Raw genomic sequence first — 57,671 nt, forward strand, 5'->3', positions numbered from 1 at the left:
CGACCCGCCGCCGCTCGATCCCGGCTCCGCGCAGAATATGCAGGACCGCAAGCTCGCCTTCGTCAATGCCGAGACCGACCGCCGCACGGTCAGCGCCGATCGAGTGCAGGACAAGGCGTCGCCCTATGTCGTGCAGGCCGGCGCCGTCATCCCCGCCGCCCTCATCACCGGCATCCGCTCCGATCTACCGGGCCAGGTCACGGCACAGGTGACGGAACACGTCTACGACAGCCCGACGGGATCGCATCTGCTGATCCCGCAGGGCGCGCGGCTGATCGGCCAGTACGACAGCCAGGTCGCCTTCGGACAGCGGCGCGTGCTGCTGGTCTGGTCCCGCATCGTCATGCCGGACGGCACGTCGATAGTGCTGGAGCGGCTGCCAGGCACCGACCCGCAGGGCTTCTCCGGCCTTGAGGATCAGGTCGACTATCATTGGGGCCAGCTCTTCCGCGCTGCCGCGCTCTCGACGCTGCTCGGCGTCGGCACGCAGCTCGCCATCGGCGACGAGAGCGAGATCGCCCGCGCCATCCGCGAGAGCGCACAGGACAGCGCCTCCGACATCGGCCAGCAGATCGTCCGCCGCCAGCTCAACATCCAGCCGACGCTCACCGTGCGGCCCGGATTCCCGGTCCGTGTGATCGTCCAGCGCGATCTTGTGATGCAGCCCTACGGCGCGGCGAGGGAGCCGTCATGACCAAGCTGAAGCTCTCCGCCATCCCCGACGACCGGCCGGTCAAGATCACCGTCGAGCTGCCGGCCGCCGTCCACCGCGATCTCGTCGCCTATGCGGAGATCCTTGCTAGGGCTGCCGGCGATAGAACGCCGCCCGACCCGGCCAAGCTGGTCGCGCCGATGCTCCAGCGCTTCATGGCAACCGACAAGGGTTTTCGGAAAGAGAGGCAAGCAGACATCTCAGCTTCATCGAGAGCGAATGTGTGATCCGCCTATCGGCGGCCAGGAGCACACGAAAAGCAGTGAAGCAATGGCGCGAAACATCCCCAAATCCCGCCAGCTCCTTTACCCGACAGGTAGGGTATGATACCCGTTTTCGGTGTAAGATCGGGTGCCATACCCGTTCTTGAAGGAGGAACTGATCTGCGCTTCGTTACGACCCCTGTGGCCTCACAACTGACCGGGCTTTCGACGGAAAAACTCCGAGAATGGACCAGCAGACGGGCGCTGGTGCCTGCTGACGTCCGTCCAAAGGGAAAGGGTTCCCCGGCCAAGTTCAGTTGGCAGACGGTGCTGATCCTGAGAATTGCGGCGCTTCTGCGCGACCACTTTAAGCTTGAATTGCAAGCCCACAAGGCATCGTTCGCGCGCCTCCGTCGCGAGCTTCACAGGAAGTCGTTCATCAGCCTTTGGGGGCAGCGTCTCTCCCTCGGCGCCGAAGGGTGGACCCTCGCCGAAGATGGCTCACCGCTCCCGCAAGATGATATTTTCCTCGTTCGGCTCGACCCACACCTGGAGGTTTTGCGCGACGGCTTCGCTCTTGCGGACCCCATCTCAGGCCGCAGCCAGCTTGAGCTTTTTTCCCTCCCGAACCTTCACCGCCCAAAACATGGCTCAGGTACGGACGAGGTGGCCAAGGCCCGGCAAAGGCGCTCGGCATGAAAGTTGCCCCCGCCAACCCTGCCACCCGGTGCCATTAAGGGAATGGTTCTCGCCATATGTTCATGATATGTTCTCATCGGATGGCGAAGCGTCAGGATCGCGCCGGTGACGACAATGGCGACACAGGACTGGCTGGAAAAGCTCGGCTATGCGGCCGAGCCGGCCGTCCTGCACCGCCGTGACGAGGCGGTGCCTGAGTCGCATCCATATGCGCTTGAGATCAGGACACTGCTGAAACCCGATGGCGCGATACGCGCCCAGGCGGTGTTCGATGTGGAAGGCGTTCCGACCGTCGTCTTCGTCGGCGATGATGACGGGCCGCTGACGTCGCAGGCCCTCGACGAGGCCCGGAAGCGCATCTGGAACCAGAATCTCGCCACTGTGGTCATCGAGGTGAAGGGCGACCGCGCCGTGGCTTTGCCGGCTCGCAGACTCCGCGATGCGGGAGAACATCTGTCGCTGCAAGAAGCTCGTGCAGACGGGCCGTTCTCGGCCTTGGATGTGGTCTCGGCCAATCTCTCCCGTCGCACGCCAAGCTGGTTCGATGTGAAGGCGCGGGTCGACCGCAAGCTTCTCGCCAATCTTTCCACCGTCGTAGCGGCCCTGTCTGAAGAGGGCTTCGCCGGCCTAACCGACAAGAAGAAATCAAGGCGCTTGGCCGAACTCCTCATGGGCCAGGTGCTCTTCCTTTCCTACCTCGAACACCGGGAAATTGTCGGTTCCACCTATCGTCAGCGCCGAGAGGTCCAAGATTTGCACGGCCTGATCGCACGCACCGATCGGGCCGGAATGCGGACGCTGATCGACCGGCTTCGGTCCGACTTCAACGGCGACTTCCTGGGCGATGATCGGCATGACCCCTGGACCGCCCTTAGCGCCAATGGCTTCGACCTGCTCAATCGGTTCCTGCGCCGCACCGACATGCGAACGGGACAGGGAGACTTCTGGAACTATGATTTCAGCTTTATTCCTGTCGAACTTCTTTCCGGCTTGTACGAGTCATTCCTGTCGCCCGAGCAGCAGGCGAAGGAAGGCGCCTATTACACACCTCGTCACCTCGCGATGCTCGCTGTCGATCAGGCATTCGCAAGCTCTTCCGATCCGCTCGCGGAGACGATTTTCGATGGTGCGTGCGGGTCGGGCATTCTGCTGACGACCGCCTATCGTCGCCTCATTGCGTTGTCGGAAGCGGGCGCCCAGCGCAAGCTCGGTTTCCGCGAACGCGGAGAGCTTCTCAAGGAGCGAATATTCGGCGGTGACATCAACTTCATGGCCTGCCGCGTCACCGCTTTCAGCCTATACCTATCTTTGCTGGAAGGTCTCGATCCGGCCGACATCATGGAAGCCCAGGAGAAAGAGAACGCCAAGCTGCCTCCCCTCAACGACACCAACCTCGTTCACGGAGAGGACAGGGCAGATTTCTTCCGAGACGAGCATGCCTTCAATGGCAGGCGTTTTTCGCTGATTATTTCCAATCCGCCGTGGGCCGAACCGGAAGGGGAAACGCGCACGTCGGCCGACGACTGGGCGGAGCGTGCGGGAGTTCCGTTTGTGCGGCGACAGATCGCCGGCGCATACGTGCTTCGCGCCAGCGATTTCCTCACAGACGGTGGGCGCGTCTGCCTCATCCTGCCTATCGGCCAATTCCTTGGCCCATCGAGCTCCGATTTCGTTTCGCGTCTCCTTGAGGACTACCGGCCATCGCGTCTTATCAATTTCGGCGACCTGCAGGGCCTTCTATTCCCCAGCGCTGAAAACACTTGCCATGTCTTTCTCGGAGAGCGTCGGCCTGAACGCCTGCCTGGCAAAATTCCTTTTGACGAGACATTCGAATACTGCGTGCCGAAAGCCGACATGAGCCTGGCGCTAGGACGTCTCACCATGCAGTCGGCCGACAAGCATCGACTCCAGACCCGTTCCGTCTCCGAAGACCCGCAGCTTCTCGTCACGATGATGTGGGGCGATGCAAACGACCTCGCGCTATGGACGCGGCTTTCGGCTCGTGGAACCTTCGCGGACTTCTGGAAAGGTCCCCGCGAGTTTCGCCGATGGGTCTACCGCAAGGGCATCCATCTGCACGACAAAAGCCGCGAGGCGGTCAGCGCCGCCCGCTGCGCGACACGCCCTTCGTACCGATCGCCGCATTGAGCGCCGGCTCTCCAATCCTTCACGGGGACCTTCTCAAGAAATGGCCTGAAGACGAGGACACGGTCGTTGGCTTGAACGACGCTGTGCTTGCGGTGTTCGACGGGCCACGCGTCCTTTTCCCGGACGGTTTCTCGAAAGAGGAGCAGAATATAAGAGCTGTCTACTACGACAAGCCTGCCACGTTCACCCATAGCGTCGGCGTCATTGCCGGCAGGGGGATGCGGACGCCGCGCTCCTCCAGTTTGTCGCCGTCTATCTCCGCTCGCCCTTGGCTCGCTATTTCCTGATGATGCGGGGCTGGAAGATGCTGTGCGAACGCAACGGCGTCCACCTGAAGGATGTTGAGGCGTTCCCCTTCTTCGACCCGGTGGACGCGCCTGACCCAGATGCCGCTACGGAGGCGTTGGCGACCGTTTCTCGTCATATGGCGACAATTGCGAGCCTGCCTGAGCTCAGCCAGGCGAAACGATACAACGAACTTCGATCTGATCTCGACCAGGCGGTATTCCGTTATTTTGGGCTGACCCCGGAAGAGAAAGTCCTCGTCGACGAGACGGTCGCGATCCTCATGCCGTCCATCCGGCCACGAAGCTTCAAGAGCCTGGACACGCCGGCCCAAAGGGCCGCGGACGCTGATGACTTCAGCACATATGCTCACGCCCTCGGCGAAGCCCTGACCTCATGGCGAACGCGAACCGGCGGCAAGGGCCGCTTCAGCGTCAATGTAGTTGCGAGCGATCCGAACCGCGCGGGGCCGGCAGGCATCGTGCGCATCACTTATGCAGAAAAGCCGACTACCACACCTGTCGTCGACACCAAGGTCAACGACGATTTGGTCCTTCAAACCCTAGGGCAACTTCGCACCTCAGGGCTTCGGGCAATCCCCAGCGGAGATTCGCTGACTCTCGTCCCTGATGCGCATCTGTGGATCGATGGCTCCCTCTATTTGGTTCGACCGCTAACGCAACGAAGCTGGACTGTCCGCCAAGCGTTGCGGGATGCAGAACACATCGTGAGGACAGTCCAGTCCCGAGCGGCGCCCAGGACACAAAAGGTGCCTGCGTGACGACGAGTTCCGATTGGCTAGCCGCCTTCCCGATCCAACCAGCCACCGAAGCTGTTGAGGCGCTCCGGCAAGCCTGGTCCGAGCTTGCTGCCCGGCCTCGTCCAAACTTCAATCCAAAGACGAAGGAGTCGGCGCTTACCAAACGGCTCAAGGTCTACATCGAAAATTACACGGCCCGGCAACGCGGGCTGCTGGGCATGTGGGTGGCCGAAGACATTATCGGGGACATCGATCCCGAGACTGGTGCGATGATCGAAGAACGCCGAACAGACATCGCCTACGGCTGGAATGATCAGGCCCGGGATATGAAGCTGGTGTTCGAGTTCAAGCGCCTCGGAAAACAGAAGAGCCATCGAGACCATTATTTGCGCGATCGCGGCCTCGCGCGCTTCGTAACAGGTATTTACAGCCGCCGCCAAGCAGTCGCCGCGATGGTCGGCGTCCTGCTCGACCCCGAACCCGAAGTTGTTCCACCGATCCGGAAGGCGCTCAGTGACAAGGCGCTGGCAACGGTGCTCCGTTTGCGGCCCAATGCCACTGGCTCGCTCTTCGATCGGCCATCGATCCTGTTTGCGGGCGCCGACTTCGATACCGAGCACGAGCGTGATTCAGCCCTCGCGCCCACACATGGTCATATCCGGGTGTCGCACTTCTTTCTGCCGTTCGGCTATCCGGCCGACACAAAGAAGAAGGCCGGCTGCTGACGCCGAGCAGTCATAAATCCCCATGCGCTCAAACGTCGTGATCTTCGCGAGCATGACCTGATACGTCCGTGTAATTGACCTGTCGGAGAGACTTGATCGGACTTGTCCCGACGCTTTCCATGCGATGCCAAGCCAAGTAACGTTCGCACATGGACAATATCGAGATACAGAACGCGATCAATGAATTCGAGAATCGGCTGCTGAACGGTTCCGATGCCGCGACCGCTCGTGCCGCCCTGCGGGTTCTTCTCTTCGGGCTCGCCGGATCGTCCGCGCAAGGGTCAGTCGGGGACGCGGTTGGGATACTCGCGGACCAGCCTCACCCGCCGAGCATCGCGGCGTCTATAGTTCTCCGCGCTCTTGCGACCGATGGACTGGTTCAGGACAACGCCGCAAACCACCTCGCTCGCAATGTCGTCTACGTCGTGGAGAAGGGTCTTCCCGGTCTCTCAGATTTTCTCGGGCTGCGGCAGAAGAACCAGACATACGAGAAGCTGGATTTGCTACGCGGAGCGATGGCCTGGGTTGAGGGTCAACTTGCGCCGCTTCGCGTTTCATACACAACGCTCGGCTCCATGCTAGAGGCGAGGAAGTCGATATTAAGCGCCCTCGCGCACGGGCGTCTCACTGAATTCGGCGGCGCCTACCATCTCCCGGAGGTCAGAGATGCGGTGGTGTCTGTGTGTTCGAGCCTGGACGACGTGTCGAAGATTGCCGCGACACTGGCCGCGGATGTGGAGACGTGCGAGCGCGTGATCACTGACGCTCGGCGCCTGGCGACGCAATACCCCTCCTTCATTACCGTGTCCTATCTAGAACCCTGGCTGGAATGCGCATTGCAGCGCCTCCACGAATTCATCGATCTCTGCGAGGCCGCTTCACCGCTGTTATCGCGCAGGGCTGGGCAGGCACGGACCTGCCGAAGCGCTATCCTCTGATGGAGGCGGGTCGCGATCTGCGCATTCTCGTCCCATTCAGCAGCGACGGCCGTGGTGCCGCGATGGACGTCCGCATCAGCGTGGCAAGTGATAGTCAGCAGGTCCTGTTCCTGAATGAGGCCGTAGCGCTCGGCAGCGTCTCGCCCGGCAAATTCTCGGTGGCCCTCGACATACACGTCGTCGATTCGTGCCAGGCGGTTTCCGCGATGCTTGAGATCGAGTGGGGAGAGGTTGGAACATCTCGCCGGCAGACCGCGCTCTTCGAGGTCCGCGTGCTCGCGCAGGCGTCAGGGATCAACTGGGAAGCCTACACCTACGCAGATCCCTACAGCACCGGTCCCGCCGAAGGTGAAGCCTTCGTTGGGCGTCAGGAGCAGGTGCAGACGCTCGTGGCCCGCATGCTGCGAAGACCGATGGAGCCCTCCTACATCACTGGCCAGAAGCGCGTCGGCAAGACTTCGCTTGCGACTGCCGCAGCGGAGCAGGCTCGCTTGCGCGATCCGAAATCCAAGCTTTCCTGGCACTACATACTTTGGGGTCAGATAGCGCATGAAGATCCCCGCGTATCCCTTCGTCAGCTCGGGGAACAGATCGAAGAATTTATCACCGGCGAGCTGCCGGGTAATGCCGCGCTGCCGCGTGGATCATATGACGGCTCTCTGTCGTCCCTGATGAAGCTCTCTGCCGCGGCAAAGGATTTGGACCCCGACCGACGCTTCGTGATCATCATCGACGAATTCGACGAGATGCCGCAGGACCTCTATCTCCAGGGCAACCTGGCCGATACCGTGTTTGGCAACATCAGGGCGCTGACCACCACGAGCAATGTGTGCCTGCTACTCGTCGGCGGCGAAAACATGCCTTTCGTCATGGATCGCCAGGGACAGAAGCTCAATAAATTCTCGCGCGTGAACCTGACCTATTTCAATCGCGCTACTGAATGGGACGACTATGTCCGGCTGGTTCGCGAACCTTCGGCCGGATTCCTGGAATGGCATGAAGATGCGATCGCTGAAGTTTACGACCTGACAAACGGCAATCCGTACTTCAGCAAAATCATTTGCTCAAAGGTCTTCGCGCGCGCTCTCAGGGAACACGATGTCGACATCACAAGGGAAGAGGTCCGGGAGGCCGTCAACGCGGAGGTATCACGCTTCGACGACAATCTTTTCGCGCATCTCTGGCAAGACGGCATCTTCGCCCCGGTGGAGGAACGCGAACCGATCGTCCTCAAGCGCAAGCGAGTCCTGGCCGCACTTGCACGATGCGTCAGGGCAGGAAAGCCGGCAACCATCGCCAACCTGTACATGCACCGCAGTACGACCGATCTAACTGAGGGCGAGCTGAGCAGCGTCCTGGCTGACTTCCTAAGCCGGGAGGTGCTCGTCGAGGAGAATGGCAGCTACCGCACTGTCCTGCCCATCTTTCAGTTGTGGCTCGTCGACGTGGGGTTGACACGGCTGGCGGCGGACGCGCTTTCACAGGACCTGGCGGCAGAAGCGCAACGGGCCGAGGATGCCGCTCGCGTCCTGTCTGAGGAACTGGTCGCACTGACCGGTAAGTGGCCGACCTATCGGGGCAGACATGTCGGACCGGAGGAAGTGCGCGCCTGGCTGAATCAACGGCCCGGGAACCGCGATCAGCGAGCGCTGTTCACGATCCTGAAGGCAACCCGCTTTCTCTCCGAGGCCGATGTGCTCGAACGGATAAAAACTGCTCGTTTGGTGGTGCTTGGGCTCGCTGAGGCCGCAGTTCGACACAAGACGACCGACCGGCGCAACGACATTGTCATTACCTACGTGGATGGTGAAGGAAAGAGCGGGCAAAGGTATGCCTCACTCTACGCGGAGGAGAATCTTGTCGCCACGACGGCCATCCTGCCGCCATCCAGCTTCCAGGAGGCGTATGGTCGACACATCGAACGGCACGGCACGCCGAAGGTCATAGTGATAGTCGATGACATGGTCGGGACGGGGCAGTCGCTTTCTGCGAACCTGAAGAGATTCCATGATGAAAATCTCGCCTTGCTATCCGCCGGCCAGCCAATGGTCTTCACCTTTGCACTGTTGGCCACCGCTGAAGGCCAGCAGGCAATTCTCCAGGCTCTGTCAGAATTGGAGTACCCGCGATTCGATTTCAGAGCCGGCGAGATCCTCGGTGAAGGGGACTACATCTTCGGCGGCGATAAAGGTGTCTTTGCGACGCCGGAGGAGCGCGACAGGGCGAAGGCGGTTGCCACTGACATCGGTGCAACCGTCTATAAAAATGCGCCGTTGGGCTACGGTAGCCAAGGGCTGAGCATAGTGTTTCCAACAACAGTGCCCAATAACAGTTTGCCGCTGATCCACTCCCGAGGCAAAGGACCTGCCCCACAGTGGCGACCACTATTTGAACGACTGGTCAACTAGGCGCCCGTTAGTCGCCCTGCGGCGTCGCATGAACGACGGTCTGGACGGCTTTCTGCCACCCTTTGGCCGATCCGCGATGTTTCCAATCGCATGACTATAAACACCAATTTTGATTTTCATGCCGGATTTGGCCGATCCTTTGGCCGATCTTGCCTGCAATCCTCGACGCAATCGTCGACTGCTCAGGCGGCGGCCTTCAGCTCTTGCTCGGGCAGCACCGGCAGGGCGGCCACCTTCGCCTTGTGGAGCCAGCCCAGGTCCGATCCGTCGTCCTTGCCCTTGGCGCTGTCGACGATCACCGTGGAGATGCGCTCCTGCTGCTTGCGCAGATGGTCGCGCAGCAGGCTGTCGCGCGTGATGTAGCCCGCGTTCACGCCGGGCAGCGAGTGGTTCATCAGCAGATGGATGTCCAGTTCCGACACCCCGGCCGCCTGCGCCAGCGTGCGATAGCTCTGGCGAAGATCGTTGCCCCACTTTGACAGAACGTCCCGCTCTTCCTTGTGCTCGATCAGGTGGCCGCTGTCGCTGTCGGCCGGGAACAACCAGAACTCGGCCTGGTCGGGATAGAGGATGCGGCCGGCGCGCATCGCCCGCAGGACGCAGCGGATCATCGGCCGCGACAGTGGAATGTCGAACGCCTTCTTCACGCCGCCCTTCGGCTTGGGGATGTGCAGCAGCCGGCTGCGGAAGTCGATATGCTCGATCCTCACGTTCTTCAGCGCGGTCGGCCGCGACCCGCTCAGCAGCGTCATCAGGTGGAACTCGCGGCGGATCGGATTCGTCAGCGCCGTCAGCTCTGCGAACCACGACGCCATATCGCCGGTGCCCATGCCGGTATCGCGCCGCTGCTCGGTGTTCCAGTCGATCGCCGTCACCGGGTTGACCGGCGGCAGGTCGGGATTGGTCTTCCGTGCATGATTGTAGACGGCCCGCAAGCTCCGCATCGCGCCGTTGGCGATGTAGGGGCCGTTCTCCTCGCTGATTTTGTCATGCCGCTCAGCCACGAGCTTCGGCTGGCGGCCGAGCCTGGCGAGCGGCTTGTCCAGCCAGTCCGCGAACAGCCGCTCCATGTGGTCGCGGTAATTCTCGATCGTCCGCGCATCACGACCCTTGCGGATCATGTGGCCGTCCCGGTAGCGCTCCCACGCCTGGCGCAGCGTGATAGCGCCGGGTTTGATCTTCTGCTCCTCTCCCGGCCGCTCACCCCGCGCGATCAAGCCGATCTCCACTTTCGCCTTGCTGCGCGCCTCCCGCGTCGTCACATCCCCGCACTCGCCGAGCTTTACCTGCGCGGCGAACTCCCGGACCCCATCGCGCCAGAACTCCCCTTGCGCCATGAAGGTCTTCTTCTTCTTTCCGACGAGCACGAAGAAGCCGGGAAGCTCGCTGTCGCGCACCTTGTATTGCTTGTCGGTTGCATAGGGCAGGCGTGCGATCGCCTTGTCGGTGAGGAGCTGCCGGTTGTCGGCCATTTCGGGCCTCCCAATTTTTAGTCTGGGTTTAGTCTGGGGAAGTGTCCGGCGAGGATTAACGCGGTCAAACTACGCCAAAGCACGACAATCTACTAAAAATAGTAGCAAAATCAGTATCTTGCGTCAAGCCGAAAGGTATGGTGACGTAGGCGATAGAGCGTGCCAATATGGCTGAATACATACTACGAATCTGGGGGTCAGAGGTTCGAATCCTTTCGGGCGCGCCATTTAGATCAAGCACTTAGCGCCCACTGCCATTGAATTTCCCGTGTCTTAGGTAACGCCTAAGGTAACACCGGCGTTCGTTGTCACCTTAGGTTTCTCAAACCGAAGGAGACTGACAATGACCACAGAAGCAGAGACTCGCCAGCGCTTGGATGCGCTCGCAGCGCAGTTCATCAAAGACGCCAAGGCAATTGATCCGAGCATCACCGGCGGATGGGCTGGATACGATGCCGTACAGCTCCCACAGCAGCGCCTACATTACCTTTATCTGGAGCGCCCCGAAGCACCCTTTGTGCAGCAGCGGAAAGGCGGTGCAGCATGACCGTTTCCCGCCGTGCGCTCATGATTGGAGCAACCGCCCTTCTCGGCTCGTCCGTCTTGCCGATGCAGACCGCATCAGCAACGACCGCCGAGGAACTTATCGCACTCATCCACGAACTGCCTCCGATGCGGCGGCTATTCGTGGTGCAGCGCCTGTATGACAAGTTCACCGGCGAGGAAGATATATTCGACGGCTCATACACTCAGGATGAGTTCGAAGAAATCTACGACGAATGGCTGGCTGGCTTCTCGCCGTGCGTTATCGAGGCGTTCGAAACCGGTCGCATGAAGGTGCTGCTATGACAACGACACATCAGCCAATCGAACCCGACCTTTCATATTTCGGGCTGGAACCCCTGATCTGCGATACGCACTCGATTGTTGATGTCCTCTTTGGACTTATCGATCAGCATTTTTCCGTCGAACCTGACGAGCACCACAGGTACGTCTTAAGCGAACAGGAAGGCGCTCGCCTTTTCTACCTCGCCGGGCTCGCCTTCTCGATATCGAAAGCGGCTCAGGAGGGTTTCTATGTCGCTCACGACAACGAACGGAAAGCCCAGGGGAAAGAGGCAGCGTGACAACGCTCATCCTCACTGCCGCTGCATCGTTCGCCTTCGGCCTGCTACTAGGCGACCGGCGGGCCGTGAAGCAGTGCAACGACATTCTGGATGCCAACATGCGCGATCTGTTTGCGGCAATCGGAGAGGAACGTAACGCCCTCGCCCCGGATGCTGACACACAGGACGATGCAAGGCCGACCGTCCACTAAAGGCGCACAGGCTTCGTAGGCCAGCGCCCTGCCGCTCGCGCTTTCCTTCGGGCGCGGGCGGCTCACCAATCACCGGAGGTTCCCATGCCTGAGAACACGCCACGCAAGCGCATGTCATCGAAGCGCAGGCACCACATCTTTTCGGAACACTGCACCGGCCACAACGTCGCGCCGTGCTGCATCTGCGGCGAGCCGATCCACCGCACCAATGACCGCTGGATCATCGAGCATGTTCGCCCCCTCGCCTTGCTGGGCAAGGACACCAACACGAACTGCGCCCCGGCGCATTATCTGTGCGGCATCGCCAAGACCGCCACAGAAGCCCGCACAGTGGCGAAAGCAAAACGGCAGGCCAGGACAGCGAAAATCGGCCAGCGCGCACCACGGAGCCGCCCTGAGTCAAAGCGCGGCTTCTGGAAGCCAAAAGACGCGTTCTTTGATTGGCAGCTCGGGAGATATGTGCGGTGATATACGAGAACGGCAGGGGAGAGCTTAAATGCCGCTGGTTGATCAGGATGAGGTGCTTACCGAAACTCAATCGGAAGATAGCGCGGCAATGATGCGGCAGGCGCAGGTGGATTACGCCAACGCCCGCATCGCGAAGCAAAAGCAAGAGGAAATGATCCTGATTGTCCTGGTGATAGTGCTGGTCGCAGCACTCATCACCCTTGCCGTGTTTGCTCGTGTGATCTGGCGCAAGACAACCGACGCTACCCTTACAGCCGCGGCTCAGTCTGTGCGCGTGAAGCGAAAGGCCGGCTCCAAACTAGCGACTCTGAAGGACGAGATTCTCAGGCGCGCGGACGACCCCAATTAGTAGACGGTGCTGAGGGAAAATGATGGAAGATGTGTTCCCGTATTTGTCGATCGGAACGAGCATTGCGGCGGCGATCCTCGGTTTACGCGCCGCGACTATCACGATCCGTGACAGCATGGATCAGTTCATTGCAGATCTGCAGCGACAAGGCCGGTGGGCAGCTTTCGCCGCCACACTTGCCGCCGTCTCCGTTGTGTTCCAATCCTTGGACCGGCTCTTGCAATAATTGCCGAAACGTCCGCTAGAGTTCTGCACTCCACATGACGGCGTGCGTGCCAGTACTCATGAGCGCCACATCCGCAATATCCCATATGGATATCGTGATATTCGTTGCGTCAGCGCTCACAATGCGCACGAAGCGGTCATTCTGTGCCGAAGTCTCAAGCTGCGCTGAAAACACCGTAGGCGTCCCCGCGAGCCCATGCGCAATAGTCTGTGAGAACGGCGGTGGAAAACTAGACCACGGTAGCGGCGGGATTGTCCGGCTGCGGGCGGCGTAAAAGTCGTCCACTTTTTCCCTTTTCTGCGTGGCGCAGGGAGGGAATAGGGATCTACACCGTGGAATTATATCTGAAGGTTCGCGTGGCTTGCGACGGAGGCATGAGCCAGCGCGAGGCAGCAAGGCATTTCGGCATCTCGCGCGACACGGTTCGCAAGATGATGGCGTATTCGGTTCCGCCGGGCTATCGGCGGCAGGCTCCGGTTCGGCGTCCGAAGCTGGACGCGTTCATCGCGGTCATCGATCGGTGGCTTGATGCGGACCGTGCGGTCCCGCGCAAGCAGCGCCATACGGCCAAGCGGGTGTTCGACCGGCTGCGCGACGAGCACGGGTTTGCCGGCGGCTACACGATCATCAAGGACTATATGCGCAAGCGGGATCTGCGCGGCCAGGAGATGTTCGTGCCGCTGGCGCACCCGGCGGGGCACGCACAGGCCGACTTAGGGGAGGCTGTCGTTGTCATCGGCGGCGTTGAGCAGAAGGCGCACTTCTTCGTGCTCGATCTGCCGCACAGCGATGCCTGCTATGTGCGCGCCTATCCTGCGGCGGTGGCCGAAGCGTGGGTGGACGGCCATATCCATGCGTTCGCCTTCTTCGGCGCCGTGCCGCAGTCGATTGTCTACGACAACGACCGCTGCCTGGTGGCGAAGATCCTGCCCGACGGCACGCGCAAGCGGGCAACGCTGTTCAGCGGCTTCCTGTCCCACTATCTGATCCGGGATCGTTACGGCCGCCCCGGCAAGGGCAATGACAAGGGCAGCGTCGAAGGTCTGGTCGGCTATGTGCGCCGCAACTTCATGGTGCCGATTCCGCACTTTGCATCGTGGGACGAGTTCAATCTGTGGCTCGAGGAGCAGTGCCGCAAGCGCCAGGGTGACCGGCTGCGCGGCGAGAGCGAGACGATCGGCGAACGCTTGCTGCGCGATCTGGTGGCGATGCGCCCACTGCCGGCATCACCCTTCGATGCTTGCGACCATGCCAGCGGTCGGGTCACTTCGCAGGCGCTGGTGCGCTACAGGACCAACGACTACTCCGTCCCGGTCGCCTACGGCCACCAGGACGTCTGGATCCGTGGCTATGTCGGCGAGGTGGTGATTGGCTGCGGCGGGGGATCATTGCCCGTCATCCGCGCAGCTATGAGCGCGAGGAGGTTGTCTTCGATCCACTGCATTACCTGCCGCTGATCGAGCAGAAGATCAACGCGCTCGACCAGGCGGCACCGCTACAGGGCTGGGAATTGCCGGAGGCGTTCACGACACTGCGCCGCCTCATGGAAGCACGGATGGGCAAGCAGGGCCGGCGCGCCTATGTGCAGGTGCTGCGCCTGATGGAAAGCTTCGATCTGGCCGATCTGCACGCAGCCGTGAAGCAGGCGCTGCATCTGGGCGCCATCAGCTTCGACGCCGTGAAGCACCTCGTCCTGTGCCGGGCCGAACGCAGGCCACCAAAGCTGGACCTCGACATCTATCCCTATCTGCCCAGAGCCACTGTCGAGAAGACGTCGGCCAAGGCCTATATGCGCCTGCTGGACCGTAAGGAGGAACCGGCATGAGCAGCGATGCTCCAGAACTCCTGCTCGCCCACCACCTCAAGACCTTGAAGCTGCCGACCTTCCTGCGTGAGCACCACAAACTTGCCCGGCAATGTGCGGTCGAGGGCGTGGATCATGTCCGCTACCTTGCCCGGCTGGTCGAGCTGGAACTGATCGATCGGGAACGGCGGATGGTCGAACGCCGCATCAAGGCGGCAAAGTTCCCCGCCGCAAAAAGCCTCGACAGCTTCGACTTCGCCGCCATCCCGAAGCTCAACAAGATGCTGGTGCTGGAACTGGCGCGGTGCGAATGGATCGAGCGCCGCGAGAACGTCATCGCGCTCGGCCCCAGCGGCACGGGCAAGACCCACGTCGCGATCGGCCTCGGCCTGGCGGCCTGCCAGAAGGGATTGTCCGTCGGCTTCACCACAGCGGCCGCGCTCGTCAGCGAGATGATGGAGGCGCGCGACGAACGCCGTCTTCTGCGCTTCCAGAAGCAGATGGCGGGCTACAAGCTGCTCATCATCGACGAGCTGGGCTTCGTGCCGCTCTCCAAAACCGGCGCCGAGCTGTTGTTCGAGCTGATCTCGCAGCGTTACGAGCGTGGCTCCACCCTGATCACCAGCAATCTGCCCTTCGACGAATGGACCCAAACCTTCGGTTCCGAGCGCCTCACAGGCGCACTCCTCGACCGGCTGACCCACCACGTCAGAATCCTCGAGATGAACGGCGACAGCTATCGCCTCGCGCAAAGCCGGGCACGAAAAACCGCCAACCCTCACCAATAAGATCGCCGCTGCTGCGAGCGGAAAACTCTGGTCGGGCTACGCCCTCCCGACGTTCCCCGCTCGCAGCAGCGCCAGTGGCCTGGTTTTGCGCCGCCCAATGGCCGGTTTTTGCTCCGCCGTTGACAGAGTGGGAGGCGATCGCCCATAACCTGACCAGGTGCCGGAATTACCTCTACAGCCTGTCGGTCAATCCCGATCTTGGCCAGGGGCAGCTCAGCCGGGCGCAATATCTCGACTACGCCGACCGTGTCGAGAAGGCGCTCGGGCTTGCGGGCCAGCCGCGCGCGCTCGTCTTTCATATCAAGGACGGGCGCGAGCATTGTCATATCGTCTGGTCGCGCATCGATGCGCGGGCGGGCAAGGCGATCCACCAGCCCTTCGACCATGACAAGCTGATGATGGTGACGCGGGAATTCGCCCGCGATCACGGGCTGGCGCTGCCCGAAGGTTATGCGCGCGGTGGTGATGAGCGGAAGAAGAAGACGCTCTACGAGATGCAGCAGCAGAAATCCTCCGGCATCACCAAGGAGGAGCGCATGGCGGCGGTCACCGCCGCCTGGAAGCGCAGCGACAGCCCGCGTGCTTTCGTGCGCGCGCTCGAAGAGCTGGGCTATGTCCTCGCCACCGGCAACCGGCCCTATGTGCTGGTCGATCTCTACGGCAACATGAATGCGCTGCCGAAGCTGATCGACGACCGGTCGGTCCGCACCAAAGACATCCGCGCCTTTCTGGAAGCCGAATTCCCGCCCGAATCCCTGCCAAGCGTCGATGAGGCAAAAGCGCTGGTCGCACAGCATCGTCAGGCGCGCGAGGATTTCGCCAGAAGCCAGCGCGACGGCAAGGCGCTCGACAGGCTCAAGGCTGCCCAGGCCGCACGGCGGCAGAAGGTCGAGGCGGCGCAAGCGTCCTTGCGGGCACGCCATCGCGATGAGCGGGCGGCGCTGGCGCGGGATCAGCTTGCCGCGCGGCAGGCGCTGAAGGCGCGTTATCTCGCTGAGGTCCGGCGGGTGAAAGCGGCGCGCGCGGCTGCCAGGCCGACCGGGCTTGCGGCCTTTCTCGGGCGGGTGACGGGCGTGTCCTTTGTCCTCGCGAAGATCCACAAGCATCGCGACGCGCAGCGTCATGCGGCCTTTATGACGGAGAAAGCGGCGCTTGCGGAGCGGCAGGCCGATGACAAACGCGCCCTCGCACACCGCCAGGCGTTGCAGGCCGTCACTATCGCGCGGGAAGTGCGGGCGCTGGCGCAGATCGAGGCGCGGGAGCTGAAAAGCTTCGAAGTCGCGCAGCGCCGTGAAGAGCGCGTGCGCCACCGCGCGGGCCATGACCACATGCCGGCGCTCACTCTGGCGCTGAAGCCCAAAGGCCGGTCCGCCGCACCGCACAAGGCGAAGGATCGCTTTCGCAAGCGCGATCATCAGCGTGATGATGATCATCATGATCGTCATGCTGATCGTGGGGTCCAGGATCAGGAGATCGTCATCACCGTCGATCGGCAGGAGAAGGAACAGGGCAGCGCGTTGCGTGAAGCCTTTGCCGGGTCGGTGCGGCCGGCGGTGAAAGAGGATCAGCGCGGCGGGCGTGAGGAGGGCGAGCGTGGTGATGGCGGCGGCGGTGGCGGCGGCGATGATGGTCGTCGCCGCCGACGGCGGCGGCGGGCGCGGGAAGTGGCGGCGGAGGTGCCGGCGCAGCGCGGTCCCGATCCGGGCGCGCCCGCCACCGGCCTGCCGGAGGTGCACTGGACCGAACTGCCGCTCGCCGACAAGTTCCGGGACGCGGCGCGGGATCGCGATGGCGGCAGCGATGATGGCGGGTCCGGCGGGCGGCGGATCAGGCGCTCACGTTCCGCCCGCGGGCCGGAGCACGGTGAGGACGGGAAGGATTTTGAGCGGGAGCGGTGATCTGTACGCGAAGGCGTATAAAGCCGCGATTTACGCGACCGCGTATGGCGGTGGCTGCGGTTGACGGGCTGTCTTTGAGGTAGGGCCGTTTTGTGTACTGTGGGTACACGAAAATGAGCATTCTCAAAGAGCAGCGCGGCCATGAATCGCACGTCAGGGATCGCTGCAGGGTGCGCCCGCGGGCTATTTGTCTAATATCGTCAAGCCGTTAGCAGAATATACGTGTAACTTCACGGCATCAAAGACGTGCAGACGCACGCCATATCGCCCGGATTTTTCGCTGTCCTCATTTTCGGCCGCGGACTATTGATCGCCGAGAAAGTAGTATCCTCTGGCAAAGCCGCCACGCTCCGCACGCTTCCTTCGCACCAGAGCCATCAGTTCGTCCTCGTTGGCGCCATACTGGCCGGCAAGGGCAAGAGCCACCTCGATCAGGTCAGCCAATTCCTCACACTTGGCGCCGGCATCAGTAGCGTGAAGCAGTTCGGCATGCTCTTCGCTGAGCTTGTCGTACAGCGCGTCGCGAAACGCCTTGTCCTGCAGAATTTTGATCTCCGGTTTGCGGCCGGAAGCTTCGATGATTTCGGGGATGCGATCGCGCACCAGCTTGTTCCTGCGCCGGAAGTCCGTCTCATCGCTCGCGCGTTTCGCGCGGTTACAGGTGAAACACAAGGCCTGCAGGTTTTGCGGATCATCGAGGGGTATCAGGCGGCCGTTGAGCCGCACCTTGCCGTTCTTGTCGGCCTTTGCCCGGGGCACGATGTGATCGATGTCGATCGGGCGCACCTCGGCGGCGATTCCGCAAAGCTGGCATTTGCCGTGCGCCTCCTTGAGGACGGCATAGCGGATGGAGGCATTGGCCTTCACCGTGGGATCGGCTGAGCTCTTCTTGTCGAGCCAGGCCGCGATCTTTTCTTCGCAGAGCTGCACGGCCGCCTGCCTCTGGGCAGGGTTGTCGGGGCAGACCGTCAGCCGGAAGACGCTTCCTTTGCGCTCATAGTCAACGATGCCATGCTTGGTGAGCGTGATCTTGGGCCAGCGCATGACGATCCTTTCATAGTACTCCTGCACCGACGTATCGTAGGAGGCGAGGATCGCAGCGAGTTCTGACTTGGTGCGGACGCCCTCGTGCAGCAATAGCTCCCTGATGATGACCGGCTGATACAGGTCGGTCATGGACATGCGGTTGTTGAGGAAATCCAGAAGATCTGTGCTGTTCACCGCAACATCCTTCTGCCCTGGCGATGCCCTGGCAAGTTCTGTGTACCTTTGCAGGCGGGGTAGTTCACGCAGCCGAGGAACGTGCCATTTCGTCCTTGGCGTTCGACGAGCCAACCGTCGGCGCAGGTAGGACAGCCCGGGAAGTTGGCACCGCAGCTGCAATGATAGTTGTCTTGGTCGGCTTGACTCTTCATGGGCAGACCGCTGCCGCAGACGTTGCACGGTTTGAGGGTCTGGCCGCAGAGATGGCGGTGCTCACAGGCATAATACGTACCGCCCGCCTTCGCGGTCTGCGCGAGCAGACGGCCGCCGCATGACGGGCATGGGCGCGGGGCCAGGTCGGGCGCGCCCGTCTCGTTGGTCTCGTATTCAGGATAGGCGACCAGTTCCCGCACAAAGGTTGAGGGTTTTTCCTGGTCGGCGAGGATGGTCACGGTATGGCGGGCGCGGGTCAGCGCCACATAGAACAGCCGGCGTTCTTCCGCATGCTCGAAATTCTCAGGGTCCGGCAGAACCAGATCGAGCAGCGGATCATCGACGATCTCCGACGGGAACCCCATCGTGTCGGAGGCGGCGCGCAGGATGATAACATGGTCGGCTTCAAGACCCTTGGACGCATGGACCGTCATGAAGCGGATCGCAAGGCTGGGGAACGCGCGGATCAGGGTCGGGAGCGCGGCGGGTTTGGCATGATGGTAACGGCCGAGCAGGAGGACGCTCGTGTTGGGCGCGGTGCGGGTGTCCAGGCGCTCAAGCGCCGCCCGGAACGCCGCTCCTTCTTCGTTGCGCTTGTAATAAGCGACGGTGATCGCGGGGCTTGCCGTCGTGGCGGCCGGCTTGACGGTCTTCTTGATCTGGGCCGGATTGCGCAGCACGAAGCGCCGCGCCGCGTGGGCGATTTTGTCGACACTGCGGAAGGTCCGCCCCAGATCGACGATGCTGTGTACGGCGTCGGTGCCGGCAAAGCGGCCGCCGAATTCTTTGCCGAAATCGCGCATCAGGTGGATGTCCGATCCGGCGAAGCGGTAGATCGATTGCCAGTCATCGCCGACCGCGAACAGGCGCGCATCCTCATGCTGCGCTTGCAAGGCGCGCAGCAGTTGGGCCCGCCCTGCGGAGATATCCTGGAACTCATCGACGAGAATATGCCGGTACGGGCTCTTGTAGCGGCCGCTCTGCACATGGGCCGTGGCGCGCACGATCATGTCCTCGAAATCGATCATATCGCCCAGTCGCGCCTCATAGGCGTCGATCAGCGCGTCGAAAATCTTCAGGAACGCGCGGCTGCGCGGTACATCCTGCGCGTTGGCGGCGCGGGCTTCGCAGCTTGCGATGGTCGCGCCCGCGCTTTTGAAATGCCGCAGGAAGGTGGCGAGCGTCTGCGTGAAGGCATCCACCTGTCCCATTGCGGCGAGTGCGGCGAAGAGCCGGTCTTCGGCCACGGGTCTGAGCGTGACGTGAGGCGCGAGCTTGGCCTTGAGATTGGCGAGCAGCGTGCCCTCGACCTTCTCATAGCTGAAGGTCTCGATCAGGGTCGTGCCGTTCGTCGCGTGCAGTTGGCGCTTCCATGCCATGTCGGCCAGATAGCGCGCGCGGTCGATATGGGGCGCGGTCGTGAGGCGGGTCGAGCCGTCCGGTTCGCGCGCCTTCCTGACCCCGAAATGTTCGATATAGATGCCGCTTTCCGTCAGCCGGAAATCAGGCCGGTAGGGGCCGCGCGCATCCGGCGGGAGCGGTCCCTCATAAAGCGGCTCATATTCATGCGCGATACCCTGACGATAGAGCCAGTTGGCGATCTCCCATTCCTCGAAGCTCTTGACGCGATCGCCGTTCAGGGTGCGCAGCTCATGCGCCTCCACCCAGCGGAAGTACGCGTCCTGCGTCTTGAAATCCCACTCGGTCTTGTACGGCCAGTAGAAAGTCGAAAACCAATCCATCAGCAGCGTGCCCAGGCCGGCCGTGGAGGCGACCTCATCGAGCAAGATGTCGCGCAGCAGCGTCCGGAATTTCGCGTCGTCGCTGGCATGAGCGGCCAGCGCCGGGCCTTTGCCCTCGACCGTGCGGATGATGCGATTGCCGAGCGCATGAAATGTCAGCGCGTCGACATCGACACCGGCCCGCTCCTTGATACGGGCGGCCATTTCGGCGGCGGCGTCCCGGCCGAAGGCGAGAAGCAATATCTCTTCCGGCCGGCGGATGCCGCGCTCGATCAGATAGGCGGCCTTGGCGACGATGACGCTGGTCTTGCCCGAACCCGCCCCGGCGAGGACCAGCGTGGCATCCTCGTCCGTCACGACAGCAAGGCGTTGTTCGGGCGTGAGCGGATTTTTCTCGATGTTCTCGAAAAAGCCGTTCATCGCGGCCAGCTCGGAGGCGATGAAGCGGGCGATGGCGGCGCGGCGCGCCTCTTCCGGTTGGTCCCGGAAGGTGCGGACGGTGGCGATCAGCCGTTCCTGATCACCTGACAGGACGCCCTCGGGGATGGCGGTTGGCAGGCAATCGATGATGGCGGTGGCGCGCGTCAGGAACGGCGCGAGCAGGCAGGCTGCCGGGTAGCGGCGGGGCTGATCGAGCCGGCTTACGGCGTCAGATAGCGCGCGCAGTTCATCTTCGGCGGCGGCGCACTGCTCACGTATGTAGGCATGAAAGGCGTCATTGGCAGACGCGATGAAGCGGGTGGCCTCGGGGACGGCAACGCCGGCAAGCCTGGCCGTGTGGTTGCCCGCAAGGGGGATGGTGACGGTGGTGAATCCCAGCGTGCTGGACAGTCGGGCCGGTCCGGCCCAGGCGGTAAAGGGCGCCTGATGGCGGCCGCCCAGCAGCGTGATGCCCGAGCCGGTTTGTTCGGCGGCCCAGGTCGCGTGGCCCATCGCGCGCAGCAAAGCGCCGGGCCATTTGCGTCTTCTGAGTGTCTTTGGCGCGCTCGTCATCAGGTGCCGGCGCTTTCGATCAGCGCGTTGCGGGCCGTCTGGTAAGCGTCGTGCAGCGCCTCGTGGCCTTCGAGCCCTTCGAGCGCGTAGAGATTCAGGAACTGGCGGCCGGCGAAAAGCTTGCGGTCGACGGGGCTGAGCTGTGCTTCATCGCAGATCGCGGGCCAGTGTCGGGCGATCGTTTCCAGTTGCTGTTCGATCAGCGCGGCGGCTTCGGCGTCCTTGAGGTGGTAGTCGGGGGCGGCATTGAGGCAGGTGGCGAGTGTGCTGGAGCGGGCGTCGCCCTTGATCAGCATCGCCTGTGTGGCTTCGCTGCCGGTGCGGCTTTGCGGGCAGATGTCATAGGCCGGCGTGAGGGTCAGGTTCTGCCCGTCCCAGAAGGCGGCGTGATTGCGCGCGTGGTCGTCGGTATTGCCGCAGAGAATATTGAAGCAGATGCGGCCGTAGAGTTCCCGCAGCGTATCCTTCGGGTCGGTGAAGCGGTGGCGGATCAGTTCGGCGAGGTCTTCGTAGGAGGCGTAGCGGGCCATCATCTCATCGAGGCCGAGCATGGTCAGCGCTGAAACCATCGCGCGCCGGGTCCAGCCGTTTTGCGTGTGGGTGCGGTCGAAGCGCTCGATCAGGAGCACGTCCTTCTGTGCGGCGCGGGTCATGGACACGGGGGCGGCGTTCAGGCCGCAGGATGCGGCCAGCCTCATCGCGATGAATTCCGCCTTCACCACGCTGTGCGTGTCGTTGCCGGCTGAGAATTTGGCGATGAATTTCCTGTCGTCGTCATCGACCAGCGCCTTGGGGCGGGCGCCGCCGATCGAGGTGCCGTGATTGAGGGCCTGGTCGAGCGCCGGGGTGAGCGGCAGGCCCTTTTCGATCAAAGCCGCCGCTTCCTGGAGTTCGGCGAGCGAAGCCTGTGCGGCAAGGCGGGGGACATACTCTGTCGCTGATTGTTGGAAATCCAGCGCGCCGATACGGTCGGAGCCGGAATGCAGGAGATAGGTCAGCTCGCTGATCTCGGGGATGCCGGCGGCATCGGGCTTGCTGCCGGTGAGCCGGTTGATGATCACCCGGCGGCCCCAGGCGTCGGGCGAGGCGTCGCGGATGCAGCTGGCCATATTCAGGCCGTTGAGCGGGGCAATCGTGCCTTCCTGGAGCGGCAGCTCGGGCTCATAGAGCGCGATCGCGTTGTCGCGGCGGCGGTAGCTTGCGCCGTAGGTGAAAAGCAGGCGGTTGCCATCCTGTACGAGCCGGCCGGCCACCACCGGCTCCGTGGCGTCCGGCAGCCAGACCCAGACGAAGGCCTCGGTGGGGTCGGTGTTCGTGGCGGCTTTCCTTGTCGTGGCTTTTCTTGTTGCGCCCGTCTTAGAAGTCATCATCGACCTCCTTCACACTGTGGCGGACGCTTTTGGGCAGCAGGGTCAGTTTTTCATCGAGGCGGGCATTGTGCATCTGGAGCGTGCGCTCGTCATAGTCGAACAGCCGCACACCCACGATGGAGGCAACCTCGAACACGATGCCGATCTCAGGTCCCGGTGCGCCCTTTTCGATGCTGGACAAGGTCGTGCGGCTGATGCCGGCACGGTCGGCCAGTTCCTGCGCGGTCAGGCCGCGTTCGGCCCGGCCGATGCGGATCAGCTTGCCGAGCATCGCCAGCGCCTGATGCGTCACCCTTGAATAGCTTCTCTTGCGCGGCACGTCCGTTGTCCTGTCTGTTCATTGGTTTGGTCGCAAGGCGCGTTGATGTGCAGAATTTTGTACATTATGGCATGGTGACAGGTGGGGTGTCAAGTTTTGTTCATTTGATTGGACATAAGAGTTTTTCGCGTCCAAAATTCTGGACGTTAAAGGAGGTGGCGATGGAGAGCTATGAGCAGGAGCGTGTGGCGGCGCTGGATCAGCAGGTCGGGCTGTCATGAAGGTCGGGTACTCGGAATTCTCGTACGGTTATGCCTTCACCGAAAACCTGATCCGCGGTTCGGCTTCGGCCCCGACCGGCGCGCCGATCTTCCCGAACCTCGTGCAGGAGGCGAAGGCAGGCTATGACGTGCGGATCGATTTCCCGCGGTCCCGCTTTTCTTTCAGTACAAGCTGCCCGAGTTGCTTACGCGTACCAGCGCGTTCGAGATTGCCGGCGGCAAGTGTCCCGGACTGACGCTTGAATTCTTCAGGATCGCGCTCATGCGCCGGGATGTGTCGGACCAGCACCGGCTGCTGATCGATTGGGAAGGCCGCTATCCCGGCCAGGTGTTTTATGCCGCGCCCTGCCTGAGGGATGGGGCGGCGTTCAACAAAGCCTATAACGCTGTAGATGTTGCGCGCAGCTCAGCCCTGTTTTCTCCTGTCGCGATAGGGCCGCTGCCGGACGACAAGGTGCATACCATCGCCTACAAGCCGGGCCTGTCTTACGGGTATTTCTGCTCCGAGCCCAAAGAGATCGCGGTCGAGACCTTCGACAGCCTGACCGGGCGTCTGCCCGCGCTGTTCAAGGACAAGCGCTTCGGGGATTTCAGGGGCACGGCGCGGGACGTGCGCAGCGCCGTGCGCGAGGCCGCATCGCCGGCCTTGCGTCAGGCGGAGAATGGCATTGCCGGCAGGTTGCGGCAGGCGCTGCCGCCGGATGGTGCCGACGGCGCGGCGCAGCCTGATCGGGCGGAGGCCATCCTCGATGTACTTGTTGCCCGGGAGATCGCTCGTATCGATCTGGGAATTGATCTCGTAATCGCGCAGCCGCGCTGATTGGTGCCGTCTGACGCGGGCGCGTCCGGCCTGGCCGGACCGGGCTCTAGCCTGGCGGCCCGAGCCGGTGTCTCGGCCCATACGGGTGACGATCCCTCGCGCGGATTAAGGAGGGCTCGGGAGCCCACCAGGCAAAGCAGGCCGGCCTGCTGTCCGGATCGCCGTCGCCCCTCCTCGGGTGAGGGCGACGGACGGCTCCGGACGAAGCAGGCGCAAGTCAGGAGGAGTCCTGTCCAAGGGACAGGTCCTCAAAGCTGCCCATTTCGGAAACCAGACCCCGCGCCCGCAGCGCGGCATCAGCGCCGGCATACCCCGCTTTCAGAAGGAGCGCGCATTCCTGCTGTGAAAAGGGATTGAGACGCGTGCGCAGATTTGCCGCCGCAAGCGCTTCATCCTTGGTCAGGGGTAGCGTATCGGCAAGGCCGTATTCGTAGGGCGCGGTTGCAATGTCCCAGTAAGCGACACGGCGCTGTTCCAGATTGGCCATGCCAAACAGGATGCGGCGGCGCGCGTTCTCCGCCTGCTGCTGGATGACGCTGAGCGTCCTGAACATCTGGCCGATCCAGCGCCCACTGGGTCGCCCAATCTCCGGCACAGTCTTCCCGGCGTTGCTGACGAGTATGGTCCGGCAGCGTTTCCAGATACGCTCCAGCCCGAGATTGTCGTACACGCCGCCATCGGTCAGGACAGCCTCCTCGATGAAAGGCGCGTGATGGAGATCGGCGCCTTCCGCCGGTTTCACAAGCTGGGCGCTCAGGTCGATGCGAACCGGTGAAAGCACGGGTGGAAAGGCTGAGGATGCAGTCACTACCCTTGCCAACGGCAGGGTCGGACGATCGATCAGGCCGACGCGGTAGTCGGCGGCGTAGGCCTTGGAAAAACGCCAGCCGCTGCCGGTCTGGAGGTTGGTCGCCATGAAGGTGAACCGCGGCTGATCGGTGATGTCCTGCAACCCGGCCCCGTCAAACAAATGCCGGTCATAGGCCCGCACAAGACTGTCGGCGGCGCTGCACCCCGGAAGCAAGCCGTAGAGAATGGCGCGGATATCGATGCCCTTGCCGGCGAAAGCCAGGAGCGGTTTCGCGATTACGTCTCTGAAATTCCCGGCCCGGCCGTCCTCATCAAATGTCAGAAGCGACCATTTGAGCGCCAGAAGGGCGGCGGTGATCGATCCGCCTGAGACGCTCGCCACCTCGTCCAGCCGCGCAAGCAGCCCCGCCGCATTCAGACGGTGCAGCACGCCGACATGGTAGATCATCGCCCGGTAGCCGCCGCCCGACAGGCAGAGCCCGATCCGGTCTTCGATCTTGCGCGCCTGAAGGAAATCGCCGGTCGCACCATTGGCGGCGAACAGGCCCTGTATGTCATTGACAGGAAGGTCGGCGCTCACGACGGGCCATCCGACGCAGCGATGTCCGTTCCCGCCAGGATGACGGACAGTGATCCGCGATCACCGGCAATCAGCATCAGGGCCGGCAGTCCCTCATTCTCCAGTTCGCCGGTGAGCCAGCAAATCTGGCGTATGTCGGTGACGCTCGGGCGGGTGGACGAACCGGCCGGATGCGAATGCCACTCGCCCACATAGCGTATCTGATGGAGGGCGCGGTCCGCGGCTTGCTGCACCTTGGCGGCAAGGCCGGTCACACCGCGCTCGAATCCCGTCACAGTACCGCTGCTGTCAGGGGGTTCCGCCAGCGCCTGTATGACATGAATGGTGCGGCGGCTTGTGTCGATGATGCCGAGCAGGATGCCGCCTGTCTCCCGCGGCAGATGCGCCGTACGCAGCGCCGTAATCTCACCGGCGACCGATTGGCTGTAAGTGACCGTCCAGTCGCCGAGCGTCTGACGCTCTACGGCGTCGCCCGCCTGCTGGCGCAGTGATACGGCGTTGTGTTCATCGAGAGTCCAGATACGGATCGCGGACTCGTCCGACGATGCGGCGTCGACCACGGCTTGCGCGGCAATAGCGCTGAGCAGCGCCGCGCGGCCTGCGGGGATGCGATTGGTGACCGCCCGGCAGGACCCGCTATAGCGCAAGCCTGGTGTCAGCGGCTGAAGGTGGGCGGCAAGCCCGTCTTCCAATTGCAGCATCCGGTGATACTGCGCTTCGAGATCGTGCAGCGTAACATCCCGGTTTGCGCTTTCGGCCAGCAGTACGATCGCTGTGCCGGCGGGATTGAAGAAGAGGGACAGGCGCCGGCCCCGCACGTCCGCAAGGCCGGACAAGTGCCGCGATACGGCGACAGAGGCCGAGGCGTCGATGATGAGGTCGGCCTGTGCCAGTTGCTCTTCCAGCTGCGGCTTCACATCCGGCGCGGGGGCGAGGATGTCGGCTGCGATCGGTATGGCTTTTTCGCCCAGCAGAATGTCCAGGCGGCGCGCCAGACCGAGGACTTTCGGTGCGCCAATATCGATCGGATACAGGGCGTGTCGCGCCAGATTGTGGGGAGTAGCACGTCATTATCGACAAGCGTCCAGCAAAACCGGCCCTCGCGCGCGAGATTGACGGCCAGCTGCGAACCCAACGCGCCTGCGCCCACCAGCACGACCGGCCGCTTGTCCGCTTCCGGGAGGCCGCTGACGGCTGCGCCTGTGTTGCGGTCGAAGGCGAGATGCACATCGACAGGATCGATCGGCAGGGGCGGCAGCGTCTGTGCGGGCGTAGCACCGATCAGCTTCACATAGGCCTTGGCGGAGCCGACGGCACTATTGTTCTGCCCGAGGAGGCCGAGAGCCTCGCCGACATCCCCGGCTGTTGCGTGCGTGACGAAGGCGCGCAAATCGTCCGAGGCCCGGCCGCCCGCGTCAGTGATCGGGAAAGCGATGATGAGAGCGAGGTGCGCGTTGAGACGCCGAATGGCCTCTGCACCCAGACCCGACCAGGTAGTGATCTTCTCCTGCAAGATCGCCGCGAGATCGATCCCGCATTCTTTCAGCTGGGCAGCCAGTCCTGCGAGAGTCCGCGGGGCCTGCCGCAGACGCCCCATGCCCTGCGGCGCGGCGCGCAGCGCCACCACGACGAACGCCGTAGGGGCATTGCTATCAGCATCGGCGACGCGGGTGATGATCATCCGCTCGTTTTCTTCGAGCCTGTATCCGAGGAGTTCGGGTGGAGTTTCCCGTTCTTCCAGTGCTGCGGCGGGAACCACGATGCTCGACGGATTGTGGAAGAACAGCGGTTCCAGCGGCTGGGCCGGGTCATGCAGTTCACCCCGCGCGGCCTTGGCGAGCCAGAGCTGGATTCGCCGCAGAAAATCGGCCAGCGTGAATGACAGCTGCGCCTCGTGCCAGGGGCGGTCGTCGACGCACAGCGACAACGGATCGCCTTCGCGCGTGCAGTTCTGATGCATCGTGTGCGGGAATTCGGCGCGCAGGGCGAGGACCGCCGGCTGGAGGGTCTCGCTGCCGAACAGGACGGCGATCGGCTCCACGGCGCGGATGGGAGCGGCCAGGTCCTGCGGGCGCTCCACTTCGATGTCGAGCAGCAGGCCGGCAAGGGCGCGGTCTTCCGTTTCCCGTGCCTCTATGATCGTGATCCCGGGGGCAAGACCCTTTGCAATATGCGCGGCGAGCTGCCGGACGGGGTCGACCGCGCATGAGTCGGGCTCGACCACGGCTCCCAGTTCGGCCCACCACGGATGCAGGTCCGCCATCGCCTTAGCCCGCACGCGCCGGCGTCGAGATGATGCTCGCCGCGCCCGCAGCCGCCGACACCAGAAGCAGCTGCGCTCCGCGTTCATTAACCTGAACCCGGAGCGGTTTCGGTCGGGCGGCAGAGGGCGATTCCATCGTCACCTTGAAGCTGCCGTCTGCTTCCCGCGCCACGCGCTTGTAGTAATTGCCCGCCTGCCGGTGCGGGGGCTGAACGTCACGATCCTCGGCGCTGCCCTTCACCGGCATCGGCTTGCTGGTCGACACCATGATGTGGCGCGCGCGCCCCTGCGTCTCGCACAGCCATTCGACATGCTCCGTGGGCGCGGTCTCATCCTCGCCCTTGTCCCAGCCAATCGCTGTGTAGGAACAATGGTGGGGAACCTTGAAGATGTCCCACAGGAGGCGGTCCGCGCGCCCGTGGCGCTTGGTGGTCACGACAATCTGGTCGATGGAATCGGCGTGGATGTCGGACATGAACAGCGCGTAGGTTTCGCGGCCGCCTTCAAGGAAGGTGGCCTGGAAGACCACGCTGTCCTGATTGCGGTCGATGACCTCGTTTTCATTCTGGCGCCAGCCGAACGGGCTGTGGATGAAAAACTCGACGCGCTCGGGGCCGAACTTGGAGTAGGTCGGCACGACATTGCCCGCGTCGGTGATGAGGTGGTCGCGGGACTCAAGAGTCAGCCCCTGCGCCTCCAGCCAGGCGCGCAGCTTCTTCGGACGGGAGAAAACGCGGATGCCATACCCTTCGCGCAGCCGGTGGCGGGCCTCCTGCCGGATGATGCGGGCACTGTCCTCGCAGCCATCTTCGAGGATGGCGGCAGCGGGGACCCAGAGCTCCCTGATCTTGATGCGCCCTTCGCCCTGGTACTTGCGGGCATGGTCGAGCCAGAAGAAATCGCCCGCGCCGCAGCAATGGTCGTCATCCAGATGGGTAAAGCAGACCACGTTGTAATAGTCGCGCTCCGCCGCCCGCAGGTCGGCCTTCAGCTCCGCCGGAAGGTCAATTCGCTTGTCAAAGGGATCGAGCGGGTTGCGCATGTCCGCATAGTCGACCAGCAGCTTGTCGCCGTTGGCGAGGTCGATGCGGGTACAATCGGCGTTGCCGAGGGGGTGAAAGGTCAGTGTTGCCGTCATTTTGGTCTCCATCGATATGTCAATGCCTTGCGTCCTCTGGCCTTTGACCGGAGGGAGGTCACCAACCGCGATCACGCACGGAATCTGTTGACGGCCTCATGCTCATGGGGTAACTAAATATACGGGTCGTGTTTTGATGTCAATATAGTTTTGATACCCATCTGTGAGAGGCGCGCATGAGCGAGGAAAACCCCGGGATTCGCTGGGGTGTGGAGCAAAGGCTGGAGTTCATAGAGTTCCGGCTGTTTTGGGAGGGCGGCGTGAATCGTTCGGACATCATCGACATGTTCGGCGTCTCCGTGCCGCAGGCTTCCAAGGACCTGTCCCTCTATCAGGAGGTGGCCCCCGGCAATGTGGATTACGACAAGAGCGCCAAGCGCTATATCCCCGCGCCGCGGTTCGCGCCGCGCTTCCTCAAGCCCGACCCCGACACTTACCTGTCCCGGCTGCGCTCGCTGGGCGAAGGCCTCATAAGGAAGGAAGAATCGTGGATCGCGCATGTCCCGCCGATCGACATCGCGCTCACGCCCCATCGCGACATCGACACGGACGTTTTGCGGGCCGTGCTGACAGCCGTGCGCGACGGGGAGTCACTGGAAATTCTCTATCAGTCGATGAACCGCGAGCGACCGGACCCCGTCTGGCGGCGCATCACGCCGCACGCCTTCGGGTTTGACGGCTTCCGCTGGCACGTGCGCGCCTATTGCCACATCGATCACAAGTTCAAGGACTTCCTGCTGCCGCGATCATTGGAAACCCGTAATCCGGGCGAACCTGGCGCCAAGGGCGCGGATGATTGGTGCTGGGTGGAAACCTTCGATGTGGTGATCGCCCCGCATCCCGAACTAACGCCGAGCCAGCAGGCCGTGGTGGCGAAAGATTACGGGATGAATGACGGCCAGTGTGTGCTGCCAATCCGTTACGCCATGCTGTTTTATGTCCTGAAACGACTTGGACTATTGGGCGACCCGGAAAAACAGGAGCCGCGCAGGCAACATATAGTTGTTTTGAATAAAGCGGACGTGCAATCTGCACTGGAACGGGCGGAATCTGCTGAAATGATTACGGAAATTGCAGAAATCAGCGCTTCGGCGCAGTAGGACGACGCATGGCAAGGTTGGAAGACATAAGGGCGGGGGCTATGGTGCGGGGCATTGCGCCCCAGCAGCCTGTACAGGTCGTGTCCGTGGACTGGATCGGGCAGCAGGCCCTTAATGTCGTCTATCGCCATCCCGCCGGAGCGGTCGCCGAGAGCACGCTCTATCGCGATGACGAGCACCGGCTGGAAATCGATGCCAAGGGGCGGTTGTGGGCCTTCGATGCGGACGGCGCATTGCTGCGGCTCGTCACCGAGGCGAACCGCATCAAGCTCGCCCATTATTTCGATCCCTATCTTGCCATCCACACCAGCCTGGTCGATCCGCTGCCGCACCAGATCTCCGCCGTGTACGGTGAAATGCTGCCGCGTCAGCCCTTGCGCTTCCTTCTGGCCGACGATCCCGGCGCGGGCAAGACGATCATGGCCGGCCTGCTGATGAAGGAGCTGATCGCGCGCAGCGATCTTGATCGCTGCCTCGTCGTCGCGCCGGGCAGCCTCGTTGAGCAATGGCAGGACGAGCTTGGCGAGAAGTTCAGCCTGGAGTTCGACATCCTCACCCGGGACATGATCGAGACGTCCCGGTCCGGCAACCCGTTCAACGACCGCAACCGGCTCATCCTGCGCCTCGACGTCCTGGCCCGTAACGAAGACCTGCAAGAGAAACTGCGCGCCGCCCAGGAATGGGACCTGATCATTTGCGACGAAGCCCACCGCATGTCGGCGACCTATTTCGGCGGGGAGGTGAAATACACCAAGCGCTACCAGGTCGGGCAGCTTCTCGGTCAGATGTGCCGCCACCTGCTGTTGATGTCGGCCACGCCGCATAACGGCAAGGAGGAGGATTTCCAGCTCTTCATGGCGCTCCTTGACGGGGACCGGTTCGAGGGACGGTTCCGGGACGGCGTCCATTATGCTGACACCGCCGACATGATGCGGCGGCTGACCAAGGAAGAGTTGCTGCGCTTTGATGGCCGTCCGCTCTTCCCCGAGCGGCGCGCCTATACCGTAAAATACGAACTCTCGGCGCGGGAGGCCGCCCTCTACAGCGCGGTGACGGAGTATGTCCGAACCGAAATGAACCGCGTGCAGCGGTTTGCCGATACGGACAACAAGAAGCGCAACAATGTCGGCTTCGCGCTTCAGATTCTTCAGCGCCGGCTCGCCTCGTCACCGGCTGCCATCTACCACTCGCTGAAAAGGCGCCGCGAACGGCTTGAGGTCGAGCTCGCTGAAGCACGCCTTGCCACGCGCGGGCGGCAGGGCATCGGTGAAGATGGCGTGACTTTGGAAACGCTGCGCAATATCGAGGAATACGGCCAGGAAGAGGTCGATGAGCTTGAGGAGCTGATCTCCACCGGGGCCACCACCGCCGAAACCGTCGATCAGCTGGCCCTTGAGGTTCAGACTCTCAAAGGCCTGGAAACGATGGCCCTGGAGGTCGTGCGGTCGGGCGAGGATACCAAGTGGGCGCAGCTCAACAACATTCTTGATGACGACCTTATGGTCGACAGCAACGGCAATCGCCGCAAGCTGATCATCTTCACAGAGCCCAAGGACACGCTTCATTATCTTGCCGACAAGGTCAAAGCGCGCCTTGGCAATCCGGACGCCGTGGAAGTGATCCACGGCGGCGTGACGCGCGAGGAGCGCCGCAAGGTCATCGAGCGCTTCATGCAGGATCGCGACATGCTCGTTCTCGTCGCGAACGATGCTGCCGGTGAAGGCGTGAACCTCCAGCGCGGGCATCTGATGGTCAATTACGACCTGCCCTGGAATCCCAACAAGATCGAGCAGCGCTTCGGTCGCATTCACCGTATCGGGCAGACCGAAGTCTGTCATTTGTGGAACATCGTGGCCGCGGACACGCGCGAGGGCGAGGTCTATGCCCGCCTGCTCGAAAAGCTGGAGGCAGCGCGCGAAGCGCTCGGCGGCCGCGTTTACGACGTTCTGGGCGAATTGTTCGAAGGCGTGGCCCTGAAGGATCTGCTGTTCGAAGCCATCCAGTATGGCGAGCAGGAGGAGGTGCGGGCGCGCCTGTTCAACCAGGTCGACGGCGCCGTCGACCAGCAGCATCTGCTCGATCTGTTGCAGCGCCGGGCGCTCACCAACGACACAATGCCCGAAGCCAAGGTGCATGAGTTGCGCCTGGAGATGGAGCGCGCCGAGGCCCAGCGGCTTCAGCCCCACCACATTCAAAGCTTCTTCGTCGAAGCCTTCCAGCAGCTGGGCGGTCGCCTGAAGGAGCGGGAGCCGGGGCGCTGGGAGATCACTCACGTACCGATGCGGATTCGCGAGCGCGACCGGCAGGTCGGCACAGGTGCGCCCATCCAGAAAAAATATGAGCGCGTCTGCTTCGAAAAGTCCCAGATCAACCAGCAGCCCGTGGCCACTTTCGTCTGTCCGGGCCATCCGCTTCTGGACGGCGGTGATCAGCATCATCCGGGAAGACTACGATCAGTTGATGAAGCAGGGCGCGGTGCTCGTGGATGATACCGATCCCGGTACAGAGCTGTCGGCTATTTTCCTGCTGGAGCATAGCGTTCAGGACGCGCGCCCGACCAGTACCGGCAAGCCGCATGTGATTTCGCAGAAACTGCAATTTGCAGCCATCGGCAAAGACGGCGTTGCCGTGAATGCCGGCATTGCTCCCCACCTGAATTTGCGGCCGGCGACGCCCGACGAGATCGCGCTTGCGCGGGCTGAACTCGCCGAGGATTGGTTGACCAACGAGCTTGAGCGCACGGCGATCAACTTTGCCACTGTCGAGCTGGCGCAGGGCCATGTGGCGGAAGTGAAAGCCCGGCGCATCCCTGAAATCGACAAGGTCGAGCAGGAGGTGAAGGCGCGCCTCAAAAAAGAGATCAACTATTGGGACAGCCGCGCCTTTGAGCTCAAGGAAGAGGAAAAGGCCGGCAAGAAGACGCGGCTTAACTGGCAGAATGCCGAGCGCCGGGCGGAGGATATCGCCGACCGCCTGAAGCGGCGGCAGGGCCAGCTGGAGCAGGAGCGCTTCATCACATCACAGCCGCCGCGCATTCGCGGCGGCATGATCGTCGTGCCGCGCGGGCTGCTGGATGCGCGCCGGACGGCGCAGCCCGGCAATGGCGCCGCACCGAGCGGTTTTTCGGAAGACCCGATCGCCCGCCGGGAAATCGAGATACTGGCTATGGATGCCGTCATGGCGGCGGAAAAGGAACTCGGCAACGTCCCGACCGACGTTTCCGCGCAGAAAGTCGGTTACGACATACTCTCGCTCGATCCGCGCAGCCAGCATCTGCGCTTCATCGAGGTCAAGGGCAGGATCGACGGCGCCGACACCGTGATGGTGACGCGTCAGGAAATCATCACGTCGCTGCATGAGCCGGAGAAGTTCATTCTCGCCGTCGTCCAGGTCGAGGGCGGATTTGCGCGGCAGCCGCGCATGTCCGGCGGCCTTTCAGCCAGGAGCCCGAGTTCGGTGTGACTGCCGTGCAGGTGCATCTTCCCAGCCTTCTTGAGCGCGCGGAGGTGCCAAAATGAACCAAGTGGCTGAAAGAATTTCGCAAAATGATGCGGAACGGAGGATTTTTGTCCAGATTTCGTCACAGGTAGGACTGGTTGTCAAAGGCGACAATATCTTTCGGCAATTGCAGGAACGTGTGCTCAAGTGGGGTTTCGATCCCAGTAGAAACCTTAGAAACATCCCACCAGGCGCATGGGAGGGAGATGCGTTTGAACCGCCCCGGGTTTGCCGGAGGCCGTTTCTTTTGAGTCACGCGGCCATGGCTGGTTCTTCCAGCATGGCGTAGTAGCGTTCCTCGGCTTCCGCCGGCGGGATGTTGCCGATGGGCTCCAGCAGCCGGCGATTGTTGAACCAGTCGACCCAGGTCAGCGTGGCGAACTCTACGGCCTCGAAGCTACGCCATGGCCCGCGCCGATGAATGACCTCGGCCTTGTAGAGGCCGTTGATCGTCTCGGCGAGAGCATTGTCGTAGGAATCGCCCACACTGCCGACGGAGGGTTCGATGCCGGCTTCGGCCAGTCGCTCGGTGTAGCGGATGCTGACATATTGAGACCCCCTGTCGGAATGGTGCACCAGGCCGCCGCGGTGGATGGGCCGCCGTTCGTGCAGGGCCTGTTCGAGAGCATCGAGGACAAAGCCCGCATGGGCGGTCCTGCTCACCCGCCAGCCGACGATGCGGCGGGCATAGGCATCGATGACGAAGGCCACGTAAACGAAGCCGGACCAGGTGCTGACGTAGGTGAAGTCCGACAGCCACAGCCTGTTCGGCGCGGGGGCATGGAAGACCCGGTTCACATGGTCGAGCGGGCACGGGGCGGCCTTGTCCTGCACCGTGGTGCGGATCGGCTTGCCGCGGATGACGCCCTGAAGGCCGAGGTCGGCCATCAGCCGCTCGACCGTGCAGCGCGCGACGGCGAAGCCTTCACGCAGCATCTGCCGCCAGACCTTGCGCGCGCCATAGACCTCGAAGTTCTCGGCGAAGACGCGCTCGATCTCAGGCCTCAGGACACCGTCCCGCTTCGCCCGCGCCGACAGCTTCTCCGGATCGACGCGCTTGGCGACGTGGTCGTGGTAGGTCGACGGGGCGATCGGCAGAACCTTGCAGATCGGCTCGACCCCATGGACCCCGCGGTGATCGTCTATGAACCCGATCATCGTTTGAACGGGCGGTCGAGCTCCGCCTGGGCAAAATAAGCGGAAGCCTTGCGCAGGATCTCGTTGGCCTGCCGAAGCTCCCGGTTCTCCCTCTCTAGCGCCTTCAGCTTTGCCGCCATGTCCGTCGGCACACCGGCGCGCTTGCCGGCGTCTACCTCGGACTTCTTCACCCACTCGTTCAGCGTCTGGCCCGTGCAGCCGATCTTGGACGCGATCGACATGACCGCAGCCCACCGGGAGGGATGTTCATGTTCGTGATCCAGCACCAGCCGCACGGCTCGCTGGCGCACTTCCGGGGAAAACTTGTTCGTCGTCTTGCTCATGATGGCTCCACCTTCTCAGGAGTTGGAGCCTCCGGCAAACCCGGAGCGGTTCAGTTCGAGATTGATCAGGATAACTCCGAACATGCGGAGGCCGTCCGACTCGATGAGCCTCGGTACTGGGCTTTCCGACTGCAAGAGCGCCTAAAGGATACGGCCAGAATTTGGACGACCGAAGTTGGGATTGCTGAGCGTAGTCCAAGGGAGGTGGTGTTTGGCTGTCGCCTAATCTGCTCACAGCGCGGAAATGTTGAACCCGTGCCACGCTCTATACCCACCTTCGTGCGGGGTATTGTGTATACCCAAGATGCTTACTTGGATGGTAGGTATATTGGGTCGGAGCCCTGGATTGTTGACGCACAAGAGGACGTAGACGAGCTCATCAAATTTCTTGGAGCGGCACACCGCAATCATCCGGTTGTTGTTTTCTCTCTACCCGAAGGTAGTTCCGATGTGGAGCAAACCGCCATCCGCGTGAGGCCGTTTTTCAGGCGAACGGTCGGTTTTGTGCACACCGTTGTTCTCACGTCTGCGGCAGCCTTTCGATTGAGCGACGAGATAGGGCGGGAGTTTTCTGTTTATCGTCAAGCTATCCGAACCTATAATCCAGGCTTTGATCCCCGCACCCACCTTCCGACCGATCATCCCTTGGCAACTGCTCCGCGGATTGCTGAATGGGGTGACGGGGGCGATTCTGACTTCACAGACTTTCTGGTAGAACAGTCGCTGCGCATCACGCGTCCCCGCGATGTTCTAGAGAAAGAGCAACCTTCTTTTCAATCAGTGAAACGTATAGCGGTCCATCGTGCTCGCGAGTCAGTATCGGCAGGCGGCGGCGGTGAAGCGGATCTCCTTCAGCTGGCAGAAGAGGAATTGAGAGCAGCCAAGCAGGAGGCTGAAACAAGTCTTGAGCTTGCTCTCACTGCCGATTCCCGAGCGTGAACAGGCCCTATCGGAACTGCGCCAGTTGAAGGCGAGTTACATCGCCTTACAAGCACGCTTAGAGAGCTACCAGTCCGAGCAAGCTAGTGTGTCACGTCCCGATATTCCAGGCAGCCTTGAGGAACTGGAATCATGGGCGCGTGCCCATCTGTCAGGACAGGTGGAGCTTCACCCCCGAGCGATCAAAGCTGCGCGTGAGTCCGGATTCCAAGACATTGCGCTTGTATACAATTCCTTGCTGATGATGCGAGACCTCTATGTGGTCATGCGCAAAATCGGTGGAAACGAACATAAGCAAGCATTCGAACACCGCTTGGCGGAGCTTGGCCTAGAGAACACAAAATGCTTCAGCCAGAAGAACAAGGCAAAGAGCTTTGGAGGGCAATATTTCGTCCGTTATCAGGAATCGATGCGCGAATTGGAATGGCATCTAAAAGGCAGCAATAGTCGAGACGGGCGACTTGGCTTTCGCCTTTACTATTTCTGGGACCCAGAGACCGAGCGCGTGGTTGTGGGCCACTTGCCGGGGCATCTTCAGAACGACGTATCGTAGGTTGGAATGAGTTATAGGAAAGAAATCATCGAAGTGTCTCTCCCATTGGAGACCACCAACGCCGCCTCCGCGCAAGGGAGTTTGATCCGGTACGGCTATCTCGCGGCCCGTTATTCCGTGTGCGGCCGGCAGTCGTTGGCCGCCTGCCCGAGATGGAGCTGTTCCCCAACCGCTGGCATTGTCTTGCTGCGGAGGATGAAGGCCGGCCGCATCCGGGTCGAAGGCAAAACCAAAGCCGCAAGGTGGTTTATCGCCGACGATGAGAACGTCCAGCGAACAATTGAACCTGATTGAACCAATAGGAGATAATCGGGATGCAAAAAAATGACGCAAAGACAATAAGTTACAGCAGAATTAAACCTGGAATGGGGGAATAATGCCCGCTAGCTACAAAAAGAAGCTGATCGAAGTGGCCATCCCGCTGGAGGCCATCAATGCCGCCTCCGCGCGCGAGAAGTCGATCCGGCACGGCCATCCCTCGACCCTTCATTTGTGGTGGGCCCGGCGGCCGCTGGCCGCCTGCCGGGCGGTGCTGTTCGCGCAACTCGTGGATGACCCGTCTTCACGCGTCGATGAACTGCTGGCCGACAAGAAACTGCGGGCGCGTGCGGAAGCGGAGCTGCCCAAGCGCGTGAAGGCCTGGGAAGAGAGCAAAGCCGCAGCCAAGGGCGCAGCAGCCAGCGCACCGAAACCGACCCTCGAAGACGTTATTGTCGAAATCGAGCGCAAGCGGCTCTTCGACATTATCGAAGAATTGGTGAAGTGGGAAAACTCCACCAACGAGGAGGTGCTGGAACGCGCCCGGGCCGAAATCCGGCGCAGCTGCGGCGGCGAACTGCCCCCGGTCTATGACCCGTTCTCGGGCGGCGGGTCGATCCCGCTCGAGGCGCAGCGGCTGGGCCTGCCTGCCTATGGGTCCGACCTGAACCCGGTGGCGGTGATGATCGGCAAGGCGATGATCGAGATCCCGCCGAAGTTCAAGGACATGCCCCCATCCACCCCGGCATCAAGGAGCGGTCGTTCTACCGCAACGCCGAAGGGCTGGCCGAGGATGTGAAATACTACGGCGAATGGATGCGTGAGAAGGCGTGGGAGCGCATCGGGCATCTTTACCCGCAGGTGGACCTGCCGAAGGAGTATGGGGGTGGCAAGGCGACGGTGATCGCGTGGATCTGGGCTCGGACGGTACCGAGCCCGGACCCGGCCTTTGCCGATGTCCAGGTGCCGATTGCATCCAACTTTGTTCTGAATGCGAAGGCCGGGAAGGAAGTCTGGGTCGAGCCAATCGTTGACAGACAGACAAAGACCATCGTGTACCGGATTCGCCACGGCGGAACAAAGGCTGAGATTGCAAAAGCAAGAGAAGGAACAAAAGCCGGACGTGGGGCCAATTTTCGATGCCTTATGTCTGATACGGCAGTAACCCCAAAACACATCACGAGTTCCGGAAAGAATGGCAGCTTGGGGCAAACCCTTCTCGCAATCGTTGCGGAAGGAAATCGGGGGCGCTTCTATCTGCCAGCTACAAAGAGCGACGAAGAACTAGCGTTCTCAGCGAACCCAGTCTGGAAGCCAGAGCAGAGGCAGCCCGAAAATCCACGCTGGTTCTCTCCACCAGCTTACGGGCTTGAGACATTTGCGGATTTGTTCTCGGCGAGACAGATCTTACTTCTAAACACGTTGATTGATCTGCTCGGCGAAGTTAGGGCCTTGGCAAAGATTGATGCGGTGTCGTCCATCGGAGGGGATCTAACGTCACTTGAGGACGGTGGCCATGGGCCAGCGTCTTACGCAGATGCCATAACTGTATATCTGTCGTTTGCTATTAGCCGAGTGGCTATGTCGGGAAACGCATTTGTTCGATGGAATCCGGTGGGCGAAAAGGCGCAGCATATTTTTGGTCGTCAAGCGATTCCGATGCTCTGGGATTATGCTGAGACCAACCCGCTTGGGAATGCCACCGGTGCGTTTAATGCAGCATATAAGATGGTGATGAATGGGCTGGACACGCTGCCTTGTGGTGACGGCAAACTTGTTCAGGCCGACGCTCAGACAGTTCGATTTCCTGACGGATGCGTATTGAACACTGACCCTCCCTACTATGACAACATCGGTTACGCAGACCTATCGGATTTCTTCTTTTGCTGGCTGCGTCCAATGCTCAGGGACGCGTTCCCCAATCTTTTCAGTCTGCTAGCCACTCCTAAATCAGAGGAGTTGATCGCCACGCCGTATCGCCATGGCGGGCGCGATCAGGCCGAAACTCACTTCATGGAAGGCATGAAGAAAGCAATTCGTAACTTCCAGCAGCAGTCAAGCGAGACTTTTCCAGCAGCGATTTATTACGCATTCAAGCAAAGTGAGGTTGAGCAGGACGGTATCAGCTCGACCGGTTGGGCCACCTTCCTTGAAGCTGTCGTTGCATCTGGGTTCTCAATCGTCGGGACTTGGCCGGTGCGAACTGAAATGCGAACCCGACAGGTTGCTATGGGCACCAACGCCCTCGCCAACTCGGTCGTCCTCGTCTGCCGCAAGAAGGAAGCCTCGGCCGAGGTCATCACCCGGGCCGAGTTCATCCGGGCCCTGAAACGCGAACTGCCCCCGGCCATCGCCGAGCTTCAGGCCGCCAACATCGCCCCCGCCGACATGCCGCAATCGGCCATCGGCCCCGGCATGGGCGTCTTCTCGCGCTACACCGCCGTGCTCGAGGCCGACGACAGCCCGATGACGGTCAAGACCGCGCTGCAGCTGATCAATGCCGAGCTCGACGAGTATCTCGGCGGCATCCAGGGCGAGTTCGACGCCGACACCCGTTTCGCCATCACCTGGTTCGAGCAGAACGGCATGGGCAAGGGCGACTATGGCGTGGCCGACAACCTCGCCCGCGCTCGGGGTATCTCTGTCGACAGCGTGAAGCATGCGGGGGTTATCGAGAGTGCGGCAGGAAAGGTGCGTTTGCTGAAGCGGGACGAGCTTGATGTTGAGTGGACGCCGCAGGCCGATGGGCATCTCACCGTGTGGGAGTGTTTGCAGCAGCTCGTCCGGCTTCATGAAAATGACGGTGTCGCGCACTCCTCGGCACTGATGTTGAAGAAGATCGGCGATAAGGCAGAAGCCGTGAAGGACTTGGCGTACTGCCTATACGACATCAGCGCGAACAAGCGAAAGGATGCCAAGGAGGCGACGGCCTACAACGCGCTGATCGCTGACTGGACCGATTTGACCCGCGAGGCAGCCGGTATCACCGACATGGTGGAAAACCGGCAGACGCGGATGAACTTCTGAGGGGGCGGGAATGGCTAGAAGTACACGTCAGTATGTCTTTGACGGCATGGAGCATATGCAGGCCAGCCTGCACCCCTTCGTGCTACGTAATCTTGACGCCGGGATGGGTAAGGGCTGGCCCCAGGACGTGCTGTCCCGCTTCCCCGATTGGCGGCTTGATCCCAGCGGTGAGTTCACGCTCGACACGCAGAAACTGCTAAAGATCATGGAGCGCTGCTGGAACGAGGCCTTCCGCAATGTTCTCGACCGTACCCACCGCTCGATCGTCAATGAGCTGATTGAGGTTCGCAACAAGCTCGCCCACGATGGCAAGTTTACCTACGACGATGCCGAGCGCGCGCTCGACAGCATGCGTAGATTGCTGGAGGCCGTGAGCGCGGGCGAAGCCGCTGAAGAAATCAGCAAAATGCGCGAATCCATCTTGCGCACGAAATTCACCGAACTGGCTCGCAACGAGGAACGGCGGAAGACGCAGCGGCTGGATATCTCCGTCGAGACCGTCGGCGGTCTCCTGCCGTGGCGCGAAGTTGTGGAGCCGCACCAGGATGTGGCCACCGGCGAATTCCAGCAGGCCGAGTTCGCCGCCGACCTTGCCAAGGTCCATAACGGCAGCGCGCCTTCAGAATACCGGAACCCGCGTGAGTTCTTTGCGCGCACCTACCTCACTGAAGGCCTTAGCAATTTGCTGATCGGGGCGGCCAGGCGCCTGAGCGGTGCGGGCGGCGATCCGGTGGTCGAGTTGCAGACCAATTTCGGGGGCGGCAAGACCCATTCGATGCTGGCGCTCTATCACATGGCGAGCGGAACGGCGGTGGAGGACCTGCCGGGCCTAGACCAGCTGTTGTCGCACAACGAGCTGTCTGTGCCCGCAAAGATTAAGCGGGCCGTGCTGGTGGGCACGTCTCGCGGTCCGCAGGATGTCATATCCTTGGAAGGCGGCCGGAAAATCCGCACCACATGGGGCGAGCTGGCCTGGCAACTTGGCGGAGTCGAAGGGTTCGAAATGCTCGCCGAGAATGACGAGCGTGGCATTGCACCGGGATCTAACCTTCTGGAAGCGCTGTTCAAGCGGTTTTCGCCGTCGCTCATTCTGATCGACGAATGGGTCGCCTATTTGCGCCAGATCTATAGGGTCGAGAGCCTGCCGTCAGGCTCATTCGATGCCAACCTGTCCTTCGTGCAGTCCTTGACCGAGGCGGTTAAGGCCAGCCCCGGGACGTTGCTGGTCGCATCCCTGCCGGCCTCGCAGATCGAAGTGGGCGGCGAAGGGGGCAGGAAGCGCTGGCGCGCCTGAAGCAGACGTTCAGCCGCGTCGAGTCATCGTGGCGTCCGGCCAGCCAGGAAGAGAGCTATGAGATCGTAAGGCGGCGGTTGTTCAAGGACATCCCCGGCGACAAATTCCACCACCGCGACAACACGCTCAAGCAGTTCGCAAAGCTGTATCGGGAAAATGCCAACGAGTTTCCGAACGGCTGCTCGGATGAGGACTACCGGCGAAAGCTCGAAAAGGCCTACCCCATCCATCCGGAGCTGTTCGATCAGCTCTATACTAGCTGGGGCTCATTGGAAAAATTCCAGCGCACGCGCGGCGTTCTGCGGCTGATGGCGCAGGTGATCCACGAGCTTTGGATGGGCAATGATCCTTCTGTGATGATCATGCCCGGCAGCGTGGCGATCAGTTCGGCACGGGTGGAACCGGAACTGCTCCATTATCTCGATTCAAGCTGGCAATCGATTATCGCGGGTGATGTCGATGGTGTGACTTCGACCCCGTACAAGATCGACCAGTCGGCGCCGAACCTGAACCGCTATTCCGCCACACGTCGAGTTGCCCGCGCCGTTTTCATGGGCACCGCCCCCACGCACGGGCAGGAGAACAAGGGGCTGGATGACCGCCAGATCAATCTTGGCGTCGTGCAGCCCGGTGAGCGCCCAGCCATCTTCAGCGATGCCCTGCGCCGGTTGGCCAACCAGGCCAAGTTCATGCACAGCGATCTTGGCCGCTACTGGTACTCCATGTCGGCGAGCCTCAACCGGCTGGCAGCGGACCGGGCGGCCCAGTTCGAAGAGGCGCTGGTTCTCCACGAAATCGACAAAGGCTTGGCCACCTACATCAACGGCTTGGCGGATCGGGGACATTTCGAGGCAGTTCAGGTGGCGCCCGGCAATTCGTCCGACGTGCCGGATGAAGCCGGCGGTGTTCGCGCGGTCGTTCTCGGTGTGGCGCATGCCCATGCCGGAAGGGATGGCTCCGATGCACTGGCCGAGGCGAAGGATATCCTTCTCCAGCGCGGCAGTAGCCCTCGCGTATATCGCAACATGCTGGTTTTCCTCGCGCCCGAGCTAAGGCAGCTCGATAACCTGAAGTCCGCACAACGGGCCGCACTGGCATGGAATGAGATCGTTCGCGAAACGAAGCGACTGAACCTGACCCAAAGCGACAGTGCTCTCGCCGAGGCAAAACTGAAAGAGGCAGTCGACACGCTCAAAACCCGGATGAAGGAGGCTTGGTGCTATCTGATCTATCCGGTTCAGGAGACGGCACAGGCCGATGTCGACTGGATGTCGTCCAAGGTCCCGTCTCAGGACGGTCTGTTGGCCCAGGCCAGCAAGAAGTTGGTTTCTGATCAGGGTATTTGGCCGGAACTCGGACCGGACAATCTCAACAGGCAGCTCCAGAAATACATCTGGAACGGCAAGCCGCACCTGCTTGTGAAGGACCTATGGGAATATCTGAACCGCTACACCTATTTGCCCCGCATTAAGAACCGGGCTGTTCTCCAGCGCGCGATTCAGACGGCCGTGAGCGGCATGTTGCCCGGGCCATTCGCATATGCAGAGCGCTGGGATGAGGCGACTAACAGCTACAAGGGCCTCGCTGTCGAAAAGGCGGCGCACGTTCAGGTCACAATCGATAGCGACAGCGTAATCGTCGATCCCGATATCGCCGCCGCCCAGGTTCAGCGTGAAAAAGCGCAAGCCACGGCTACAGACAACGATGCACGGGTCACGACAGCCGACAATTCGGACGGCGGCTCAACGGACACAGCCGACGGCACCGGTGGTGAGCAGAGCCCCGCCAACGACACGGAGCGGCTTCCGACGCGTTTTGTGGGAACGGTCATGATTTCAGCAGACCGCCCGGCACGGGAGATGCACCAGATCGTCGAGGCCATAGTCGAGCAGCTGACAACCCTTCCCGGCAGTGAAGTGTCCTTGAAGCTGGAGATCGATGCCGAAGTGCCCGCAGGACTTGACCGCAGCAAGGTGCGGACGCTGCTGGAAAATGCCTCAACTCTTGGCTTCATTGACAAGGTCGTTTCGTAGAGCTGTAGCCGTTCCGCTGGCGTAGGACGGCAGTCGCCTCGATCAACATTTCCTTGGCGGGTGGCTCAATTCATGCCGCCATCGCGGCCGGGCGCGCCGCCCGGTCAACGGCCTGCCCGCACCACCCCGGCGTTGCCGGGCCGTGTTGGCCGTACCTGCTTTCAGCAGTGACCCGGCGGCTTGTTCGCCCGTCCTTTCTCCCTGGCGTCTTGAGCCAACCGACAACAAAGGAGAAAGTCATGACCGAGACGCTATCTATCCCTCTTAACAAACTCGTCCTCTGGGACGGCAATGTCCGCAAGACCGGCGTTTCCGATGGAATCGAAGAGCTTTGTGCCTCGATTGCCGCACACGGGCTCTTGCAGGCGCCCATCGTCCGCAAGACCAAAGGCGGCAAATATGCTGTCGTCGCCGGGCAGCGCCGATTGCTCGCCCTGAAACAGCTCGCTGAAAAGGGGAGCATCGCCAGCGACGCGGAAATACCGTGCCAGCTTGTGGCTATCAACGCTGATGCTGGCGAAATCAGCCTTGTCGAGAATGTCGTACGGGTCGCCATGCACCCTGCCGACCAGTTCGAGGCCTTCCGAGACCTCGTGGACCGTGGCCTCAGTGCCGATGCCGTGGCACGGCGGTTCGGCGTCAGCGAAGCTGTGGTTACTAAACGCCTGAAGCTGGGGCGGTTAAGCCCGGTCATCCTTGAGGCCTACCGTAACGGCGATATCGACCTCGAAGCCGCGCAAGCCTTCGCGATATCGGATGATCATACCGCACAGGAGCGTGTGTTCGGCGATTTGCCGGAGTGGAACCGTTCAGCACGCCTTATCCGTAGCGTCCTGACGGAAGATGAAATCGCAGTTTCCGACAAGCGTGTGCAGTTCGTTGGGCTTCACGCCTACGAGGAGGCTGGTGGCCTGGTGCGCCGCGACCTGTTCGACGACAGCCATAGTGGCACAATCCTGGACCCGGTGTTGCTCGACCGTCTCGTAACCGAGAAGCTCGTTGCTATTGCCGACGGTGTGCGTGCCGAGGGCTGGGCCTGGGTTGAAATCATGCCTACGCTCGACCGTACCGTACTGACCGGGTATCGCCGTACGGCTGCCGAGCAGGTTCCGTTGACTGACGAGCAGCAGGCGGAAATCGACGCCCTGACTGCCGAGTACGATGAACTCGCCGACTCCGCTGAAGCTGACGAGGGCGATGAATCGGTGCTGGCCCGTCTGGATGACATTCAGGCCCGTCTCGATGCCATCGAAGCGCAGCAGGAACGCTGGAGCGACGACGTGCTGGCGTCCGCTGGCGCTATCGTCAGCGTGGGCTGGGGCGGTGATGTTGCGGTAGAGCGGGGTCTGATGCGCGGCGATGACGCCGTCGATCCGGAGGTTGCCGAACAACCGGTTGCGGATGTCGTGCCATCAGCAGGGCTTCCGGCCACGCTCATCACCGACCTGACCGCACGCCGAACGGCGGCGTTGCAGGCAACCGCCGCTGGCAACGTATCGGTCATGGTCGCGGCCGTCGTTCATGCTCTGGCTTTACGGGCCTTCTATCGCTTCGCGCATGAGACCTGCGTGAAGCTGTCTGTCGAGGTCGCCAGCCCGGAGCGCAGTATGGGCGTGCCGGAGGCCTGTGCCGCCGTGCAGCGGATGGCGGATTCGCACCGGGCATGGAACGAGCGTCTTCCCGAAGACCCTGTCATACTCTGGAACTGGTGCCTGCAGCAGCCGCAGGGTGTGCTGCTGGAGCTGCTGGCTCATATCGGGGCGCTGTCAATCGACGCCATCCGGCTGAAGGGTGACCGTATCGGTAGCGCGCGTCTTGCCCACGCTGACGCTTTGGCTGAGGCGATTGGGTTCGACATAGCGGATCACTACGTTCCCGACGTTCCGACCTACTTCGGCCGAGTCAGCAGCGCGCAGATCGTATCGGCGCTCTGCGAGGCGAAAGGGACGCCCGCCGCACCGGCATGGAGCCGGATGAAGAAAGCCGAGCTGGCAGCGCTTGCTGCCCGTGAGGTTGCCGGGACGGGCTGGCTTCCAGAAGTTCTTCGCGCTCGTGACCCGTTGTCCGACAGCCTGGACAACGCAGCTTAGTAGCCAATCAGCTACGACGCCAACCGCGCCTTCGGCGCGGTTGGCTTTTTTTTCGTGGTCCAATTCGTCCCGTACGGGACGTTTTGAAGTTATGCTCGGCAGTGAATACGAAAATCATCCCGTTCGGTTCTTTTTCTGGATTTTTAACGGATGTTGCGATAAAATCGTCCCGATAGGGGTGATTTATGCAAACGATCCTAGACAGCAAGAGCTTGGGCCTTCTCATCCGCACAGAGAGGAAGGCGCAGAAATTGACGCAGGAGCAGCTGGCGGGCCTGACGGGTGTCGGCGTGCGCTTCGTGCGCGAGCTGGAGGCTGGAAAGGAAAGTTGCCAGATCGGCCGCGCCCTTCAGGTGGCGGCGTCTCTGGGGCTGACCGTGTCAGTCAGCAGACGGCAGGAGGGCGGCTGATGGCGCATCTGCTGGATGTGTGGTTCGGCGAGACGAAGGCGGGCGCGCTCGCTCAGGACGAGGCGGGGGCTCTGAGCTTTGCCTATGACCCCGGCTATCTCACGGGGGTGGACCCGCGCGCTATTTCTTTTTCGATGCCACTGCAGGAGGCCCCCTACACGGATCGCGTTGTTCGCCCCTTTTTCTCCGGCCTGTTGCCGGATGAAGGCGCGCGCCAGCGTCTGGCGGGTGCGCTCGGAATCTCGGCGGGCAACGCTTTCGGGCTTCTGGAAGTGATCGGCGGTGAATGCGCCGGTGCTTTGTCGCTCTATCCGGCTGGTGAGGCGCCGCCCTCGTCCGACGATGACGGCATCGAAATTTTGAGCCAGCCCCGCCTTGAGGAAATCCTCGGCAAGCTGCGTGAACGCCCTCTGCTCGGCGGCGAGGAAGGAGTGCGCCTTTCGCTTGCCGGCGCGCAGGACAAAATTGCTGTCTGCGTGGAAGGCGATGCCATCGGGCTCGCCAAAGGCGGGCGCCCGACCACGCATATCCTGAAGCCTTTCATACAGGCGCTAGACGGCACTGTTGAGAACGAGCTGTTCTGTCTGCGGCTGGCGGCGCGCCTGAAGCTTCCCGTGCCCGCCGTCGAAATGCGCTACGGCGGAACGATTCCGTTCCTTCTTGTGGAACGCTATGACCGCGCCGCCCACAAGGACGGGACCATCACGCGCCTTCATCAGGAGGATTTCTGTCAGGCGCTCAGCGTGCCGCCAGAATTGAAATATGAGGAAGAAGGGGGCCCAGGGACAGAGCGGTCGCTGGACCTGATCGGCCGGGCTACTGCCCGTCCGGCGGCCGACCGTCTGGCCTTCATCCGCGCACTGATTTTCCACTACCTCGTCGGCAATGCCGACGCGCATGGGAAGAACTATGCCTTGCTTTATCGCGGTAAGGTTCCCGACCTTGCGCCGCTCTACGATGTAGTCTGCACGGCCGCCTATCCGCGGCTCGCGAAAAACAAGCCATGTCGATTGGCGGGCGGGCGGTCCCTGACACCATCCAGTTGAAACACTGGCTGACGCTCGTGCCGGATACGAAGGGCGCGCAGCGTCTTCTGGTGAAAGATTTGGCCGATCTGGCAGGACGCATCGGCGGCGAAGCTGACAGGCTCTTGGCGGAGTTTGAGGAGACGGGTATCACCCACGGAATTCTCAAGGTCATTCACGCCGTCATCGAGACGCGCGCGGCCCACTTACTTCGCATTACGGAAAAGGTTTGATGGCTGGCCTGAGGCCACAACAGAATATTGCTTCCGCCGCAACGGCGTTGCTAGCGGTGCTGGCATTCCCCGACGTGGCCATTTAAAGTTCCAGGGAAGTTACCGAGGGGATCATGGCGAAAATCGAAAATCATAAGTACAGCATTCAGGAAGCATTCCAGGAGTGTTTCTACATCGTACCCGACTATCAGCGCGAATATGTCTGGACCGACAAAGAGGTTAATCAACTTCTTGACGACATCAACGAGCAGATCGACGGAGGTCATGAACGCGAGTATTTCATTGGCACGGTTTTGGTGTCCCCTACAGCGCAGAAGAACCACTACGAAGTTATCGACGGCCAGCAGCGTCTGACTACGTTCTTTCTGCTGTTGTGCGCCTTGAAGCAGATGTTTCAGGGAGAAGCGCAGCACCAGATCATTACCGGCCTGATCTCGGCCAGCTATGTTGATAAAAGCGGCGAGACTCGAACCAACCTCAAGCTGGAGCCGCGATATGAAAACGCCGGTGAAGTTATGGCTAAGTTGGTGGAGCTGAACACCAACCCCTGGCCGTCCGTGCCGGCATTCAGGCAGCAGGCATCACGAGCTTCGGATCGCTGGAGAATCTCGTCAACGCCTATAGCACTATCTACCGCTACCTGGAGGACAACTACGAAGACGCTTCCAAGCTGAAAAAATATTGGGGCTATCTGGCGAACAACGTCGTCTTCATTCAGATTTCGACCGACGTTAGCAGTGCGCTGAAGATTTTTGAAACGATCAACGAGCGCGGCGTTGGTCTGAACCCGATGGACTTACTCAAAAACCTGCTGTTCACACAAGTTCCACAGGCCCAGTTCACGCAGCTCAAGAACGAATGGAAGAAGATCACCGGCCCACTTGAGAAAGAAAAGGAGAAGCCGCTCCGCTTTCTTCGCTATTTCCTAATGGCCAACTACGTCATCGACAACGACCGCAGCGATGCCGTGGTGCGTGAGGACGAGATTTACGATTGGTTTGTCAAAAAGGACAACGCTGCCCTTTGCGATTACCGCAACAAGCCGTTCGAGTTTGTCCGCAAGATCATCCGCAACGTGGACAGCTACATTTCCTTTGGCAATGGGCTTGGTAACGATGGCAAGCCGAGTATCCCCATGGACAGCCTGAAGAGGCTGGCAGGAGGCGCGTTCAGTCTGCACTATGTCCTGCTACTGGCCGCCGCGCCCCTGCCAAAGCCCTTGTTCGACCATTTTGTCTCCCAGCTTGAGAGCTTCCTGTTCTACTACATCTTCACCAAGACTCCGACGAAGGATCTGGAGCGGAATTTCTCGCTGTGGGCCGATGAACTGAGGGAAATCGCCGGCAAGACCGATACAGCCGAGCAGCGTATCGCCCTCAATGCCTTTGTCGCGAACCATTTCCAGAGCAATATGGAATCGAAGGCGCAGGAACTGTCCGACGCGCTCAAGCGCCTCACGCTTCATACCATGCAGCAATATCGGACCCGTTACCTGCTGGCCCGGCTCACGCAGCATGTCGAGATGGCGTTCAACGGCGTCAAAGCACCCGGTAGTCTCGGCTCGTTCACAGACCTTGAGATCGAGCATATTCTGCCTAACACACCCACCGCCGAGTTGCGCAATCAATGGACTGCCGAGAGTCCTCATAGCCTCTATGATGATTACAAGAATCGGCTGGGCAATCTGACGCTTCTGGAGAAGCCAATCAACATCGTCGCCGGGAATGATTTCTATTCGGAGAAAACGGCGGAGTATCGAAAAAGCGGCAACTACCTAACCCGCAGCCTAGTCGAACTTACCGAAGTCGGCCAGAACAGCTCTGTCACCAGAATCAACAAGATGCTGAAGTCTTATCCAGCGTGGAACGCCACATCGATTGATGATCGACATGGCCAGCTCATCGAGCTGGCAAAAGATGTCTGGCGCACTGCGCCACTCGACGGCTGAATGCGGGGATAACTTGGAGAACGGCCGTCTTTCTGATCTACGGGATTTTTACAGTTTGATAGCGTCGCTTGCCGCTCTCAGTTCTCCACGAACCTTGTCGGCTAGCTCTGGCCGAATGTCTTGGCCGCAACGAGGCGTGTATTTTTTTATGGAAGATGGGGAGACTCGATCCGACAGCGGGACCGGGTTGCGCATAGTACGCGTTGGAACTCATGCGCTAAAAGACAGCTCAGGGACGATGCTATGGACACGCCTGTCGCAGCACAAAGGCAGAGTATCAAGTGGCGGTGGAAACCACAGAGGATCGATTTTCCGCCTTATCGTCGGTACGGCTATACTGAATCGCGACAATATTGATCACCCGACATGGGGCCAGGGCAATAACGCCCCAAAAACCATTCGCACAGAGGAAATCTCGCTGGAGCGGCAAGTAAGCAACGTTCTGGGTGCCATGCAATTCCTGTGTCTGTCTGTGCCGGATGCCCCCGGACCGAACAGTCTGCGGGGCCACATCGAGCGCAATGCCATTGCGCTCCTCAGCAATTTCGGGCGGGAGCCGCTTGATCCACCGAGCACGGCATGGCTCGGGCGACATTGCGACCGGGAGCGCATCTGCCGTTCCGGCCTTTGGAACTCAAATCATGTCGACGAGCGTCATGATCCGCTTTTTCTGCGCACCCTCGAACAGGCGATTCTGGCGATGGAGCGCGAGCAATGATTGTCGTAATCCAGTGCGCCGCAACAAAACAACCAAACGCCGGGCATCTTCGGACAGATGACGGCCGCAGAGTCATGTTTGTAGCGCAACCGTCCATGGCCCCGCCTGCCACAGGGGTTCATTATGCCCGGCCCGATGATCTGTCGGGAGCGGGGTCTTCATGGCGGGAAAGGCTGATGCGCTACAACGCCGATCCCCAAGGCGACCCACTTGGCCTGCTACCAGCCATCTCCCTCTACACTCACCCGACGTACAGACGCCTTGCCGAGGCGATTGACCCCAACAGGCTTTTCATTTTGTCAGCCGGGTGGGGGCTTCTTCCCGCGTCATACTTGACGCCGAACTACGACATTACGTTCAGTCCCATGGCCGAGCCGTACAAACGGCGTCGTCGAGCTGACCGCTATCAGGATTTTGCGATACTCCCGGATAATGTCGACGAGCCTATGGTTTTCTTTGGTGGCAAGGACTATGTGCAGCTGTTCGCGTCCCTGACGAGAACGCATAGAGGACCGCGAACGGTGTTCTATAATTCGCAACTGCCGCCCAATGCATCCGGCTGTCGCCTTGAGCGGTTCGCAACGACCACACGGACCAATTGGCACTACGAATGCGCTGGCGGATGGCTAGCACAGCTTCGATCTTGCTAGAATTTATATAGCTCCTACAATGACATAGTGGTGCCCAGTTTCATCCTGTCCGGCGCGCCATTTTTCTAACTGAAGCCGTCGAATGATGAGACCGCACCCAAATTGGTGCGGAGACACCGGTCAGGGTGCCGTGTGCAGGCGGCCGGGGCGCGTAGAGCTGGAGCGCTCGCCGGCGCTGGGACGCTGGGTGCTGCGTGCAGACTGGTTTCCGGCCGTGCTGTCCTGCTACATCGACCGACGACCAACCCGAGGGTGCACCTCAAATCGCCAAGGCAGGGCTTTCCTGGATTACGGCACTCACCAGGATTTCCGCGATCTCGCCAAGGCGGGCCTCGTTCATCGGCAATGACAGGAAGATGTCGCCGCGCGGTGTCAGGAGGAGACCGCGTCCCAGGCAATTCAGGTGAACGAGTTGCCTCAGCATCATCGTTTGCGGGTGTATCTGCGCAACCTTCATGGGCGGCTGCGCACCGATATGGAGGCTGAGTATCGACCCGATGCCGCTGAGGCACACATCGAGGCCGGCCTGCGACAGCCGCGCATTCACCGTTGCGCGGAAAGCCTCGGTGCGCTGGAGGAACGCATCGGCGGCGTCGGGTGTGAAGCTCGAGCGTAGGCCCGCAAGCCCTCCGCTCATCGACATGATGTTGTTGTTGAAAGTGCCCGCATGCTTTAGCGCGCCCGGCAGGCGCGGATCGAAACGGTCCATCAGGGCCCTCGAGCCGCCGAATGCGCCAAAGGACAGGCCCGCGCCGAGATATTTTTGCCGAGGGTCGTCATGTCGGGCACGATACCGTAGTGGCCTTGCAGGCCGGCGCGCCCGAGGCGCGAAGTCTTCACCTCATCAAAGATGAGCACCGCGCCGCAGCGGGTCGCCTCCTCGCGCAGCATCGCCAGAAACGCCGCTTCGGCCGGGATGTTGCCGGCCGCGCCCAGCAGCGGCTCGACGAGGATGGCGGCAAGGTCGTCTTCATGCCGTTTCACGCTGGCGCGTGCGGATTCGATGTCGTTGAAAGACGCCGTGACGAAATCGAACGGGACGTTCATTGGGCTGCCGCCGCCCGCGAAGGTGAGAACGCCGCCATGATAGGCATCCTCGAACACGAGGACACGCTTGCGGCCCGTTGCGTCGATCGCCGTCAGCAGCGCAAAGAGATTGGCCTCGGTACCGGAATTGCAGAATCTCAGCCGCTCCAGCGAAGGAAAGCGCCGGCACAACAGTTCGGCCAGTTCGCTCTCGGCGGTGTTCGGACCCGAAAGGACGAGCCCGTTGTCCAGCACTTCGTGCAGAGCAGCCACGATGACCGGGTCGCTGTGGCCATAGAGACCCGCCGAGAATTCCCCGGCGCAATCGATATATTCGTAGCCGTCGACATCGGTAAGCATGTCCGCCCTGCCCGACGCGATGACGAGCGGGAACGGATCGAAATGCAGGACGCTGCGCGTATTTCCGCCGGGCATCCATGCCTGTGCGCGCTCGTGCCGCGCGCAGCTTTCCGGGTGATTGCGGACATACGCCTCACGCAGGTCGTCCAGTCTACCAGCAGCCTTCATTTCAGCGTCTCCAATGCGGCGTCGAGCGATCTTCCAAGGCGGGCCACGATCTCGGCAAGCTCGTCCTCGCGTGCGTTGAGCGCCGGCGCGAGAAGAATGTGGTCGCCGGCCCGTCCGTCTATCGTGCCACCCGAGGGGTAGATCATCAGGCCGTTCTCCATGGCCGATGCCTTCACCACGGCATGCAGCTTCGCGGCCGGGTCGAAGGGCGCTTTGGTCTCGCGATCCGCAACGAGTTCTATCCCGATAAATAGCCCGCGCCCGCGAATGTCGCCGACATGCCGGTGCTGACCCAGCGACGCTTCGAGCATGCGCCTCAGCGCTGTACCGCTCGCCGCGGCTGCCGCAACCAGCCCATCTTCATCAACGGCGCGCTGGACAGCCAGGGCGGCCGCGCAGGCGAGCGCGTGGCCCATATAGGTGAAGCCATGCGCGAGAGCCCCCGAACCGGCAGCGATGGCGTCTGCGATCCTGTCATGGACCAGCGTGGCACCCATCGGCACGAAGCCGCCGCCCAGCCCCTTCGCGACAGTCACGATGTCGGGGACGACGCCGTCCTCCTCGAAGGCGAACCGGTAGCCGGTTCGCCCGCTGCCGCACATGATCTCGTCGAGGATCAGAAGAACGCCGTAGCGGTCGCAGATCGCACGCACCTCGCTTAGATAACCGTCGACGGCCGGCGCGCAACCGAGCGTCGCGCCAACGACGACCGGCTCGGCGATGAAGGCCGCAACCGTCTCGGGGCCGAGACGCAGGATCGCGTCCTCAAGCTCGGCCGCGGCGCGCAACCCGTAGTCCCGTTCGGTCTCGTCCTCGCGGCGCTCCCGATAGGCGTAGCATGGCGCGATCAGCTCGGCCTCGAACAGCAGCGGCTCGTAGAGCGCTCGGCGCGGCAGGTTTCCGCCGACGGAAAGAGCTCCCAGCGTTGCCCCGTGATAGCTCTGGCGGCGCGCGATAATCTTGCCACGGCCGGGTTCGCCGCGCTCGACCCAATACTGGCGGGCAAGCTTCAGAGCCGTTTCAACCGCTTCCGAACCACCCGAACAGAAGACAACCTTCGACAGCCCCGCAGGCGCCTTCCCGACCAGATAGGCGGCAAGCTCTTCCGCCGGCTCACTCGTGAAGAAGGAGCCGTGGGCATAGGAGACGGCGTCGAACTGGCGCAGGATCGCATCGCGTACCCGCTCGTCACGATGACCAATGGCCGAGACAGCCGCACCGCCCGATACCGCGTCGAGATAGCGGCGGCCATCGCTGTCCGTAACCCACAATCCGTCCGCCTGCGCGACGGCCGGCGGAACCGTATCCGTCTTGCGGTGCAGGATGGCGCTCATGCAGCCCCCGCATGATCAGGGTAATAGGCCTGGAGGCGGTCGTCGGCATTGGCCTCGGAGTCCCTTTCCGCCTGAAGGCCATAGCCTCCGCCGCCCGGCGTGTTCACCTCGATGGTGTCTCCGGGGCCAAGCACGAAATCCTCGCCCTTCGAGATGTGTTCCGGCTCGATCGCCCTTCCCTTCTGGGAAATCGAGATGCGGTTCGGCGCACCCGCCTCGCCACCGAGTATGCCGGGAGGGCCGAAACGTCCGTGTTCCATAAGGAACGATGCCTTGCCGTGGCCCCGCAACAGCCGCAGCTTGTAGCTGACGCCGAAGCCTCCGCGGAAACGGCCGGCGCCGCCCGACCCCTCGCGCAGGGCATAGCTTTCAAAAAGCAGCGGATAGCGCTGCTCGAGGATCTCGACGGGCTGGCTTTTGGAGATGCCGATGGTCGAGCAGCCGTTGGTGAGACCGTCGCCGTTCCACCAGCCGCCGTAACCGCCGCCGGAGAAATAGTACATGATGTAGTTCTCGCCCGTTTCCGGGTCATGTCCGCCAAGGCTGAGGTTGCCACTGGTGCCAGCCGGCGCAGCAAAGAGCCGGTCGGGGATCGCCTTGGCAAGCGCCAGGAACACCGCCTCCATGACGCGCTGCGACACCTCGGCAGCGCAGCCTGCAACGGGACGCGGGTATTCGGCATGGATGAAGGTGCCGAGCGGCTTGTGAACGACGATGGGCTCGAAGCAGCCGGCATTCATCGGCACGTCGGGGAATATGTGTTTGAGCGCGACGTAGACTGCCGAAAGCGTCGTCGCCCAGACAGAGTTCAGGGGCCCCTGGCACGGCAGGCTCGACCGGGAGAAATCAAACTCGATGTCGCTTCCATCCACCTTGACGGAGACCGCGATCTCGAGCGGCTCATTGACGACGCCGTCACTGTCCATAAAGGCGCTCGCCTCGTAGGTGCCATCCGGGATGGTGTCGATATGGGCGCGCATCATGCGCTCGGAGCGACGCTCGAGCTCGGCAATTGCGGCTTCGACGACATCCTGACCGTAGCGGTCGAGCAGAGTCGTGAGGCGGCGGGCGCCAGCCGTCAGCGCTGCAATCTGCGCCTTGATGTCGCCGATCCGTTCTTCGGCAACGCGGATATTGGCGAGGACCATCTGCACCAGATCGTCCTCCATCCTGCCGCGCCGGACCAGCTTGACCGGCGGGATTCGCAGACCTTCCTGATGGATTTCCGTGGCGGTGCTGTTGAAGCCGCCGGGCACCATGCCGCCCGTGTCCGGCCAGTGGCCTGTGTTGGACAGATAGCACCACAGCTTGCCACGGTAGTAGAAGGGACGCACCATCTTCACGTCCATCAGATGGGTGCCGCCAAGATAGGGGTCGTTGACGAGAATGACGTCGCCGTCCTCAAGATCGTCGCGCGCCTCGATGACGCATCGGGTCGTTTCCTGCATCACGCCGAGGAAGATCGGCAGGCCGAGTTCTCCCTGTGCGATCATGCGGCCGTCGCCCAGTCCGTAAATGCCGTTCGAGCGGTCGAATGCCTCCGAGATGACGGGCGAAAACGATGTCTTTTCGTGCACCAGATCCATCTCCGAGCAGACCTGTTGCAGGCCCTTTTCGATGACGGTGAGGGTGACGGGATCGATGGACTGGCCGAGCTTTGCGGCCTGCTGGTGGTTCAGCATGCTGTTTCCTGTTCAGTTCGCGGCCGGGGTCTGGTCGATGGCGACGACGATGTTGCCGTATTCGTCGACGCGGGAAGTGGTGCCCGGATCTAGCACCAGCGTGGAGTCGGACTGCTCGACGATGGCCGGGCCTTCGATGGCCGCGCCCAGCGGCAGGGAATCGCGATCGTAGATGCGGGCCTTTCGCCATTCGCCGTCGAAGTAGACATCGCGCGTGCCCGTTTCGGCTGACGCTAGCGTCCCCTCGGAGGGACGGAATATCGAGAGGTCGACTTTTTCACGCTGCCCGATCACCGTCGTGCGGACATTTGCGAGAACCGGCACCATCTCCGGCAGTTCAAGGTCGAAGCGCTGCTTGTAGGCCCTGACGAATTCGTCGAGCACGGCATCGGCGTCGAACGCCTCCCCTTCATCTCGACCCGCAGCACATGCGACTGCCCCTTGAACAACAGATCGAACTCGTGGACCACGTCGACCTGGCCGACATCGACGCTCTCCCCGGCCAGAAGCGCGCGCCCATCGGCGGCCTGCTGGCGCATGATCGCCACGACGGCATTGCCATCGATGCCGCGCATCGGCAGGTTGACCGTCTGCACGAAATCGTGCCGCACATCGGCAAGCACGCATCCGAGTGCCGAGGTCAGCCCCGGGAAGCGCGGAACGAGAACTCGCGGTATGCCAAGCTCGCGGGCGATGGCGATAGCATGCAACGGCCCTGCGCCCCCGAATGGCATCAGCGCGAAATCGCGCGGATCATGGCCTTTCTCGATCGAGATGAGACGGATGGCACCAGCAAGTTCGGCGATCGCCACGTCGATGATCGCCGAAGCCGCGGCGGTCGCGTCAAGCCCGAGCGGCTTGCCAATCTGCTCCGAAAGCGCCGCTTCGATGCGGGCAATCGGTGCCGGCTTGTTGGAGCCCGTCACGGAGCCCGGATTGAGCCGGCCGAGGAAGAAGTTCGCGTCAGTGATTGTCACGCGCTCGCCGCCACGGTCATAGCCGATGGGGCCGGGGAACGAACCGGCGCTTTCAGGTCCCACACGCAGCATGCCGGCCTTGTCGATGTGCGCGAGGCTGCCGCCGCCGGCGCCGACCGTGTGCATGTCGATCATCGGAATGCGGATCGGCACCGCATAGGCGAGATCCTTCTCCGCAGTGATGACCGGCTTGCCGTCGACAACGAGCGCCACGTCGAGCTGGTGCCGCCCATGTCGCCGGTGATGATGTTGGCAAATCCGGCCGCTTTCGCGATTTCTGCCGACGCTAGGACGCCTCCCGCAGGGCCTGACATGACGGTGTGCGCGGCATGGCTGGCGACGAGGGCGGAAGACATCATGCCGCCATTCGCCTGCATGACGAGCAGTTCGTTTCGGAACCCCTTGTCCTTGAGACTGCTCGCGACACGCTGGATGTACTGGCTGACGATAGGACTGATGGATGCGTGGATCGCGGCCGTGCTGCCTCGCTCGAACTCGCGCATCTCGCGAACGATCTCGTGGCCGGCGATCACGTGCTCGTTCGGCCACATCTCTCGCGCGATTCGCACTGCAGCGGCTTCATGTTCGTCGTTCACATAGGAATGGAGGAAATGGATGACGAGCGATTCCGCACCTTCATCGATGAGCTGCTGCACGGCGGCACGCACGTCGCTTTCGCTCAATGGCGTGACGACACGGCCCTGAGCATCCATCCGCTCGGTCGCCTCCAGGCGCAGCCTGCGCTCGATCAGAGGCTTGAAATTGCCGGACAGGCCGTATGCGTTCGGACGGGTGCGGCGCCCAAGCTCGAGGACGTCGCGGAATCCGCGTGTCGTTATGAGGCCGGCGCGTGCACCCTTTCGCTCCAGGACCGCATTGGTGCCGGCCGTGGTGCCGTGCACGAGCCAGTCGATGGCATCGGCGGGAACGCCGAGTTCGTCGATGCCTTGAAGGAAGCCCCTGGACCGGTCGTCGACCGTGGTCGGCACCTTGGCCGTTGCGAATCGGCCGGTGGCCGAGTCCAGCATCAGGAAGTCCGTGAATGTGCCGCCCACATCGACACCAACGCTAACGCTCATCCAGCCCTCTAAATCTCATTTTATGGAATGTAGTTTCAATAAGTGATATTCAATCGACGAGGCGCGACTTTGTCAAGCCGGTGTCGGCTTGTAGTTGTGTGCTTCGCAGTGCATTGGAACGTGGCGAACAGGCAGGAGGTTTGAGTGGCGACCAACGGATCGGGGCCGATCGAGCGCTATTTCCAGATTGTCGAAATCGTCGCGGCTTCCCACGACGGACTGACGCTTACCGACATCGCTCAGCTGACAGGACTGCCGAAGCCGACGGCGCATCGCCTGGTGCGCACGCTGGTCGATCTCGGCATCCTTGCCAGCGACGACACGTGGTACAAGACGTTCCGGATCGGCGCGCGCATGTGGCGCATGCTTCACCTCGGCGTCGATCGTGACAAGGCCAGCGCGTTCGCCCAACTCGTCGTCGACGACCTTGCCGCGCGGTTCGGCGAAACGGCTTACGTCGTGCGTCTCGACCGTACGGGGGTTCTTTCAATCGCGCGGTCGGCACCCGATCAGGGGCATCGGCTGCATGTCCTTCCGGGCGACCACCTGCCGGCGCACGCCGCAGCCTCGGCCAAGGCGATTCTTGCCTATCAGGACAGTTCCATGCTCGACGCATATCTGACGGAACCGCTTGAGCGACTGACGCCGTTTACGCACACCTCCCGAGACGAAGTGCTCGCCGAGTTCGAGAAGGTCAGACAGACCGGCTACGCGATCTGTGACCGCGAGATCGACGAGAACATCATGGCATATGCCTGTCCGGTTCCCGTCGACAACGTCGGCGTGGTCTATGCCATCGGCATCACCGGCCCGGTGACGCGATTGCGCAAGCAGCCTGCCGAGTTCTGGCTGGAGCCGATGAAGGCAGCGGCGCAGAGGTTGAGTACGATGGTCTCCACGCTGCGCGCCGACTGA

52 protein-coding genes, 3 pseudogenes and 1 other annotated feature (1 of these 56 running past the window's edge) are annotated in these 57,671 nt (G+C 61.8%); of the genes and pseudogenes, 39 read left to right on the forward strand and 16 right to left on the reverse strand.

What is annotated here, in order from left to right:
- The 8 genes from HK436_RS03860 to HK436_RS03890 all read left to right on the forward strand — a co-directional run.
- A protein-coding gene (locus HK436_RS03860; RefSeq protein WP_173187465.1) for a TraB/TrbI/VirB10 family type IV secretion system protein crosses the window boundary here: on the forward strand, window positions 1–694 show its 3' portion. 533 nt of this gene lie to the left of the window's left edge; 694 of the gene's 1,227 nt are visible here — the last part of the coding sequence; the start codon falls outside the window, past its left edge; the stop codon is at window positions 692–694.
- Window positions 691–939, forward strand: a complete 249-nt coding sequence (locus tag HK436_RS03865; RefSeq protein ID WP_173187467.1) for a DUF2274 domain-containing protein — start codon at window positions 691–693, stop codon at window positions 937–939. The genes HK436_RS03860 and HK436_RS03865 overlap by 4 nt, the downstream gene beginning before the upstream one ends.
- Window positions 940–1,182: 243 nt before the next feature.
- Window positions 1,183–1,614 (forward strand): hypothetical protein, encoded by a 432-nt coding sequence (locus HK436_RS03870; protein ID WP_194248440.1) that lies wholly within the window; start codon window positions 1,183–1,185, stop codon window positions 1,612–1,614.
- A 114-nt stretch (window positions 1,615–1,728) separates the two neighbouring features.
- Complete coding sequence (locus HK436_RS03875) at window positions 1,729–3,762, forward strand: N-6 DNA methylase (RefSeq protein WP_206680478.1); 2,034 nt, start codon at window positions 1,729–1,731, stop codon at window positions 3,760–3,762.
- 268 nt (window positions 3,763–4,030) lie between these two features.
- The gene (locus tag HK436_RS30470; protein WP_206680479.1) at window positions 4,031–4,828 is read left to right on the forward strand and encodes a hypothetical protein; all 798 of its coding nucleotides are present in this window, start codon (window positions 4,031–4,033) and stop codon (window positions 4,826–4,828) included.
- Window positions 4,825–5,532 carry a Fis family transcriptional regulator gene (locus HK436_RS03880; protein ID WP_173187469.1) on the forward strand — a complete coding sequence of 236 codons (708 nt, stop codon included), beginning with the start codon at window positions 4,825–4,827 and terminating at the stop codon, window positions 5,530–5,532. The genes HK436_RS30470 and HK436_RS03880 overlap by 4 nt, the downstream gene beginning before the upstream one ends.
- A gap of 149 nt (window positions 5,533–5,681) precedes the next feature.
- Window positions 5,682–6,470: a hypothetical protein gene (locus HK436_RS03885; protein ID WP_173187471.1), complete on the forward strand. Its 789-nt coding sequence runs from the start codon at window positions 5,682–5,684 to the stop codon at window positions 6,468–6,470.
- Window positions 6,470–8,878 (forward strand): phosphoribosyltransferase-like protein, encoded by a 2,409-nt coding sequence (locus HK436_RS03890; protein ID WP_173187473.1) that lies wholly within the window; start codon window positions 6,470–6,472, stop codon window positions 8,876–8,878. The genes HK436_RS03885 and HK436_RS03890 overlap by 1 nt, the downstream gene beginning before the upstream one ends.
- 182 nt (window positions 8,879–9,060) lie before the next feature.
- Here the strand turns inward: HK436_RS03890 and HK436_RS03895 are convergent, their stop codons facing one another.
- Window positions 9,061–10,350: an integrase arm-type DNA-binding domain-containing protein gene (locus tag HK436_RS03895; RefSeq protein WP_173187475.1), complete on the reverse strand. Its 1,290-nt coding sequence runs from the start codon at window positions 10,348–10,350 to the stop codon at window positions 9,061–9,063.
- A 343-nt stretch (window positions 10,351–10,693) separates the two neighbouring features.
- Between HK436_RS03895 and HK436_RS03900 the strand changes: the two genes are divergently transcribed.
- The 10 genes and pseudogenes from HK436_RS03900 (at window position 10,694) to HK436_RS03945 (ending at window position 17,201) form a co-directional block, all read left to right on the forward strand.
- Complete coding sequence (locus tag HK436_RS03900) at window positions 10,694–10,897, forward strand: hypothetical protein (protein WP_173187477.1); 204 nt, start codon at window positions 10,694–10,696, stop codon at window positions 10,895–10,897.
- Window positions 10,894–11,199, forward strand: coding sequence for a hypothetical protein (locus HK436_RS03905; protein WP_173187479.1), 306 nt, complete (start codon window positions 10,894–10,896; stop codon window positions 11,197–11,199). Before HK436_RS03900 ends, HK436_RS03905 begins: the two co-directional genes overlap by 4 nt.
- Window positions 11,196–11,477: a hypothetical protein gene (locus HK436_RS03910; protein ID WP_173187481.1), complete on the forward strand. Its 282-nt coding sequence runs from the start codon at window positions 11,196–11,198 to the stop codon at window positions 11,475–11,477. Before HK436_RS03905 ends, HK436_RS03910 begins: the two co-directional genes overlap by 4 nt.
- The gene (locus HK436_RS03915; protein ID WP_173187483.1) at window positions 11,474–11,668 is read left to right on the forward strand and encodes a hypothetical protein; all 195 of its coding nucleotides are present in this window, start codon (window positions 11,474–11,476) and stop codon (window positions 11,666–11,668) included. The genes HK436_RS03910 and HK436_RS03915 overlap by 4 nt, the downstream gene beginning before the upstream one ends.
- Before the next feature lie 84 nt (window positions 11,669–11,752).
- Window positions 11,753–12,136, forward strand: a complete 384-nt coding sequence (locus HK436_RS03920; protein WP_173187485.1) for an HNH endonuclease — start codon at window positions 11,753–11,755, stop codon at window positions 12,134–12,136.
- 28 nt (window positions 12,137–12,164) lie between these two features.
- On the forward strand, window positions 12,165–12,485 hold the full coding sequence (locus HK436_RS03925) for a hypothetical protein (RefSeq protein WP_173187487.1): 321 nt from the start codon (window positions 12,165–12,167) through the stop codon (window positions 12,483–12,485).
- Between the two features lie 19 nt (window positions 12,486–12,504).
- Window positions 12,505–12,711 carry a hypothetical protein gene (locus HK436_RS03930; RefSeq protein WP_173187489.1) on the forward strand — a complete coding sequence of 69 codons (207 nt, stop codon included), beginning with the start codon at window positions 12,505–12,507 and terminating at the stop codon, window positions 12,709–12,711.
- 332 nt (window positions 12,712–13,043) lie between these two features.
- Window positions 13,044–14,536 (forward strand): annotated as a pseudogene (gene istA / locus HK436_RS03935) (IS21 family transposase).
- Entirely contained in the window at window positions 14,533–15,303 is a 771-nt protein-coding gene (istB, locus tag HK436_RS03940) for an IS21-like element helper ATPase IstB (protein WP_173187491.1), read from the forward strand. The pseudogene istA and the gene istB overlap by 4 nt, the downstream one beginning before the upstream one ends.
- 119 nt (window positions 15,304–15,422) lie before the next feature.
- Window positions 15,423–17,201, forward strand: coding sequence for a relaxase/mobilization nuclease domain-containing protein (locus tag HK436_RS03945; protein ID WP_244648508.1), 1,779 nt, complete (start codon window positions 15,423–15,425; stop codon window positions 17,199–17,201).
- A gap of 303 nt (window positions 17,202–17,504) precedes the next feature.
- On the opposite strand, the gene HK436_RS03950 is transcribed toward HK436_RS03945, so the two are convergent.
- The 4 genes from HK436_RS03950 to HK436_RS03965 are packed head-to-tail and all read right to left on the reverse strand — an operon-like array spanning window position 17,505 to window position 22,993.
- Complete coding sequence (locus HK436_RS03950) at window positions 17,505–18,422, reverse strand: HNH endonuclease (RefSeq protein ID WP_173187493.1); 918 nt, start codon at window positions 18,420–18,422, stop codon at window positions 17,505–17,507.
- The gene (locus HK436_RS03955; RefSeq protein WP_206680480.1) at window positions 18,419–21,304 is read right to left on the reverse strand and encodes a UvrD-helicase domain-containing protein; all 2,886 of its coding nucleotides are present in this window, start codon (window positions 21,302–21,304) and stop codon (window positions 18,419–18,421) included. The genes HK436_RS03950 and HK436_RS03955 overlap by 4 nt, the downstream gene beginning before the upstream one ends.
- Window positions 21,305–21,351: 47 nt before the next feature.
- Complete coding sequence (locus HK436_RS03960; protein WP_173189918.1) at window positions 21,352–22,719, reverse strand: type II toxin-antitoxin system HipA family toxin; 1,368 nt, start codon at window positions 22,717–22,719, stop codon at window positions 21,352–21,354.
- Window positions 22,709–22,993: a helix-turn-helix transcriptional regulator gene (locus HK436_RS03965; RefSeq protein ID WP_173187497.1), complete on the reverse strand. Its 285-nt coding sequence runs from the start codon at window positions 22,991–22,993 to the stop codon at window positions 22,709–22,711. Before HK436_RS03965 ends, HK436_RS03960 begins: the two co-directional genes overlap by 11 nt.
- A gap of 95 nt (window positions 22,994–23,088) precedes the next feature.
- Between HK436_RS03965 and HK436_RS03970 the strand changes: the two genes are divergently transcribed.
- Together HK436_RS03970 and HK436_RS03975 are read left to right on the forward strand one after the other, a co-directional pair.
- Complete coding sequence (locus HK436_RS03970) at window positions 23,089–23,262, forward strand: hypothetical protein (protein WP_173187499.1); 174 nt, start codon at window positions 23,089–23,091, stop codon at window positions 23,260–23,262.
- 181 nt (window positions 23,263–23,443) lie between these two features.
- Window positions 23,444–24,082 (forward strand): hypothetical protein, encoded by a 639-nt coding sequence (locus HK436_RS03975; RefSeq protein ID WP_173187501.1) that lies wholly within the window; start codon window positions 23,444–23,446, stop codon window positions 24,080–24,082.
- Between the two features lie 217 nt (window positions 24,083–24,299).
- Here HK436_RS03975 and HK436_RS03980 read toward each other — a convergent pair whose 3' ends face one another.
- The 4 genes from HK436_RS03980 to mblB are packed head-to-tail and all read right to left on the reverse strand — an operon-like array spanning window position 24,300 to window position 28,873.
- Window positions 24,300–25,472 (reverse strand): patatin-like phospholipase family protein, encoded by a 1,173-nt coding sequence (locus HK436_RS03980; RefSeq protein WP_173187503.1) that lies wholly within the window; start codon window positions 25,470–25,472, stop codon window positions 24,300–24,302.
- A complete protein-coding gene (cap2-3, locus tag HK436_RS03985; protein WP_512770948.1) occupies window positions 25,469–26,497 on the reverse strand; it encodes an anti-phage 6A-MBL system cap2_3 protein in 1,029 nt (342 codons plus the stop codon). The genes HK436_RS03980 and cap2-3 overlap by 4 nt, the downstream gene beginning before the upstream one ends.
- Entirely contained in the window at window positions 26,386–27,735 is a 1,350-nt protein-coding gene (locus HK436_RS03990) for a hypothetical protein (protein WP_173187507.1), read from the reverse strand. The genes cap2-3 and HK436_RS03990 overlap by 112 nt, the downstream gene beginning before the upstream one ends.
- A 4-nt stretch (window positions 27,736–27,739) precedes the next feature.
- Complete coding sequence (mblB, locus tag HK436_RS03995; RefSeq protein ID WP_173187509.1) at window positions 27,740–28,873, reverse strand: anti-phage 6A-MBL system MBL-fold protein; 1,134 nt, start codon at window positions 28,871–28,873, stop codon at window positions 27,740–27,742.
- Window positions 28,874–29,049: 176 nt separating this feature from the next.
- Here mblB and HK436_RS04000 point away from each other — a divergent pair, with 176 nt between their 5' ends.
- From HK436_RS04000 to HK436_RS32845, 3 genes are read left to right on the forward strand one after another with little or no spacing between them, the layout of a single operon-like run.
- A complete protein-coding gene (locus tag HK436_RS04000; protein ID WP_173187511.1) occupies window positions 29,050–29,973 on the forward strand; it encodes a BrxR family helix-turn-helix transcriptional regulator in 924 nt (307 codons plus the stop codon).
- Between the two features lie 8 nt (window positions 29,974–29,981).
- The gene (locus HK436_RS04005) at window positions 29,982–32,462 is read left to right on the forward strand and encodes a DEAD/DEAH box helicase (RefSeq protein ID WP_244648510.1); all 2,481 of its coding nucleotides are present in this window, start codon (window positions 29,982–29,984) and stop codon (window positions 32,460–32,462) included.
- Window positions 32,398–33,435 (forward strand): protein NO VEIN domain-containing protein, encoded by a 1,038-nt coding sequence (locus HK436_RS32845; RefSeq protein ID WP_312860486.1) that lies wholly within the window; start codon window positions 32,398–32,400, stop codon window positions 33,433–33,435. Before HK436_RS04005 ends, HK436_RS32845 begins: the two co-directional genes overlap by 65 nt.
- A 288-nt stretch (window positions 33,436–33,723) precedes the next feature.
- Here the strand turns inward: HK436_RS32845 and HK436_RS04010 are convergent.
- Window positions 33,724–34,952, reverse strand: a protein-coding gene (locus HK436_RS04010) for an IS3 family transposase (protein ID WP_173187516.1) whose coding sequence is annotated in 2 segments (ribosomal slippage) — window positions 33,724–34,664 and window positions 34,664–34,952 — 1,230 coding nt in all. Because the reading frame shifts where the segments join, the coding sequence is not laid out codon by codon here.
- Window positions 34,555–34,671: a sequence feature (AL1L pseudoknot), on the reverse strand. (Overlaps the previous gene by 117 nt.)
- Between HK436_RS04010 and HK436_RS04015 the strand changes: the two genes are divergently transcribed.
- From HK436_RS04015 to HK436_RS33380, 15 genes and pseudogenes are all read left to right on the forward strand, one after another.
- A complete protein-coding gene (locus HK436_RS04015; protein ID WP_173187518.1) occupies window positions 34,878–35,891 on the forward strand; it encodes a hypothetical protein in 1,014 nt (337 codons plus the stop codon). The two genes, HK436_RS04010 and HK436_RS04015, sit on opposite strands and share 75 nt — an antisense overlap.
- Window positions 35,857–36,444 (forward strand): hypothetical protein, encoded by a 588-nt coding sequence (locus HK436_RS04020; RefSeq protein ID WP_173187520.1) that lies wholly within the window; start codon window positions 35,857–35,859, stop codon window positions 36,442–36,444. Before HK436_RS04015 ends, HK436_RS04020 begins: the two co-directional genes overlap by 35 nt.
- Before the next feature lie 409 nt (window positions 36,445–36,853).
- Window positions 36,854–37,501 carry a DUF1156 domain-containing protein gene (locus tag HK436_RS31070; protein ID WP_312860487.1) on the forward strand — a complete coding sequence of 216 codons (648 nt, stop codon included), beginning with the start codon at window positions 36,854–36,856 and terminating at the stop codon, window positions 37,499–37,501.
- Window positions 37,498–39,729 (forward strand): DUF1156 domain-containing protein, encoded by a 2,232-nt coding sequence (locus HK436_RS04025; RefSeq protein WP_244648513.1) that lies wholly within the window; start codon window positions 37,498–37,500, stop codon window positions 39,727–39,729. The genes HK436_RS31070 and HK436_RS04025 overlap by 4 nt, the downstream gene beginning before the upstream one ends.
- Window positions 39,730–39,739: 10 nt before the next feature.
- Window positions 39,740–41,023, forward strand: a complete 1,284-nt coding sequence (locus tag HK436_RS32250) for a DUF499 family protein (protein ID WP_280515578.1) — start codon at window positions 39,740–39,742, stop codon at window positions 41,021–41,023.
- A 77-nt stretch (window positions 41,024–41,100) separates the two neighbouring features.
- Entirely contained in the window at window positions 41,101–43,056 is a 1,956-nt protein-coding gene (locus HK436_RS32255; protein ID WP_376769124.1) for an ATP-binding protein, read from the forward strand.
- A 239-nt stretch (window positions 43,057–43,295) separates the two neighbouring features.
- The gene (locus HK436_RS04035) at window positions 43,296–45,146 is read left to right on the forward strand and encodes a ParB/RepB/Spo0J family partition protein (RefSeq protein WP_173187522.1); all 1,851 of its coding nucleotides are present in this window, start codon (window positions 43,296–43,298) and stop codon (window positions 45,144–45,146) included.
- A gap of 185 nt (window positions 45,147–45,331) precedes the next feature.
- Window positions 45,332–45,556 (forward strand): helix-turn-helix domain-containing protein, encoded by a 225-nt coding sequence (locus HK436_RS04040; RefSeq protein ID WP_173187524.1) that lies wholly within the window; start codon window positions 45,332–45,334, stop codon window positions 45,554–45,556.
- Complete coding sequence (locus HK436_RS04045; protein ID WP_312860488.1) at window positions 45,556–46,602, forward strand: type II toxin-antitoxin system HipA family toxin; 1,047 nt, start codon at window positions 45,556–45,558, stop codon at window positions 46,600–46,602. Before HK436_RS04040 ends, HK436_RS04045 begins: the two co-directional genes overlap by 1 nt.
- Window positions 46,560–46,814, forward strand: coding sequence for a HipA domain-containing protein (locus tag HK436_RS32850; protein WP_312860584.1), 255 nt, complete (start codon window positions 46,560–46,562; stop codon window positions 46,812–46,814). The genes HK436_RS04045 and HK436_RS32850 overlap by 43 nt, the downstream gene beginning before the upstream one ends.
- A 113-nt stretch (window positions 46,815–46,927) precedes the next feature.
- Window positions 46,928–47,488: a DUF262 domain-containing protein gene (locus HK436_RS30475; protein ID WP_206680481.1), complete on the forward strand. Its 561-nt coding sequence runs from the start codon at window positions 46,928–46,930 to the stop codon at window positions 47,486–47,488.
- Window positions 47,455–47,571: pseudogene (locus HK436_RS33375) on the forward strand (hypothetical protein); the annotation flags it as partial. The gene HK436_RS30475 and the pseudogene HK436_RS33375, both read left to right, overlap by 34 nt.
- A gap of 33 nt (window positions 47,572–47,604) precedes the next feature.
- A complete protein-coding gene (locus HK436_RS30480; protein WP_206680482.1) occupies window positions 47,605–48,762 on the forward strand; it encodes an HNH endonuclease family protein in 1,158 nt (385 codons plus the stop codon).
- Window positions 48,731–49,480 carry a GIY-YIG domain-containing protein gene (locus HK436_RS34080; protein ID WP_512770949.1) on the forward strand — a complete coding sequence of 250 codons (750 nt, stop codon included), beginning with the start codon at window positions 48,731–48,733 and terminating at the stop codon, window positions 49,478–49,480. Before HK436_RS30480 ends, HK436_RS34080 begins: the two co-directional genes overlap by 32 nt.
- 176 nt (window positions 49,481–49,656) lie before the next feature.
- A complete protein-coding gene (locus HK436_RS33380) occupies window positions 49,657–50,130 on the forward strand; it encodes a DUF6884 domain-containing protein (RefSeq protein WP_376769125.1) in 474 nt (157 codons plus the stop codon).
- A 259-nt stretch (window positions 50,131–50,389) separates the two neighbouring features.
- On the opposite strand, the gene HK436_RS04060 is transcribed toward HK436_RS33380, so the two are convergent.
- The 6 genes and pseudogenes from HK436_RS04060 to HK436_RS04080 form a co-directional block, all read right to left on the reverse strand.
- Window positions 50,390–50,839, reverse strand: coding sequence for a hypothetical protein (locus HK436_RS04060; protein ID WP_173187526.1), 450 nt, complete (start codon window positions 50,837–50,839; stop codon window positions 50,390–50,392).
- On the reverse strand, window positions 50,839–51,684 hold the full coding sequence (locus tag HK436_RS04065) for an aminotransferase class III-fold pyridoxal phosphate-dependent enzyme (RefSeq protein ID WP_173187528.1): 846 nt from the start codon (window positions 51,682–51,684) through the stop codon (window positions 50,839–50,841). The genes HK436_RS04060 and HK436_RS04065 overlap by 1 nt, the downstream gene beginning before the upstream one ends.
- Window positions 51,681–53,018 (reverse strand): aspartate aminotransferase family protein, encoded by a 1,338-nt coding sequence (locus tag HK436_RS04070; protein WP_173187530.1) that lies wholly within the window; start codon window positions 53,016–53,018, stop codon window positions 51,681–51,683. Before HK436_RS04070 ends, HK436_RS04065 begins: the two co-directional genes overlap by 4 nt.
- Window positions 53,015–54,700, reverse strand: a complete 1,686-nt coding sequence (locus HK436_RS04075; protein WP_173187532.1) for a hydantoinase B/oxoprolinase family protein — start codon at window positions 54,698–54,700, stop codon at window positions 53,015–53,017. The genes HK436_RS04070 and HK436_RS04075 overlap by 4 nt, the downstream gene beginning before the upstream one ends.
- 12 nt (window positions 54,701–54,712) lie before the next feature.
- The gene (locus tag HK436_RS32855; protein WP_312860489.1) at window positions 54,713–55,027 is read right to left on the reverse strand and encodes a hypothetical protein; all 315 of its coding nucleotides are present in this window, start codon (window positions 55,025–55,027) and stop codon (window positions 54,713–54,715) included.
- Window positions 54,991–56,756, reverse strand: a pseudogene (locus HK436_RS04080) (hydantoinase/oxoprolinase family protein). Before HK436_RS04080 ends, HK436_RS32855 begins: the two are co-directional and overlap by 37 nt.
- 144 nt (window positions 56,757–56,900) lie before the next feature.
- Between HK436_RS04080 and HK436_RS04085 the strand changes: the two are divergent.
- A complete protein-coding gene (locus tag HK436_RS04085; RefSeq protein WP_173187534.1) occupies window positions 56,901–57,671 on the forward strand; it encodes an IclR family transcriptional regulator in 771 nt (256 codons plus the stop codon).

The sequence above is a fragment of the Neoaquamicrobium sediminum genome (assembly GCF_013240295.1).
Taxonomy (GTDB): Bacteria; Pseudomonadota; Alphaproteobacteria; order Rhizobiales; family Rhizobiaceae; genus Aerobium; species Aerobium sediminum.

Excerpts from the sequence above, each read along its gene's own strand:
- HK436_RS04075 (WP_173187532.1), bottom strand. The coding sequence starts at position 54,700 with ATGCTGAACCACCAGCAGGCCGCAAAGCTCGGCCAGTCCATCGATCCC.
- HK436_RS03930 (WP_173187489.1), top strand. The coding sequence starts at position 12,505 with ATGATGGAAGATGTGTTCCCGTATTTGTCGATCGGAACGAGCATTGCG.
- HK436_RS03965 (WP_173187497.1), bottom strand. The coding sequence starts at position 22,993 with ATGCTCGGCAAGCTGATCCGCATCGGCCGGGCCGAACGCGGCCTGACC.
- istB (WP_173187491.1), top strand. The coding sequence starts at position 14,533 with ATGAGCAGCGATGCTCCAGAACTCCTGCTCGCCCACCACCTCAAGACC.
- HK436_RS30480 (WP_206680482.1), top strand. The coding sequence starts at position 47,605 with ATGGACTTACTCAAAAACCTGCTGTTCACACAAGTTCCACAGGCCCAG.
- HK436_RS03865 (WP_173187467.1), top strand. The coding sequence starts at position 691 with ATGACCAAGCTGAAGCTCTCCGCCATCCCCGACGACCGGCCGGTCAAG.
- HK436_RS32855 (WP_312860489.1), bottom strand. The coding sequence starts at position 55,027 with ATGGTGCCGGTTCTCGCAAATGTCCGCACGACGGTGATCGGGCAGCGT.
- HK436_RS03900 (WP_173187477.1), top strand. The coding sequence starts at position 10,694 with ATGACCACAGAAGCAGAGACTCGCCAGCGCTTGGATGCGCTCGCAGCG.
- HK436_RS04005 (WP_244648510.1), top strand. The coding sequence starts at position 29,982 with ATGGCAAGGTTGGAAGACATAAGGGCGGGGGCTATGGTGCGGGGCATT.
- HK436_RS04070 (WP_173187530.1), bottom strand. The coding sequence starts at position 53,018 with ATGAGCGCCATCCTGCACCGCAAGACGGATACGGTTCCGCCGGCCGTC.
- HK436_RS04060 (WP_173187526.1), bottom strand. The coding sequence starts at position 50,839 with ATGGACCGTTTCGATCCGCGCCTGCCGGGCGCGCTAAAGCATGCGGGC.
- HK436_RS04000 (WP_173187511.1), top strand. The coding sequence starts at position 29,050 with ATGAGCGAGGAAAACCCCGGGATTCGCTGGGGTGTGGAGCAAAGGCTG.
- HK436_RS04015 (WP_173187518.1), top strand. The coding sequence starts at position 34,878 with ATGTTCGTGATCCAGCACCAGCCGCACGGCTCGCTGGCGCACTTCCGG.
- HK436_RS03905 (WP_173187479.1), top strand. The coding sequence starts at position 10,894 with ATGACCGTTTCCCGCCGTGCGCTCATGATTGGAGCAACCGCCCTTCTC.
- HK436_RS04040 (WP_173187524.1), top strand. The coding sequence starts at position 45,332 with ATGCAAACGATCCTAGACAGCAAGAGCTTGGGCCTTCTCATCCGCACA.
- mblB (WP_173187509.1), bottom strand. The coding sequence starts at position 28,873 with ATGACGGCAACACTGACCTTTCACCCCCTCGGCAACGCCGATTGTACC.
- HK436_RS03875 (WP_206680478.1), top strand. The coding sequence starts at position 1,729 with ATGGCGACACAGGACTGGCTGGAAAAGCTCGGCTATGCGGCCGAGCCG.
- HK436_RS34080 (WP_512770949.1), top strand. The coding sequence starts at position 48,731 with ATGTCTGGCGCACTGCGCCACTCGACGGCTGAATGCGGGGATAACTTG.
- HK436_RS03885 (WP_173187471.1), top strand. The coding sequence starts at position 5,682 with ATGGACAATATCGAGATACAGAACGCGATCAATGAATTCGAGAATCGG.
- HK436_RS32850 (WP_312860584.1), top strand. The coding sequence starts at position 46,560 with ATGTCGATTGGCGGGCGGGCGGTCCCTGACACCATCCAGTTGAAACAC.
- HK436_RS04045 (WP_312860488.1), top strand. The coding sequence starts at position 45,556 with ATGGCGCATCTGCTGGATGTGTGGTTCGGCGAGACGAAGGCGGGCGCG.
- HK436_RS04035 (WP_173187522.1), top strand. The coding sequence starts at position 43,296 with ATGACCGAGACGCTATCTATCCCTCTTAACAAACTCGTCCTCTGGGAC.
- HK436_RS03960 (WP_173189918.1), bottom strand. The coding sequence starts at position 22,719 with ATGACTTCTAAGACGGGCGCAACAAGAAAAGCCACGACAAGGAAAGCC.
- HK436_RS30475 (WP_206680481.1), top strand. The coding sequence starts at position 46,928 with ATGGCGAAAATCGAAAATCATAAGTACAGCATTCAGGAAGCATTCCAG.
- HK436_RS03990 (WP_173187507.1), bottom strand. The coding sequence starts at position 27,735 with ATGGCGGACCTGCATCCGTGGTGGGCCGAACTGGGAGCCGTGGTCGAG.
- HK436_RS03910 (WP_173187481.1), top strand. The coding sequence starts at position 11,196 with ATGACAACGACACATCAGCCAATCGAACCCGACCTTTCATATTTCGGG.
- HK436_RS03925 (WP_173187487.1), top strand. The coding sequence starts at position 12,165 with ATGCCGCTGGTTGATCAGGATGAGGTGCTTACCGAAACTCAATCGGAA.
- HK436_RS04065 (WP_173187528.1), bottom strand. The coding sequence starts at position 51,684 with ATGAAGGCTGCTGGTAGACTGGACGACCTGCGTGAGGCGTATGTCCGC.
- HK436_RS32250 (WP_280515578.1), top strand. The coding sequence starts at position 39,740 with ATGGCTAGAAGTACACGTCAGTATGTCTTTGACGGCATGGAGCATATG.
- HK436_RS03920 (WP_173187485.1), top strand. The coding sequence starts at position 11,753 with ATGCCTGAGAACACGCCACGCAAGCGCATGTCATCGAAGCGCAGGCAC.
- HK436_RS03895 (WP_173187475.1), bottom strand. The coding sequence starts at position 10,350 with ATGGCCGACAACCGGCAGCTCCTCACCGACAAGGCGATCGCACGCCTG.
- HK436_RS03890 (WP_173187473.1), top strand. The coding sequence starts at position 6,470 with ATGGAGGCGGGTCGCGATCTGCGCATTCTCGTCCCATTCAGCAGCGAC.
- HK436_RS33380 (WP_376769125.1), top strand. The coding sequence starts at position 49,657 with ATGCGCTACAACGCCGATCCCCAAGGCGACCCACTTGGCCTGCTACCA.